We start from the raw sequence: 56,082 nt of genomic DNA, 5'->3' as shown, positions 1-56,082 counted from the left end.
AGCGCCTGAATGCGCGGTAGCATCGCGTGCACGATTCCGGTGGCATCGACGACCATCGCTATCTTGGCACAATACGAGAACTTGGCAAGCGCTGAACACGCTCGCGACGTGCGGGCACTGACCCGGCTCCGCGCCTGTCGCGCGCGCCCCGCGATCGGCTACGTCACCGCCGCATCCGCCGGCCGCGTCTGGCGCAGCAGTTTGGCACAGACAAAGCCTAGCGCGATCATCACGGCCGCCGCGGTGAGCAAGGTCGGGACCTTGCCGGCATGCTGGATGCCGAAGCCATAGGCGATCGGGCCAACGGTCTGCCCCATGAAGAAAAAGAACGCGTGCAACGACAGCGCAGTCGCGCGCGCTTCCGCCGACAATTCGCTGGCAAATACCTGCAGACTGCCGTGGATCATGTAGAAGCCCCAGCCCATGAAGATCAGGCTGAGCAAATGCAGCTTCCATTCCGGACCCATCGCGACCGCGATGAGTTGGACACCGACCAGCGCGCCGCCTCCGATCATCATCCCGTTGACACCGATCTTCGGCAGAAGCCGCGACACTGTCATGGTGTAGAAGAGGCCGCCGACCGCAAAGCCCGCGATGACGACACCCGCGATCGACAGCGAGGTTTGCCCGAGCTCGAACAGAAAGGCGGCAATGAACGGAAACAGACCGAGCACGCAGCAGCCTTCGATAAAGACGGCCGCGTAGCAGATGCGCGCGTTCGGGTTGGTGAAAATCGTGCGATAGCCCTGTTTGAGGGCGGACAGGCTGGTCCGGGGCGGATGTGTCAGTGCCGCGCCGCGGAATCGGATCGCAACCACGATCGAGGCCAGCACGACGATGCCACCGAGCACGGCCAGCACGCCGCGCCAGCCGAGGAAATCGCCGATCAGGCCGGACACCGTAGCGCCCAGAAGATTGCCGGTCATGGCGCCAGCCAGCGTACGCCCGATCGCGACCTGACGCTTCTCGGCACCAACGAGATCGCTGGTCAGCCCCAGCGCGATCGGAAACACGCCGCCCGAACCGATGCCGGCCAGAATTCGGCTCGCAAACAATAGCGGGAACGAGGTCGCCATCGCGCCGAGAATGTTGGCGATGCCGAGCAATGCCAGGCAGACGATCATCAGCCTCGCCTTGCCGAAAATGTCGGCAAAGGCGCCAAGCGCCGGCTGGATGATGGCAAACGTGAAGGCGAAGGCGGCGGCAAAACTCGCGGCTGTGGCGATGCTGACCGAAAAATCCTCGGCCACATGCGGCAACACCGGATCGAGCGCGCGAGCAGACAGGGCTGCCGAAAAGGTTGCGAGCGCAATGATGTTGAGCGCCGGCGGCATGCCGCTGGCGGCGGTCACGACAGGGCGTTCTTGGCCAGCGCGTCAAAACCCATCAGCGTCTTCACCAAGGCTTCGAACTCGCGTAGCGGAACCATATTGGGTCCATCCGACGGCGCGCGGTCCGGATCAGGATGGGTCTCGATGAACACACCGGCGACGCCGACGGCGACCGCGGCGCGCGCCAGCACCGGAACGAATTCGCGCTGGCCGCCGGACGAGGTGCCCTTCCCGCCCGGTTGCTGCACCGAATGGGTGGCGTCGAAAATGACGGGCGCACCCGTCGTCTGCGCCATGATCGGCAGCGCACGCATGTCGGAGACCAGCGTGTTGTAGCCGAACGACGCGCCGCGCTCGGTGACCAGCACGTTCGGATTGCCGCCGCCGGTGATCTTGGTAACGACGTTGGTCATCTCCCACGGCGCGAGGAACTGGCCTTTTTTGACGTTGACGACCTTGCCGGTCGCCGCCGCTGCAAGCAGCAGATCGGTCTGCCGACACAGGAAGGCCGGGATCTGCAGCACATCGACTGCCTGTGCTGCCTCGGCGCATTGGGCGGTCTCGTGCACGTCGGTCAGCACGGGCAAGCCGAGCGAGGAGCGTATCTCGGCGAAGATCGGCAAGGCCTGCGCCAAGCCAATTCCGCGCGCGGCCGAGCCCGACGTTCGATTGGCCTTGTCGAAGGACGTTTTGTAGACGAGGCCTATGCCGAGCCGGCCTGCGATCTCTTTCAGCGCAGTCGCCACTTCGAGGGCGTGCGCACGGCTTTCGAGCTGGCATGGTCCGGCAATGATCGAAATCGGCAGATCATTGCCGAATCTGACCGGACCGACCGAGACGACCGGAGCTGCTTCGGGTTTCGCGTTCAAAGGGATTTTCCTTTACGACCGGCGCGGACCATGCCGGTCCGCGACACGCGCGCATTCCGCAAAAAGGGTACCGGTTTTGCGACAAGAATACGCGCAATTCAAAAATGCTGAGCATTTTCTTGACAGAAAATGCTCAGGGATCGACCCCGTTTAACCCCTGAGCATCAGGGTTGCGCCGCCAGCTATTTTACCGCGGAGAACGCCGTCGGCACCAGCAACTGGCTGACGATGTTGTCGATGATCTGTCCGTCCTCCTCGCTTCTAGCGCGGCCGGCGATCCAGTCAGGATCGCTCTGGAATGCGGTCCATTTCTTCTCGCGTTCGGCGAGCGACTCCCAGGCGATGAAATAGGTCAGTTCCTGATTGGAGGTGCCGATCAGCGTGGTGTAGAAGCCGGCCTGCTTGATGCCGTGCTTGTCCCACAGCTTCAGCGTCAACGTATCAAAACGCTTCATCAGCGCCGGCAGACGGCCCGGCAGACAGCGATAGACGCGCATTTCCATGATCATCGGTGGTCCTCCCCGGATTATGACGGAGGCGCGTTATAGCGGCTGGCCCGGACGCTGTCTTGGGCCCGATTTGGCGCATCATACGGCGCCATGTGCATGGCTGGGAGCCAATCAGGATTCCCCCGGCCCCTGCCGATCCCGCAATGCTGCCGCAATGTTGCTGGCGCTAGTAGGGCTGGTCCGGGAAACGCGGGTGCAGGATGAGGGTTTTGCTGGTCGAAGACGAAGCGGAAATGGCGGCGGCGCTGTCGTCGGCATTGAAACGTTATGACATGGTGGTCGACCATGCGCCGACGCTAGCCGACGCCGAAGCGGCCATTTCGGCCGATGTACATGGCGCGGTGCTGCTCGACCGCCAATTGCCCGACGGAGACGGGCTGGCGCTAATTCCGAAACTCCGCGCCCGGGCTGATGGCGTGCCCATCATTGTGCTGACTGCACGCGGCGAGCTCGCGGACCGCATCGCCGGCCTGGACAGCGGCGCCGACGACTATCTAGCCAAGCCATTTGCGGTCGAGGAACTTCTCGCGCGGCTGCGCGCCGTGCTGCGTCGACCGGCCGGCATGCAGCTGGACGTCATGCGCGCCGGACGCCTCGCCTTCGATTTCAGCCATCGAGAAGCCAGCGTGGAGGAACATCCGCTTGACCTGCCGCGGCGCGAACTGCTGGTGCTGGAAGCGCTGCTCCGACGCATGGGACGCACCGTGCTGCGCTCGGCGCTCGAGGAGGCCGTCTACAATTTCGATGACGCCGTCCAGTCGAACGCGCTGGATACCCATGTGTCACGGCTCCGCCGCAAGCTTGCCGATAGCAACGCCGGGGTTGAAATTCACGGAATCCGCGGCGTCGGCTATTTGCTGAAGCCGCTGCCGTGACCGAGACAGCTCGCTCGCACTGCCTGCAGACGCGGCTTGTCTGGCGATTGATATCGCTGCAGGCGGGGCTGCTCGCGATCCTCGCAATCCTGGTCATCGGGACGCTGTGGGGCGCAGGCTTACTGTTGGACGCACGGGACGAAGACCGTGTCATCGAGATCGTCCAACAGGCGGTCGCGCAAGATACGTCGGGGGGCCTGCTGCTGCATCCGCGCCCGGAGCTTGCGCAACTGCGCGAGGAGATTCCCGATCTCTGGTTCGTAGTTCGGGACAGCCAGGGGCACTCGCTGTCGGAAGGCGCAGTGCCGCCGGATTTTGTCGGTATGGTCGATGCGCTCAGCCATATCAGCCAGGCGCGGCTCGGCTGGCAGCTCCTAGCTGACGATCTGAGCAAGCCGGCGGCGCGGTTGAAGCGCGTCGATACCGCGGCGGGCACGGTACAAATCCTAACGGCAACGCAGGGCAAACCGTCCGGACGCAAGGCGATGCTGATGAGCTCGCTCAGCTTTCTCGGCATCGTCCTTCCCGGATTGCTCTTAATGGCGGCCGCGACATTCGTCGCGACGCCAATGGTGGTGCGGCGGGCGCTTGCCGGCCTTGGCACGGTTGCCGATCAGGCACGCCGGATCGACATCCATCAGCGTGGTGCGCGGCTTTCGGTGAAACACGTCGCCGACGAGATTGCTCCGCTGGTGAGGGCCGTCAACGAAGCGCTGGCGCGGCTGGATGACGGCTATTCGCGGCAGCAGCGCTTCGTGGCCGATGCCGCGCATGAGCTGCGCACGCCGATCGCGATCCTGAACACGCGCCTCGAATCCTTACCGGCAGGTGCGGAGAAGAACCGCTTGCTCGAGGACACGGCGCGGCTTTCGACACTACTGAGCAATTGCTCGACATCCAGCGGCTCGACCAATGTAGAAGCCCGTTTACTCCGGTCGATGTGGTGGCAGTCGCGCAGGGCGTCGCAGCGAACCTGGCACCGCTCGCTATCGCCGCCGGCTATGAATTGTCGCTTCAAGTCGCGGCCGATCGCATCGAGACGCTTGGCGACCACGGCGCCATCGAGCGGGCGGTGACTAATCTGGTGCAGAACGCGATTCAGCACGGCGGTTGCCGCGGCAGCATCAGCATTCACGTGAGCCGACCAGCGACCATCGAAGTCACCGACGAGGGCCCCGGCATCCCGGCGGAACAGCGCGCGTTGATCTTCTAGCCATTCTATCGCGTGACGCCGCTCGAGCGCGGCGCCAACCTCGAACTGAACATGGTGCGCGAGATCGCGCGTATGCATGGCGGCCACATCTCGGTGTTCGATGGCCCGAATGGCGGCGCATGTTTCCGACTGACGCTTCCGCCTGCTCCGTCAGCGAAATAGCGGCGTCCACGCGTCGCCCTCCGCAATGCTCTCGCAATGCAGGCACGCCAGATTGACCGCGCCTCGTCATCGAATCGAGGCGCGGTCAATTCGTTGGAGTGCCTATGTCACACGACTTCTTTTCGTACTTTCTGGCCTGGATGTCGGCCCCTGGCCGCGTCGGCGCGATCGCACCATCGAGCCCCGCCCTTGCCGAGCTGATCACGAGCGAAACAACGGCAGGAAGTGGCCCAATCATCGAGCTCGGTCCCGGGACCGGCGCCTTCACCTATCAGCTATTAAAGCGTGGCGTTCGCGCCGGTCGGCGCGGTCATCAGCGGCCTTCCACTGCTGAACATGTCGATGCGCAAGGTGGTCTCGATCCTCAACGGCGCCTTCAGCTACATCCGCCCGGGTGGCGCATTCTACCAGTTCACCTATGGCATGACCTGCCCGGTGTCGCCGCGGGTGCTTGACCGGCTGGGATTGAAGGCGAAGCTCATCGATCGCGCGATCCTGAACGTGCCGCCGGCAGCGGTTTACCGGCTGACGCGGCGGCCGCAGAGCAAGTTTTTCGCCGGGAACGTCGCGCTGCCACAGGCAGAGCCGCGCCGGCTGCAGATGGATCAGCCGACGTAAACGTCAGACCAGCCGCGACTGCACCACCGCCGCCTGAATGAAAGACGCGAACAGCGGGTGCGGCTCAAACGGCCGTGACTTCAGCTCGGGGTGGAATTGCACGCCGATGAACCAGGGATGGTCCTCGTATTCGACGATCTCCGGCAACACGCCGTCGGGCGAAAGGCCTGAGAAGCGCAGGCCGTGCTGTTCGAGGCGGTCCTTGTAGGCCGTGTTGACCTCGTAGCGGTGGCGGTGGCGCTCGGAAATCTCGGTGGCGCCGCCATAGACGGCCGAGACGCGGCTGCCGCGCTTCAGCGTCGCTGGGTAAGCGCCAAGCCGCATGGTGCCGCCGAGATCGCCCGACTGCGAGCGCTTCTCCAGCTCGTTGCCACGCAGCCATTCCGTCATCAAGCCGACCAGCGGCTCCTTGGTCGGGCCGAACTCGGTGGAGTTGGCTTCCTCGATGCCGACGAGATTGCGGGCGGCTTCGATCACCGCCATCTGCATGCCGAAGCAGATGCCGAAATACGGAACGTCGCGAACACGGGCGAACTGCGCCGCGCGGATCTTGCCCTCTGCACCGCGCTGGCCGAAGCCGCCAGGCACCAGAATGCCGTTGACGTGTTCGAGGAAAGGCGCGGGATCTTCGTTCTCGAACACCTCGCTCTCGATCCAGTCGAGATTGACCTTCACCTTGTTGGCGATGCCGCCATGGGAGAGCGCCTCGATCAGCGATTTGTAGGCGTCCTTCATGCCGGTGTACTTGCCGACAACGGCAATCGTCACGGCGCCTTCCGGGTTACGCACGCGCTCGTTGATGACGTTCCAGCTTTGCAGCGCCGGCGGAATTTTTGGCGTGATGCCGAAGGCGGCCAGCACCTCGTCGTCGAGACCTGCGGCGTGATAGGCCTCAGGGACGGCATAGATGTTGTCCACATCCCTCGCCTCGATGACGGCGCTTTCGCGCACGTTACAGAACAGGCCGAGCTTGCGCCGCTCTTCCTTCGGGATTTCGCGGTCGGTACGGCACAACAGGATATCGGGCTGAATGCCGATCGAGCGCAGCTCCTTCACGGAGTGCTGCGTCGGTTTTGTCTTCAGCTCACCGGCGCTCGGAATGTAGGGCAGCAACGTCAAATGAATGTAGACGGCGTGATCGCGCGGCAGCTCGTTCTTGAGCTGACGGATCGCCTCGAAGAACGGCAAGCCCTCGATGTCGCCGACGGTGCCGCCGATCTCGACCAGCACGAAGTCGTACTCATCATTGCCGGAGAGAACGAATTCCTTGATTGCGTTGGTGACGTGCGGGACGACTTGAATCGTCGCGCCGAGATAATCGCCACGGCGTTCCTTGGTGATGATGTCCTGGTAGATGCGCCCGGTGGTGATGTTGTCGGCCTTGGTGGCCGGACGCCCGGTGAAGCGCTCGTAATGGCCGAGATCGAGATCGGTCTCGGCGCCGTCATCGGTCACGAACACTTCGCCGTGCTGATACGGCGACATCGTTCCTGGATCGAGGTTGAGATAGGGGTCGAGTTTGCGGAGACGGACCTTGTACCCGCGAGCCTGCAGCAGGGCACCGAGTGCCGCCGAAGCCAGACCCTTTCCGAGCGAAGAAACCACGCCGCCGGTGATGAATATGTACCGCGCCATGGGATTCTACCTTTAAGGCCACCGCCCCGATTCTCCAAAACGAATCGCATGCGCGGGCAAACATTTTGCCGAGCTGTGGGTGACGTGAATTTCAAAGCGATTTCAGAGCATTAATGGGAAGTTCTGATGCAGGACGGTAGAGGGCCGCCCTGCATAGCCAACCTGCTTTATTGCGAACGCGGCGCCTGTGGACCCGACTGGCCCTGCTGCTCATCCACCTTCTTAAGCGTATCGAGCACGCCGCCGGAGGTCGGCGGAGCGACCGGCGTCGCGCCACCCGGCTGGGACTGCGTCGCCGGTGTGCCGAGGATCGACGCGGGCTTGCGATCAACGCCCGCGAGCCAGGCCAGCGTCATGCTGGTCACGAAGAAAAGGCCCGCCAGGACTGCCGTGGTGCGCGTCAGCAGGTTGGCGGTGCCGCGGCTCGACATGAAGCCAGCGCCGCCGCCCATGCCGAGCCCGCCGCCTTCGGATTTCTGCAGCAGCACGGCGCCGATCAGCACGGCGACGATCATGAGGTGAACAACGATAATGACGGTATGCATCTCAAAACCTTCCGTCACAAGCGAAGAGCACCGGGCTTCGGCTGCACCAAGAGCTTGCGGGTTTTCCTGAAGTTGCGCGGTGTTACACGATCGGACAGGGCATTGTCACCCCCAACCGCCGCCGTGGAGATAATTGCCGCAGGCGCCACGGCAAGGCTGCTCACGCCTCCCGCCCGAGGTCGCATCCGGGACTTGAGATCAGGAAGATTTCTCCTATAATGGACAAATGGATACTTTAGTAGACGACCTCAGCGCCCGGCTCGCCCACCGCCTGCGGCTCGAACGCGACAGCCGCGGCTGGTCGCTGGCAGATCTCGCCGAACGCTCCGGCGTATCAAAAGCCACCATCAGCAAGATCGAGCGCGCAGAGGTCAGCCCGACCGCGGTGGTGCTGGTTCGGCTCGCCAGCGCCTTCGACCTCACCCTTGCCGGCCTGATGCTGCGCGCCGAAGGCCAAGGCGGGCGTCTTTCGCGCGCCGCCGAGCAGCCGGTGTGGCGCGATCCCGAGACCGGCTATTTGCGCCGGCAGGTGTTCAACCGGCCCGATCACCCCATCGAAGTCATCAAGGTCGAGATGCCGGCGAAGCAGCGCGTGACCCTGCCCGCTTCATCCTACGCCCACATTCGCCAGGTCCTCTGGGTGTTGTCGGGCGCGCTCGTGCTGATCGATGGCAGCGAACGCCATGAACTCGGCGCCGGCGACTGCCTTGGATTCGGCCCGCCGGCGGAAGTGACGTTCGCTAACGAGACTACCGCGCCCTGCACCTATGTCGTGGCGCTTGCCCGGAGCTGACGCCGATGCTGGAGATCGCCTGCAAAAACGCCGCGAGCCAGCCTGAAAGTACCGACGACCCGATTTCGGTCGGCCACAATGGCGGGCCGCCGCTCGAGGAGGAGCACCGGCCGGAATGGGGTGATGCTGGCATCGGCAATTACTTCTACTGGAAGGCGGCGCATCGCGCGGCCTGGCACAATCCCTCGCCCGGCATTGTCGCGTTCCGCATCCGGAAAGCCGAGCGGCTGGGCATCACTTACGAAGAATACACGCTGGAGATTCTCGAACGTGGCCGCCACCTGCAGATCGAGGATGTCGAACGGATTGCAGAGATCAAGCGGGCGCGCTCGCGGCGCGCCGTCAATCCTCGAAGCTGAACCTTGCGGAAATTCATCCCGATGTCGGAAATCCTGATCAAAGCCTTGAACCCCTCGCCCGAAATTTGCGCGATGCTCGGTGATTTGCTGATCGAAACCGTGGCGAACGGCGGCTCTGTCAGTTTCATGCATCCGCTGTCACAGAAGGCGGCCGAGGCGTTCTGGTCCAACTCGCTTAGCGCTGCAGGCCGCGGCGAGCGGATCATCCTTGGCGCCTTTGACGGGGACAGGCTGATCGGGACGGTCACGCTGTTGCTCGACCTTCCGCCGAACCAGCCGCATCGCGCCGAGATCGCAAAGATGATGACGCGTGTCAGTTGCCGCCACCGCGGCGTCGCCACGGCGCTGCTGCGCGAGGCCGAGCGGTTGGCCATCGCGCGCGGGCGCTGGTTGTTGGTGCTCGACACCGCCGAGGACGAAGGCGCGGCCGGACTATATGAACGGATGGGATTCGAGCTAACCGGGGTTATTCCGGACTACGCGTTCAAGCCCCATGGCGGGCTGACGGGCACGCTGATCTACTGGAAGCGGTTGCAGGAAGGCGTGCCCGCCTGAGACTTTTGAATGGACGCGTTTTCTTGACGCGAACCGGTCCCCACTTCGCTTAAAAAAGCTCTAACACGCCTCCGCAATCGCCAGGAAATCCGTTGCCTTCAGGCTGGCGCCGCCGACTAGTGCGCCATTGACATCGGCAACCGCCATCAGTTCGGCCGCGTTCGAGGGCTTGACCGATCCGCCATAGAGAATCCGGATCTTGCTGCCTTCCACCTTAAATCGGCTGACGAGAACATCGCGGATAAAGCGATGAACTTGTTCGACATCTTTTGGTGTCGGCGTCAGACCGGTGCCGATCGCCCAGACCGGCTCATAGGCCACCACCAGATTGGCTGATGTCGCGCCGTCCGGCAACGAAACGGCGAGTTGCCCGCCGCAGACATCCAGCGTCTGGCCGGCATCGCGTTGCTTCTGGGTCTCGCCGATGCAGACGATGGCCACCAGCCCGGCCCGCCAAGCCGCTTCCGCCTTCTGCCGAACCAACGCGTCGGTCTCGCCATGATCGGCACGCCGCTCCGAATGCCCGACGATGATGGCGCTGGCGCCGGCATCCGCCAGCATCTCCGCCGAGAGATCGCCGGTATGGGCGCCCGATGCCTTGGCATGGCAATCCTGGGCCCCGACGGCGAGTTTTGAACCGAGCGCCCTATCGGCAAAGCCGCCGATCAGGGTGGCTGGAGGGCAGACCAGCAGGTCGGCCTTGCCGGCCAACGCACCCGCCCCCGCGATCATTGCCTCGAATTCACCTAAGGCGGATTTCAGGCCGTTCATTTTCCAGTTGCCGGCGATCAGCGGCCGGATGGCATCGGTCATGTCGATTGTCCCGCAAATGTCAGCGTTCTAGATGCGCTAGCAGAGCCACGCCGCCAGTTCCAGATACCCGTCGGGCGATCCAGGGGCCATTAGCCGCTTCAAATAGCCCGCACGGGCGAGGTTGCGAGGGGGGCGCGGCCACTTTATGATGCGTTTTCAACTCGGTGACGCCTTGTTGTGGAATTCGGTCCCGGATCGAATTCCCTTGGGCACGACCCGGTTCCCCCTCTCCTTTAAAAACAAGTTGGACCCATGCTTCGAGGAATTCGGAAAGCCTCATCAAACTGGCTCGGCAAGATTGTCATGGCCGTCGTGATGGGCGTTTTGATTGTCAGTTTCGCAGTTTGGGGTATTGCCGACATCTTCAAGGGATTTGGCCAGTCGTCGCTCGCCACGATTGGCAAGACCGAGATTTCGACGGAGCAGTTCCGCCAGATCTACACGGAAAAGCTGCAGCAGCTTAGCCGCAGTTTCGGCCGTCCGCTGACCCCTGAACAGGCCCGCGCCTTCGGGCTCGATCGCCAGGTGTTGCAACAGACCATCGCCGAAGCCGCGCTGGATGAGCAAGCCCGGCGCATGGGGCTTGCCCAGTCGCAGGACGAAGCGATGCGGCAGATCTACAGCGATCCGAATTTTGCGGGATTGGGCGGCAAATTCGATCCGGCTCGCTTCCAGGCCACGATCCGGCAGTTCGGCTATACCGAGCAGCGCTATCTCGCCGAACGGCGGCGGGTCGGGCTGCGGCGTCAGATCGTCGGCGCCGTCTCGGCCGGGGCTGAGCCGCCGAAGGTCCTGATCGAGGCGCTCGCCCGCTTCCAGAACGAGCAGCGCTCGATGGAATTCGTCAAGCTCGACGCGGCGCAGGCCGGCACGATCGATCCGCCGTCGCCCGAGGCGCTGGCCGCCTACTTCGAGGATCACAAAACCCAGTTCCGCGCGCCCGAGTATCGCAAACTGTCCTTTGTCGTGATCAGCCCCGAAGAGATCGGCAAGTGGACCGAGGTCTCCGACGAGGATGCGAAGAAGGTCTTCGAGCAGCGCCGCGACCAACTCGGGACGCCAGAAAAGCGCGAAGTATCGCAGATGTTTTTCCCGAACGAAGGCGAAGCCCAGGCCGCGCGCAGCCGCATCACGTCGGGAACATCGTTCGACGACGTCGCCAAGGAGCGCAACCTCAATCTGGCCGACGTCGATCTCGGCATGATCGCGAAGAACGCGATCATCGATCCGGCGATTGCGGATGCCGCGTTCTCGCTGCAGTCAGGCGAAGTCAGCCAGCCGGTGCAGGGCCGGTTCGGCGTGGCGCTGGTCAAGGTCGGCAAGATCGAGCCGGGTGTGACGCCGACCTATGAAAGCGTCGCAGCGCAGGTGAAAAAGGAAATCGCGACCGAACGCGCGCGCGCCAAGGTCAACGAAATCCAGAACAAGATGGAAGATGAGCGCAGCGGCGGCGCCAATGTGGTCGAGGCTTCGCAGAAGCTCGGCCTTACCCCCGTCACGATCGAGGCTGTCGATCGCTCCGGCCGCACGCCCGACGGACAGCCGGTGGCGAATATTCCGCGCGGCCTCGACGTGGTTTCGCAGGCCTTCAACAGCGATATCGGCGTCGACAACGAACCGATCCAGTTTGCCGGCGGCTATGTCTGGTACGACGTGCTCGGCATTACGCCCTCGCGCGAGCGCTCGCTCGACGAGGTGCGCAGCCAGGTCGAGGCAAAATGGCGCGAAGACCAGATTTCGAGCAAGTTGCGCACGAAGGCAACCGAGATGGTGCAGAAGGTCGAGCAAGGCGGCACGCTCGCCGCCGAAGCGGCCGCAGTCGGAGCGAAGGTCGAGACCGCGACCGGTTTCCGCCGCGACGCCTCGCTTTCAGGCGTGCCCTCCGCCGCCATCACGGCCGCATTCCGGACGCCCAAGGACGGCGTCACGCAGACGCCGGGCACCGGTGGCAGCGAGTGGATCGTGTTGCGCGTCACCGACGTGACGGTGCCGCCGATCGACATGGCCTCCGATGAGCTGAAGAAGTTGAAGGAGACGTTGCAGCGCGCCCTGACCGACGAACAGGTCGCGCAATACGTGACCAAGATCGAATCCGAGATCGGCACCTCCATCAACGCGGCCGCCTTCGCGCAGGTGACGGGCGCGAACAATTGAGCATAATAACTCACCTCATCCTGAGGAACGGCCACTTGGCCGCGTCTCGAAGGATGAGAGCCGGGCCTCATGGTTCTCCGAGCGATGCGAAGTATCGTCCGGAGACGGCGCAAGAACGCCGCCTCACCATGAGGTCTCGATTTTGAAAGCCAAACGATGGACGACCTCAAATCTATCATCGGAAAAGTAGCCACCGGCGCGACGCTGTCGCGTGACGAGGCAGCCTCCGCCTTCGATGCCATGATGTCCGGCGAGGCCACGCCCTCGCAAATGGGCGGGCTGTTGATGGCGCTCAGGGTTCGCGGCGAGACCGTCGACGAGATCACCGGCGCGGTGGCGGCGATGCGCGGCAAGATGCTGCGGGTCAAGGCGCCTGCGGACGCGGTCGACGTCGTCGGCACCGGCGGCGACGGCTCCGGTTCGGTCAATGTCTCGACCTGCGCGGCCTTCATCGTCGCAGGTGCCGGTGTGCCCGTCGCCAAGCATGGCAACCGCGCGCTGTCGTCGCGTTCGGGGGCTGCCGACGTGCTGGCCTCCCTCGGCGTCAAGATCGACCTCACGCCCGACCAGGTCGGCCGCTGTGTGCAGGAGGCCGGCATCGGCTTCATGTTCGCGCCCGCGCATCACCCCGCGATGAAGAATGTCGGCCCGACCCGCGTCGAGCTCGCCACCCGCACGATCTTCAATCTGCTAGGGCCGCTCTCCAATCCGGCCGGCGTCAAGCGCCAGATGGTCGGCGTGTTCTCCAGGCACTGGGTGCAGCCACTGGCGCAGGTCCTGAAAAATCTCGGCTCTGAATCCGTCTGGGTTGTCCACGGTTCCGACGGGCTCGATGAAATCACCCTCACGGGTGCGAGCTTTGTCGCCAGCCTCGACAACGGCAAGATCACCACCTTCGAGGTAACTCCGGAGGACGCGGGCCTCACCTGCTGCAACGTCGACGCGCTCAAGGGCGGCGATGCGGACGCCAATGCGCTGGCGCTGCAAGGCGTGCTCAACGGCAAGCCCAGCCCCTATCGCGACGTCGCGCTGTTGAACGCCGCGGCGGCGCTGATCGTGGCCGGCCGTGCCAGGGACCTGAGGGAAGGCGTCGCGATCGGCGCGAAATCGCTCGACAGCGGTGCAGCGGCGGCACGGCTGAAGCACCTGGTCGCGGTCTCACGCGGCTGATCTTAGGAGGCGCCAGAAATGTCCGATATCCTGAGCAAGATCGAGACTTACAAGCGCGAAGAGATCGCTGCGGCCAAGCGGGCGCACCCGCTTGCCGAGGTCGAGGCCCGCGCCAAGGCGGCCCAGCCACCACGCGGCTTCGTCCGCACCATTCGGGAAAAACTCGCCCGTGGCGACTACGCGCTGATCGCCGAGGTGAAGAAGGCCTCGCCGTCGAAGGGGCTGATCCGCGCTGATTTCGATCCGCCGGCGCTGGCCAAAGCTTACGAGGCCGGCGGCGCGGCGTGCCTATCGGTACTGACGGACGCGCCCTCGTTCCAGGGCCATCTCGATTTCATGGTGGCGGCGCGCGCGGCAACCAATCTGCCGGTGCTGCGCAAGGACTTCCTGTTCGACACCTATCAGGTGGTGGAAGCCCGCGCCCATGGCGCGGATTGCATCCTGATCATCATGGCTGCGCTCGACGATGCCGCCGCGAGGGATATCGAGGACGCGGCGATTGCGCTCGGCATCGACGTGCTGATCGAAATCCACGACCGCACCGAGCTCGACCGCGCGCTAAAACTTCGTTCGCCGATGATCGGCGTGAACAACCGTAACTTACGGACCTTCGAGACCACGCTTGCGACCAGCGAGACGCTGGCGCCGCTGATCCCGCGTGACCGCCTGATGGTCGGCGAAAGCGGTATCTTTACGCCTGACGATCTCGCCCGCCTCGAGCGCGTCGGCATGTCGACCTTCCTGGTCGGCGAAAGCCTGATGCGGCAGGCCGATGTGACCGCGGCAACCCGCGCATTGCTGACGCGTTCCGATACGGCCCGCGCGACCGGGACCGGCTAGCAGATGGCGCGGAAGACTTCCAAAGGCGGCGCCGCCCTCACCCATATCGATGCCGCCGGCGAAGCGCGGATGGTCGACGTCTCCGCGAAGGCAGCGACCGAGCGCACCGCCATCGCCGAGGGGCGTGTCGTCATGGCCAAGGCGACGCTCGATCTGATCGTCTCCGGCAATGCCAAGAAGGGCGACGTGCTGGGCACGGCCCGCATCGCCGGCATCATGGCGGCAAAGCGCACATCGGAATTGATCCCGCTGTGCCATCCGCTGGCGCTGTCCAAGGTGACGCTCGACATCACGCCTGACAAAAAACTTCCGGGCTGCATCGTCCGCGCTACCGTCAAGGTCACCGGCCCGACGGGCGTCGAGATGGAAGCGCTGACGGCGGTGTCGGTCGCGTGCCTGACGATCTACGACATGATCAAAGCGGTCGAGCGCGGCGTTCGCATCGAAGGCATCCATCTCGTCGAGAAGAGCGGCGGCAAGTCCGGCCATTATCGCGCGGAGCGGTGAGCCCGGCGACGTCCCTCAATTGTCACTACGTGTTACCATTGCGGTACGTGTTGCGCTGGCGCTCGCGATAATTTCTCGTCTTCATGCGGTTCCCGCACAATGACGACATGCACCATCGCCGCGTGGCGGGCTTCGACCGGTCGAAGAACACGCGGCGGCATTCGTCGGAAGCGCACATTTTCAGCCGATCAAGCGTTCCATCTCTGGAGCCTTCGTAGAGCTCCGCAACGACCGATGAGAGCCCCGCCAGCGCATCGTCACGCGCTGCCTTAAGCACCATGCCGCCATCATCCTTTGCCGTCGCGAGCAGCGGAAACAGTTTGAGCACTTTGTTAAGCGAGCGGACCGAGTCCCTGTTCTTGCTTCGCTCAGAAGGATCACGCTGCAGATAGTCGCGTATCAAGCTCCTGAGCTCAAGCGCAGTTGCGAGCATCGCTGGCGAAACCCTCGCGTCGACGAGCAACAGCCCACGTTGCCGCATCCACACTGCGAATTCCTTCGCACTTGCCAGTTCATCACTTTGCGGATGCTGCACGCCATGATGCGTGAAATGCCGTAGGTCGAGCGTATTGGCGAAATCGTAGAGATTGGCCAACTCGTCGGGAACCTTGAACTGTCTGGACAATTTCGACATTGCAACACCAGTAAAGCATATTTACCGGTTGACATCAAGAGACACCGGTATAACGTCTATATTAGTGTTAGCGACAATTGATCCTTTGCCGAAAAATTCCAGCCGCATCGCTGACGGAGACAGAATGGACATTGGCACCGACGATCTGCACTACCTTGAACTCACAGAGCTTGCGGCATGCATAAGGGCCCGCAAGATTTCTCCGCTGGAAGCAACACGCGCGCAACTCGATCGCATCGCCGCTCTGGATGGCGAACTCCGCAGTTACGTCCGTGTGACGGCCGATGCTGCGATGGCGCAAGCCGAAGCGGCGCACGCCGAAATCGCAGCAGGCCGGTATCGTGGGCCGCTGCATGGTGTTCCGATTGCGGTGAAGGATCTGTTTTGGACAAGGAATGTTCCGACCGCTGCCGGCACCGTTGTCCACGGCGATTTCCTGCCCGATGAAGACGCAACCGTGGTGCACCGCCTGAATGAAGCCGGCGCAGTCGTGCTGGGGAAGCTGCAGCTCACGGAAGGCGCCTATTCCGATCACCATCCATCTGTAACGCCGCCGAAGAATCCGTGGAATCCGGAGTATTGGCCGGGCATTTCATCAAGTGGCTCGGCGGCCGCAACTGCAGCGGGGCTCTGCTATAGCTCGCTCGCGTCCGATACCGGCGGTTCGATCCGCTGGCCATGTGCCGCCAATGGTCTTACCGGCTTGAAGCCAAGTTGGGGACGCGTCAGCCGCCACGGCGTGTTTGAACTGGCAGCGACATTGGACCATGTCGGGGTCATTGCGCGGAGCGCGATGGATGCCGGCGCCATGCTTGGCGTCATCGCCGGGCGCGATCATGCCGATCCGACAGCCGTCCTCGACCCCGTGCCCAACTATCTGGCTGCGGCGGAACAGGACGTAAGAGGCCTGCGGATTGGCTTCGACGCGAAATGGAGCAGCGACGGCGTAGACGTTGCGACCCAACAGGTGCTGGGCGAAGCAATCAAGGCGTTACGTGCGCATGGCGCTGACATCGTCGATGTGCGGTTTCCCGACGCGAAGCAGGCCGTCGCCGACTGGGTGCCGAATTGCGCGGTGGAGGCCGCGGTCGCGCACGATGCAACTTATCCCGCGCGCAAGGATGAATATGGTCCGATCCTCGCCACCGTTATCGAGGCAGGCCGCGCCTTGTCCGCTTCCGACTACCAGAGGATCCTGCTGCGGCGGCTGGAATTGCGCGGCCGGATCGCATCGCTGTTCGAGACAATCGATCTGCTGCTCATTCCGGTTCACCCATTCCCACCCTTGACGCTCGCCATGATACGGACGCTAGGCGAGCAGCCGGAGCTGATTGCCAGATTGCAGGAATACACCTGCCCGTTCAACATGACCGGTCATCCCACGATCACGCTGCCCGGCGGTTTTTCCGCAACCGGAATGCCGATCGCGTTTCAGCTTGTGGCCGCCAATCTCGACGAAGTCACGCTGGTACGTGCTGGCGCAGCTTTCCAGAGGATCACATCCTGGCATCGCCGCCATCCGTCGCCGAGCGCATGGAGGCAGCATTGAGTGTCCAATCAGCGATACCCAATTCCCGTATCTTCTACGGCTGGTTCGTGGTGGCTGCCGCGTTTGCCGTGACCTTCGTCGGCTTCGGCTGCGCCTATACGTTCAGCGCGTTTCTGGACTCGTTGCAGCGCGATTTCGACGCATCGCGCGGTTCGGTGTCGCTGGTGTTTTCGCTGGCCGGCTTTCTCTATTTCGGCCTCGGCATCGTCAGCGGCCCTCTCGCCGACCGCTATGGCTCGCGCCGCCTCGCGCTGGCGGGCATGCTGCTGATCGGCCTCGGGCTTGCCGCGGCAAGTGCCGCGCGCAACCTGGTCGAGGTGTACGCAGCCTACGGCCTTGGCGTCGGACTCGGCGTCGGCTGCGCCTATGTCCCGGCGGTCGGCGCGGTGCAGCGCTGGTTCGTGCGGCGGCGGGGCTTTGCCTCTGGTCTCGCCGTGAGCGGGATTGGGGTTGGTACGCTGGTGATGCCGCCACTGGCAACGTTCCTGATCGAGATGCTGGGATGGCGCGGCGCCTATCTTGCGCTCGGCGCGTTCGCTACGGTTATCGGCGGAGGAATGGCGCTCCTTCTCGAGAACGATCCGCGCGGCCGGGGCCTCAATCCCGATGGCGATCCGCTCCAGCAGGGAGCCATGTTGACACGGGCCGAAGGTGCTTCGGTGCGCGAGGCGATCCGGTCGCGACGCTTCATCTCGCTATACGCCGCCTGCCTGATCTGCTCGTTCGGCCTGTTCGTGCCGTTCGTGCATCTCGTTCCCTATGCCGGGGACCACGGCGTCCCGGCCACATCCGCAGTGCTGCTGCTCGGCATCATCGGCATCGGCAGCACGGCTGGCCGGTTTTTCCTCGGCGGTCTCGCCGACCGGATCGGCCGCCAGTCCGCCCTGCTCCTGCTCTTCGCGGGCATGGCGATCGCGTTGGCGATCTGGACGATCTCAACGACATTCTGGCCGCTTGCCATTTTTGCATTCGTCTACGGTATGATTTACGGCGCCTGGGTCGCCGTGCTTCCGGCCGTGGTGATGGATTATTTCGGCGGCCGCAACGTCAGCGGCATTATCGGCATTCTCTACACGAGCGTCGCCTTCGGTACCCTGATCGGTCCCAGCGCTGCCGGCTTCGCGTTCGATCTCACCCACGACTATACGCTGCCGATCCTAGCCGGCGTTGCCGCCAACATCATTGCAGCGATCATCGTCGTCACGACCCGAATGCCTGGGGATGGCCGGAACCGGACCCTCCCCTGTGGTTGTCACAGCCCACACTCGCCACCGAGCTAACCATTCATTAACCAGACTTCCTAACGTCAACTCCATCTCGGCGCGGTATCGAATCTACGATCGGGTTTGGGAGAACGCCGCTTCCGGCAGTTCATGTCCCGGCCGCGATCGCGTTCCATGGTTTCAACCGGCACCAGATCATTGAGGATCGCGTTCGCCTTTCGCGGCGGCCCGATCCGCTGGTTGGTCCTGGGCGGCACGCTTTTGATCGCCACCATCGCGATCGGCGCGACCATCATGGCCGGCAATTTCCGCGAGCGCGCGCTGCGCAACAGCGAACGCGAGCTGGAAAACACCGTGCTGCTGCTCGCCCGCCATTCCGACCAGCAGTTCGACGATTTTCAGGTCGTTCAGAAGGACCTGATCGCGTTCATGCGTTGCAACGGAATCGCCACGCTCGAAAACTACAAGCGCCGGATGTCCAGCCATGACATCCACCTGATGCTCAAATCCAAGATCGACGCGTTGTCTTATGTCGGCGGCGTCAACGTCTTCGACGCCGACGGCAACCTGATCAACGCATCGGTCACCTGGCCGCCGCCAACCGTTAACTCCGCGGACCGCGCTTTCTTCAGAACATTCAGGTCCGGTCCGCAATCGCCGGAGATGCTGGTCGAGCCGGTCTGCAGCCGCATCACCGGCGCCTGGACCACCGTATGACCCGAGGCCGACATTGGGCGGTACCAAGGGAGCGCGAAACCCTGCTCATCGGCCGCCACCGTTCTACGACCCGAACTGGATCGCTGTGTGGTACAATAAATCTGCACAGGCGATAGATTTTAGAGCGCTGCGAATGGTCGACGACACATTGAAATCCGAACTTCGCAAAACGTGGGAAGCGGCAGCACCTGGCTGGGCGAAGTGGGAGCATGCGTTTTCTGCGGGTCTATTTGATGCAACTGAGGTGTTGATCGACATGGCCGGCATCAAGCCTGGGATGCGTGTGCTGGATCTAGCCTGCGGCGCTGGCAGCCAGACCATCCAGGTAGCGAAGCGCATAGGCCAGACGGCAAAGTAGTAGCCAGTGACATATCAACCACCATGCATGAACATGTGCGCCGAAGCGCCGCCGCTGCGGGGCTGCACAACATTGAGACGCTTGAGTGCGCGGCAAACGATCTGGGTGCGACGCAGCCTCCGTACGATGCGGCGATCTGCCGACTAGGTCTGATGCTCTTCCCATCGCCACGCAGTGCATTAGAGGCAGTCCAGTGCGTGTTGATGCCCGGTGCGCGTTTCGCGGCACTGGTCTTTACGACGCCCGCTGACAACGCCTTCATGGCACAACCGATGGCGATCCTTCTGCGCCACTCTGGCAAATCGCCGCCTCAGCCGGGACAACCCGGAATATTCGCACTGGGCGGCGATGACGGAATTCTGGAACAGCTGATGAAGGAGAGTGGCCTTGCAGATGTCAAGACAACGAAGGTGAGAGCGCTGCTTAGCCTGCAGGGGGCGGCTGATGCCCTTGAGATGATGCAGCAGGCCTTCGGGCATACCGCGCGGTCGTGGCCGATCTCAGTGATGCGGAAAGATCCGGAGCCTGGTGCGACGTTCATGAATGTCTGAAGCAGTTTGAAACCGGCGAAGGCTTCACAACGAGCTTCAAGTTTCTAATTGGGTCGGGTGCCAAGCCAATATAGATCTGACCGACCAAGATGGTTACGTCCGGCTGCGCTGCTGTCAACGTCCGTTTTCTACGCTCCAGTAAGTCCGCTTCTGGCACCTTTGAGCCATGCCCGCCTATCCTGAGAATGTCCGTTCACCGGGGTAGACCGGAAGTCACCGTGGTCCGGCCAAACCGACACCAAAGCGGGCATTACCCTCCGGCACCCCGGCCATTCGCACCTCATAGGTGCGCTCGCGCCAGGGAAGCTGGTTCGGATTGTCACTCATCAATGCGCCAGCGAAATTGTTGTGCTGACGGCCCCTGCAACACTGCTCAAAACAGAAAAAAGCTCCCGATCAGCAGGCCCGCAGAAAAGGACCAAAGCCCCAAGGTGCAAGCTGACACGAGGCGCACGAGGTTGCGAACCTGCACCTCGAACTCCGCTTCTGTTGTCTCATGGAACTGAGCTGTCATTGGCGTGGCCCTGCCCAGTTAGGCGCGGCCGGATGTACGCACAAATCATGGTGAAGGTGGGGCAAATGGTGCTCACGCTTGAGGGCTCCCAAGCGGACATGCGGCTCAGTCCTCCGATGTCTGCTGTCGAGGGCCATATCGATCTGTCCGAAATCGACCATGGACCCTCGTAGCGGTGCCGAAAGGGCAGCAGCAGAGAGTCTAAAAATCAACTTTCGCGAGATTTTAGGATCGTTGGATTTTCGACTTTTGCAACAATAGCTAACAGACGTTCTCAGCCATTTCCGGCCATTCGCATAAATTGGCAGAAACCTTCTGTCACATGTGTTTTCGGGATATTCTGAGCACAGACGTACCCACGCGTTAAGCGCTTGTGGAGCATGTCACCAATGAAACGCTGTCTCGCTGCTTTCGCAATCGCCGCCAGCCTGTTCCCACCAGTTGCGCAGGCCAACGATGCCTTGGAAGCCAAGGTGCGGGCCTACGTTCCGGTCGTCTCCCTCGCCAAAGTATGTGACATAAGGATCAATGACGCCACCTTGGATGACCACCGCGCCATGCTCGCGGCGGTGAAATCCGACCCGAACGCCAACAAACTTGCCTACCGCCTTCATTATGAAACGCAGACGGCCTACATCAAGGCCCGCGACGGAGGTCAACGGGCCACCTTCTGCAAGGACTTCATCGCAGCCAACAGCCAATACGCCAAGGCGCGCTTCACCGCCGTGGTCGAGGACCACATGAGCGACGTCAGCACTAGTGTGCAGAAAGCGATTGCCCACAACGTCTGCGGTGCGCCCCCCGTCAAGCTGTCCAAGGCCGACTGGAAACCGTACGCGCAAATCAAAAGGATGCTTCAGATCGAGCAGAAGTTGGCCAAAGAAAAGGCCGAGACGAACGGCTGGAACGTCACCGAGGAAACGACGGCGGTCACGGAACAGTTCTGCGCGGCGATAAAAACCTGATGAGCATCACCGCTGCCAAAGTCCGATACAACAGGCGATGGCAACACGACGGCGACGATCGCGCGGCCCCGTATGCGAGCGCCGACGCAGCTTCGCGACCATCGATGCCGACGTCGGCAGCGACCGTCTGGGCGGCATCTGGTGATCCGCGACGATCCGGCTAGCGTGTTCGAGCCGGGCAATGCCCGATGGGGATTGCAACCCGGTATCGATGCGACGAGGTTAAGCTAGTACCGGAATGACTTGGGTTCTCGGACCTCCCGCCAATAACCTCGCCGCTGCTGCGCAAAGGCGACGAGCGGGTTGATCCCACAGTATGAGAAGGTGCCGGATGCGGTTGCCATGCATTGAATTGTAGGTCCAGAACGCGATGAAACGAGGAATGCGGTCGACGTGCGGTGCAGGATAGCACATGATGCGTCGGCGTTAACAGAGCGGCGGATTACGCGTTCGGCTCCAATCCGCCCAACGAGCTGAGCTGAATTCGTTAGCGGCGGGAATCTCTTGCGGCCTGTGCTCTCTTGTTCGCCTGTGACACCCGTCCAATCGTTGACCGCGGGAGCTTGATATTTCGTCGGCGACTCGGAATCGCCTTCATGCCTTCATGGGAAGTTGGCTCATTTGTCGGGCGGGAGAATTGCTGTGCTCTCCGAAGAGAAAGCGCTCGCCGAGCCGCTTCTCCCAGTTCCCTCCTCGCCTCAAACTTTTGGAGGCGTGCGAGTTCCTTGTTAACCCGCTTCAGGGCAGCCACGAAAACCTGCTTACGATGGAGAGAATGCTCGGCAGTCCCCGAAACGCTTTGGCCCCGCGGCTGGGCGGTGCCTTTGCTGATCCGACGCCGCTGGAAGGCGAGCGTACGCTCCCTGTCTCGGAGTTTTCTGAGCGATGATTTCAGGTTCTCAAGTGTCGCGCGATCCGCGTCACCAATTTCGGGATGATGAGAGGTCTGTACGAGCGCTTTCTCATCGTGATTCAGGATACTCAGCTCGAACTTGCAGGGTGCAGACATATGACACCTCATACATGCAATTTGTTGCCTTGGCGTCGCTGCGCCAATCAACTTTACCAATCATATCCACGGCGCGCTTCCGGGGCTCTCACGATAGCTTGAAGAACTGCGGTGATAGTCCTGGACTGGGACACGCTAGTTTTGTGACAAGCTCATTTGGAGAATGACTTGTGGCAGCATGTAGTCCAGAATGATCGCGGTTATATGCGGGGACTAGCCAAACCCGCATGTCGCTTCCGCCTACGCGTGCCTTGAGCTACGGCGGACAAGTCGCGCGTCTGGGCTACCAGACTCCCCAACTGCGACGGCTAGAGCCGCGCCTTCAGCGGCACTCGAAAAATCCTGAAGCCTTCAATATCGGGAAACCACTCGGCGGCTTGGCGCGAAGCCAATGTCAGGACCGCGGCCGGGACTTCGCCGCTGATCAGCCGGTCGATCGCCCCTCGCTGTCCTTCGCTGAACTGGACTTCCGCGGCTCCCGCCGCCATGAAGGCAGCGCTGACACGTCCGCTGGAAGCGGACTGCTTCTCCTCGATCGCGATGCTCTTGTTGTTCAGGTCGGATAACGAATTGATCTCCGGACGTGCGAGGACAAGCGCGACCAGATTGTCCGGCTCGTCAGCCGATGCCGACTTCGCGGCGTCGCGGTCCGGCTCTATTTCCGGATTGTCCAAATTGCTGGCCGCTTCCCCGATCGTTCCGATGGCCGTGACGAGATCGGCCATTCCGGTCGCTTCCACAACCTGCTGCTGTATGTTTCGTGTCGAGGAAGCAGGAGCACTCGCAGCCGCGGGAGGTGTTGCGGGAGTTTCGGATGCGGCAGGAGTTGCAGCGAGTTCGAGCGTGGCTGGCGGCGGCAGGGAGACCTCGGCCTTCACCTCCGACTTGGCTTCCGACGTCACCTCAGACGTGGCGGTCGCTGCGGACTGCGGCGCGGCGATGGCGCCTGACTGACCGGGCGCCAGCCTCTCGGGGATTTCCACCTTGCGCTCCGGCGACTGGACGCCAGCGACTGTTTTTTCGCGGGCCACGGGCGGCGTAGCCGATGGAAGGTTCTTGCTGGCTGCTGCGAGGCGGGAGCGGCCTTTTTGGCGCTTGACGGCTTGGCCTTCGATGCCGTCACGCCAGTGCGCGGCGTCGCGCGGGAAGCCGGTGCACCCTGCCTCTGCCTCGTCACGCGGGCGGGACTGGCGTGTTCTGGTCTTGTTTCCGGCTCGGCCGGTACCACGACAACAGTCTTGCGTTGCCCGCTATGCCGGGCAGATAATGCCTGATCAGACCAGGCCATGTAGGACTGGCACGCGCGGTTGCACGGCAGCCCATCGATATAAACGACGCCGGGTGAATCCAGCGGATTGGCCTGCAGGGCTCCACCCGAACAAAGGGACAAGATCAGGGCCGGCAAAATCCATCTTCTCGACATGACTGCTCCGTTCGAACGCGCATGGTGTTTGGCGCGAGCTACGAATGGATGGAGATGAGGTTTCAAAAAAACGATCTTGCTTTCCGGATCGCTACGCGCCTTGACGCATACTACGCGCTGATTGTTTCCGTCATTGCGAGCCACCCGGTCGGCGCAAAGCGCCGCCGGATGACAGTCTCCGCGAAGCAATCCATCTCTCCGCTCTTGGAGATATGGATTGTCTCGTCGCTTTCGCGCCTCGCAATGACGCGGTGGTTCTGAATTTAGTTCGGCACCGCCCGCTTTGCGGCCGTCGCCGCATTTGCATTGACGGCGCCGCCGCGCAGCAGGTTGAACGCGGCGTTGAGCGCCTTGTCGTCCTTTTCGTTCGGCGGGACGTAGGCTTGCGAGCCGGTCTGCTCGGCGCCGTCGGCGGCGAGGTGGCCGCGCATCGAGGCTTCGCCCTTCAGTTCGGCGCGGCCCTTGAGTTCGTCCGGCACGTCCTGCAGCACCTCGACATCGGGCGCGATGCCCTGGGCCTGGATCGAGCGGCCCGAGGGCGTGAAGTAGCGCGCCGTGGTCAGCGCCAGCGCGCCGTTGCCCTGCCCGAGCGGGATGATGGTCTGCACCGAGCCCTTGCCGAAGGTGCGCGTGCCGATCAGCGTGGCGCGCTTGTGGTCGCGCAGCGCACCGGCCACGATCTCGGACGCCGAAGCCGAGCCGCCGTTGATCAGCACGACCAGCGGCTTGCCCTTGGTGATGTCGCCGCCGCGCGCGGTGAAGCGCTGGGTTTCCTCCGAAGTGCGGCCGCGCGTCGAGACCACCTCGCCCCGGTTCATGAAGGTGCTCGACACCGACACCGCCTGGTCGAGCAACCCGCCGGGATTGTTGCGGAGATCGATCACATAGCCCGTTAGTTTTTCCGGCGGAATTTCCTTCGAGATGCTGGCGATCGCTTTCTTCAAGCCGTCGGTGGTCTGCTCGTTGAAACGGGTGATCCTGATGTAACCGATGTCGCCGCCGTCGGTCTTGAAACGGACCGGCCGCACCCGGATGATCTCCCGCACGATGGCGACGTCGATCGGCGCGGCGGCCCCCTTGCGCACGACCTTGAGGCGGATCTTGCTGTTGGTGGGGCCCTTCATCCGGCCTACCGCCTGTTCGAGGCTCATGCCCTGGATCACCTCGTCGTCGATCTGGGTGATCACGTCACCCGACAGCATGCCGGCCTTGGCCGCGGGCGTATCGTCGATCGGCGTGACCACCTTGACGAGGCCGTCTTCCATCGTCACTTCGATGCCGAGCCCGCCGAACTCGCCATGGGTGGTCTCCTGCATGTCGCTCCAGCCCTTCTCATTCATGTAGCGCGAATGAGGATCGAGCGCGGAGATCATGCCGTTGATGGCGCCTTCCATCAGCTTGGAATCATCCGGCTTCTCGACGTAGCTGGTCTTGATGCGCTCGAACACGTTGCCGAACAGATTGAGCTGGGTGTAGGTGTCGGACCGGGCCGCGGCCTTTGCCGCCGCCACCAGATGCGCGCCCTGAGGTCCGATCACGAGGGCGGTCAGACACGCGCCCGTCACCGTGCCGAGAAGAAAGGCAAAATTCCTGCGCATCGTGGAGCGTCCCTCTATCTCTACGGACGCCCACCATCCCTGTGAATCGGCGTCCCTGTCCCGGCCCCGCCAACTCACAATGGCTTTTTGGTCGGATCAAGGCACGTCGACCCGGAGCAATACGGTCGCTTTCAGAGTGTGAATAAAATCATCACGTTAGATAGGGAGTTCGTCATGCCCCGGGCTTGCCGGCATCTTCTACTTTGCCGCGCCTTCGGCGGATTTGGCCTTTGACTTCGCTGCCGGCGCCTTGGCCGCCGCTTTCGGCGGTGCGCTGTCGCCGCGCATGGTCCCCCAGGGGTCCGAATTCTTCTGCTGCTCGGGGATGTTGCCGAGCGACCTCCGGTAGGCCCGCTCGGCCTCCTTCTCGGCCGCGATTTGCGAGGGCGTCTTGGGCTTGTCCTCCTCGCCGTATTTGGGGGGACCTTGTTGGGCGGCAGCGGATCCGGCCAATAAGGCGATCACGGCGACAGCGCCCAGGATTCTGCCAACAACTTGCATGCGACTACTCCCTGAAATTGGCCCGAGAAATTGGTCCAAGAAACTGGCCCGAAGCCTTAGCACAGCCTGCGTACGGGCTTAAGCGCCGGATTGGGCTGCGACGCAAATCACCGTGGCCGTTGCCGAGGCCGGTCCGGTTTTGTAAACGACTGCCATGAATTCGCCGCCAGCGCCCCATTCCGTCGACGCCTTGCTGTTCGACCTCGGCCGTGTCGTGCTCGATATCAGTTTCGATGAGGTAATGACGTGCTGGGCTGGGCATGCCGGCTGCGCGCCGGCCGACCTCGCCGGACGCTTTGTGGTGAACGACAGTTTCAAGCACCACGAGACCGGCCGGATCGACGATGCGGCGTTCTTTGCGAGCCTGCGCCAGTCGCTCGGCATCGGCATCACCGACGCGCAGTTCCTGGAAGGCTGGAACGCGATCTTCACCGGCGAGATGCCGGGAATTTCGTCGCTGCTGGCGCGTGCAGCAAAACGTCTGCCGCTCTATGCTTTTTCCAACACCAATCCGGCCCACGTCACGCATTTTTCGCAGGCCTACGTGGACGTGCTCAGCCATTTCCGCCAGATATTCCTGTCCTCCAGCATCGGTTTGCGTAAACCCGACGCCGAAGCCTATGATCATGTGGTAAAAGCGATCGGCGTGCCGGCGTCGCGGATCCTGTTCTTCGACGACTCGGCTGCCAATATCGAAGGTGCGCGGGCGCGCGGCCTTTCTGCCATCCACGTGACATCGACGGATGACGTGGCGAGGGCACTGACCGCACTTGGAATTTGAGGGAGGTCTGCCCGTGGCGTTGATGCCGGTTGCCGATGCATTGTCTGCCATCCTTGCGGGCGCCGATCCCCTGCCCGAAGAAATGGTGGCGCTCGATGACGCGTATCACCGCATTCTCGCACGCGACGTCGCCGCGCGGCGGACGCAGCCGCCGCAGCCGATGTCGGCGATGGATGGCTATGCGGTGCGCGCGGCTGACGCCGCCGATGTCAGCGCACGGTTGAAGGTGATCGGCGAGGTCGCCGCAGGCCGACCATTCGAGCGGAAGGTCGGCAAAGGCGAAGCGGTGCGGATCTTTACCGGCGGCGTGATCCCCGATGGCGCCGACGCCGTCATCATCCAGGAAGACACTGGCGTCGACGGCGATCATATCACCATCACGGAAGCAGCCGTTCCGGGGCGGCATATCCGCGCCGCGGGCGTTGATTTCCGCGAAGGCGACGTCCTCCTCAAACGCGGGCGCCGCCTCACCGACCGCGACCTCTCGCTCGCCGCCGGCATGAACTGCCCGGAGCTTGCGGTGCACCGCCGCCCGAAGGTTGCGATGCTGGCGACCGGCGACGAACTGGTGATGCCGGGTGCAATCCCCAGCCCCGGCCAGATCGTCTATTCCAACGGCTACAGCTTGCGGGCGCTGGCGCGGGCCGAGGGCGCAGAAATCATCGACCTCGGAATCGCCGCCGACACCGTCGCCGCGACCACAGAAGGCATCCGCCGTGCCCGCAAGGCCGACGCGGACATCCTGATCACCCTGGGCGGCGCGTCGGTCGGCGACCACGACCTCGTCAAGCGGTCGCTGGAGGCCGAGGGAGTCGGCATGGCGTTCTGGCGGATCGCGATGCGGCCGGGCAAGCCGATGATGCATGGCAGGCTGGAGGCGATGCGGGTGATCGGCCTGCCCGGCAATCCCGTCTCCTCCTATGTCTGCGGCTTCCTGTTCCTGGTGCCGCTGATTCGCGCTCTATCGGGCCGCGATACCATCCATCACCGGCGCGAAAGCGCGCTGCTTGGCCGCGATCTCGCCGCCAACGACCAGCGCGAAGACTATCTTCGCGCCAGTCTCGAAGCGCGCAACGACGGCACGCTGGTTGCCGTGCCGGTGAACCATCAAGACTCGTCGCTATCAGGGAATCTCGCTGCGGCACGTGCGCTTGTGATACGTCCGCCGTTCGCGCCGGCTGCCGCAAAGGGATCGCGTTGCGAACTGCTCCGACTGCCGGAATGACGCCGGAACGGCGCTCTAACAGCACCTTGGTGCCGGAACCGCAATGCGTTCACCTGAAATTAAGTGGTTGCGGAACACATATCGAACATATAGTGTCCGTTCATGATTTGTTTCGACGGCTAGTGTCCTTGATTGAGAGTTTGGGGACTCCACGATCTGGGCTCTGAAGATTCGGAACGAGACGACGCCAACCGGGGGATTGCTCGCGATGCTTACGCGCAAACAGTATGAACTTCTGCGTTTCATCAATGAACGGCTGAAAGAGGCCGGCGTGCCGCCCTCCTTCGACGAGATGAAGGACGCGCTCGATCTGCGCTCGAAATCCGGAATCCACCGCCTCATCACGGCGCTGGAGGAGCGGGGCTTCATCCGCCGCCTGCCCAACCGCGCCCGCGCCATCGAAGTCATCAAGCTGCCCGAGCTCGCAGCCGCCGCCAACAGCCGCCGCGGCTTCACGCCGAGCGTCATCGAGGGTACACTCGGCAAACGCACGGTGAGCGCGCCGGCCGCCGAGGACGACGGCAATCGCCCGGTCGCCGTGCCTGTCATGGGCCGGATTGCCGCCGGTACGCCGATCGAGGCGCTGCAGACCCGCAGCCACACCATCAGCGTACCGCCGGACATGCTCGGCTCCGGCGAACATTACGCGCTCGAAGTGCGCGGCGATTCCATGGTGGACGCCGGCATTCTCGACGGTGACATGGCGCTGATCCAACGCAACGAGACCGCCGACACCGGCGACATCGTCGTGGCGCTGATCGACGAGGAGGAAGCCACGCTGAAGCGCTTCCGCCGCCGCGGCGCCTCGATCGCGCTCGAGCCCGCCAACACCGCCTATGAAGTCCGCATCCTGCCGCCGAACCGGGTCCGGATTCAGGGCAAGCTGATCGGGCTCTACCGCAAATACTGACCCGTTATGCCGTCCGGGCCGTGACGGAAAAGAGCCCCGGCCCGCGGCCGGGGTTTTTTGTTGCGCGTTTGGAACCAACGCCCGTTAGCGCGTTTGTGAATGTGGCGCAGCGCGCCAGTCGCAGAATTGCCAAGAAACGAGAAAAGGCTCTGCGCCATGTCCACTCTGATAGAGGCCTGTGCCTCCTTCTAGACACGGGTCAGCTATCTCAAACGAGGGAGCCATCCGATGTGTGACTATAGCCTGCATGCTGTGGCTACGCGGCCTGCCGAGGTCGGCGAGACGCTGATCACCACGACATTCCGCGGTACATCGACCCGCGGCTTTGCGTCGGAACGCGAGCCTGCAGTGGCGGTCTGCATGCTTCCCGGCACCGAATTGGCGTTCGCTGAGGACGTCAGATACGACAACCGGTGGATCTGGACTCGAACCACCGACTGGCGGGTCGGCAAGTTCAATCAAATCGACCCCCATATCTCCGACCGTCACCACGACGCGATCGAATTTCCCGACGGAAGCCATGTGCTGGTGACGCAGCTTTGCGAAGGCCAGCGCGCGACCGTGCTGCAATTGCCGGTGGTCCAGACCGGTGGCGAACGCGCGCCGAAGGTGACGGAAGCGCCTCCGGCCGAATCGATCGTAACCGGATAAACGCCCACGCGCATACGATCCGCCGGCCCAGCCCGGCGGATCGTGGTGGTACATTTTTCAGAACTCGGCACCGCAGGGGGCAGTCGGTGGTCAACAAGGTTACGTGGCAAAAAGCCGGGCGCGTCACTGAGCCCGGGCGGTACATGTTCAGGTACGGCTGGCTCACCATCACGGCGGAAGATCTCGCAATCTGGCAGCAATTCCCCGACGCATCGTTCACGCTGGTCGCTCTGCCGTCGGCGCCCGACGCGCCCGAGGAATTCCATCTCGGCGCGTTCGAAATACCAGCCAAGCCCACGGTCGACGAGCACTGACGCCCGTCTACTCCTCCGCCTGAAGGTCTGCCTCGGCCGGCGTGGCATCGACGCTGCGCGGTGGCACGACGCGCGGCGCAAGCACGGTGGTGTCGGCCGCGCTCTCGTCAGCCGTAGCCGGCGACCATGGGCGATCGATCCCCCTCGGCTTGACCGCCTCGACGACAAATCCCTCGCGGCTACGCCGCAACGCCATGGCACCCTGGCGCCGCAGCCGTTCGGCATCGATAATCGAAGCCGCGCATGATGCGGGCGCCTGCCGCAGCGTCACAATGATTGCCGCGCGCTCGCAATCGTCCGAAAATGCCTCGGACCTGAGCGCCTGCGCGACCAGGCCGCCGCCGGCGGATTGCACCACGCAGCCAAGATCGTCGCATGAGACGCCTGACGTGAGTGAGGCGTCAGCCGCGGTTCGCGCGTCCGCGTCCGCCGCCAGCCACTCCTTCAGGAGGAAGACGTCCCGAGACCCCTTGGCCGCGTGCATCAAATGCAGCCGGCCGTCCTGGCCGCGCACCCCGACATTGCGTCCGTCGGCGGAAATCAGGATATCGGGCTGCGGCACCCTCGCCGCCCACAGCGCCGCTGACAGTACCAGCGCCGCACCCGACCACCGCAGCGGCGTGCGCAACAGGCCGAGCAGGATGATGCCGAGGCTCGCCGCAAGCAGCGGGCCGATGCCGAACGCCGGCACCCGGCCGACCGCGCCGGGTAACGCCGCGACCCATTGCGTCACCGCAATCATCCAGTCGATGCCGAGCCCCATGATCGTCCAGAACAGCCGATCGAAGCCGAACGGCATCGCGACGAGGCCGAGCAAGCCCGCCGGCATCACCAGCGCGGAGACCACCGGCATCGCCGCGAGGTTGGCCAGCACGCCGTAAGGCGTGACCCGGTGAAAGTGAAAGGCGGCGTAAGGCATGGTCGCAAGCCCCGCTACCAACGAGGCCAGCAACAGCATAGTGACTTCGCGGCCGCCCCACAGCGCTACGCGCGCTGTTGCGGTATGATCCGCCGTCGCCAACAGGCGCGGCATGCCGATCTGCACCAGTGCAACGAGCCCCAACGTCGCCGCAAACGACATCTGGAAACTCGGATGTACCAGCGCTTCCGGCGCGACCGTGAGCACGATCAGGGCCGCGACCGCGAGCGTGCGAAACGTAATCGCGCGGCGATCGACCATGACGGCGATCAGCACCACGGCCGTCATGAAAAACGATCTTTGCGTCGCGACCTCGGCGCCCGACAGCAGCAAATAAAACGCGGCGGCAACGAGGGCCGCCGCCGCCGACCACTTCTTGATGGGCTGGCCGACCGTGAGCACAGGATACAGCGCCAACAGCGCCCGGACCGCGAAAAACACGACGCCGGCAACAACGGCCATGTGGTAGCCGGAGATCGACAGCACATGACCGAGACCGGAGATAAACATCGCATCGTTCACCGGCGGCGAGATCGCATCGCGCCGCCCGGTCAACAGAGCGGTCGCAATCGCGCGCTTGTCGCCCTCCAGCGTGGTCCTGATCCGCGCGTCGATCGTATCGCGCAGTCCCTGCATGAATGCCGAATAGCGCAGACGGAGCCCGCCCGTCGCTGGCGGCTCGGTGGTCTTGATCGCGCCCATCACGAAGCCGGAGGCGCCGATGCCGGCGAAAAACATGTCGCGGCTGAAATCGTAGCTCCCCGGCCGCACCGGCGCGAGCGGCGGCAATAGCCGCGCCTTCAATTCAACGAAGCTGCCGACCGGCGGGGCGGTGCCCTTCCTTACCGAGAGCCGTACGCGCTCCAGCTTCGTCGTTCCGCGCGCGCTTTCCATGGTAACGACGCGCAGGACAAAACGGTCGGTGCGCTCGCGAATGTCGCGCGTCTCGACAAAACCCGTCAGCGACACCGAAAACATCGGTCGCGCCAGCACGCCGTGCGCGATCCGCGCGGTCTTCCAGGTCACTATCGCAAAGCCCGCGGCGACGGCCGCGATCATCACCGCAGCGGGAAAGAATTTCTGCCGCCGCAACAGAACCGCCACCGCGCACAGCGCGATCGCCACAATGGCAGCCACCGACAGCACCGGCTCATGATCGGCGGCGAAGTAAAACGCAATGCCGGTACCGAATGCGACAGGTACCCACGGCAGCAAGCGGCCGGCACCCGCTTCGGCGCGTGCCCATGTACGCAAGGTCTCGATCAGCGGCGGCCAGAACGCGCGACGCGACGGCAAAATGCCGCCGACCGGCGCCGCAACGCGCGGCGGCCAAGTGCCGGCATAGCCCCGTTTTCGGCCCGACGTGTCGCCCTGCTCCGCCACCGAGCCCTACACCTTACGATCTCGTGGAGACCGCAAGACTACCGGACGCTGTATTCAGCCCGCTAGCGGAACGGAAGCAGAAACCTGAAGAAATGCACGCCGGCTGGGGTTACAGTCGAACGCTATGGATTGAACCGGAATCGGGACAAAGAAGCGACATGAAGCTTGCGGCCAGCCTTTTATTTACGGTGATCTTGATCACCTCTCACGCCAATGCCGCCACTCCAGAGCAATGCCGCTTCATCGAAGCGCGGGCCGAGCGCGAGGCGTGCTATCAGCGCCAGGAGATCGCACGTGCTGCCCGGCAAAAGGCGAACGAAGCCCGGCAGGCCGAGCAGCAAAAGCCCTACGAGCCCATGACGGCGGACGACGCCCAGCTCGCAAAGTCCCTGCGCAGCATTTGCCGGGGGTGCTAGGCGGCCGGCGTCACGTTCCAATCCCGCCAGCCCACCACCCGGAAACCGCTCTTGCAAGTGCGCCGCAGCAGGATGCACACTGTGCGCGCATGACCAGGTGTCAACGTCTACGGCTCTCAGCTCGACTGGAATTTACGGTTGCGCTCAGAACGAGAGGAGCATGACCCCATGCGAGAAACCGAAATCCACGACTATGCACGGCAGTTGCTGGAAGCGCATGGCCCCAAGGCCATTGCGGAAGCGGCCCAGAACGCCATCGAACTCGAGGCAAAAGGCTAGGCCGAACTGGCCAGAACCTGGCGGCATATCGAAGACGCGATGAAGCTCATGCGCGGGCCGCACCAAAGCTGAGGCTGCCGGCGCGGCAACGCAGAACGTGGTCCAAGACCCGTCGCAAGCCGCTTCGCCACGGCTGAATGGCGGCACGACCTCCACGATGCGCCTCTCCATGACAGGAGTGAAGCCATGTTTCCGAAGTGTGCGACAGCCGAAGACCTCGTGAAAGCGATCAGCGACGAGAAGGTGCAGATGATCGATCTGCGCTTCACCGACTTGCCTGGGGTATGGCAGCATTTTTCCATCCCGCCGGGTGCGGCGAGTATCGACGCTCTCAGCGAAGGCATTGGATTCGATGGCTCATCCATCCGCGGCTTCCAGGAAATCCAGGAAAGCGACATGCTGGTCGTGCCGGACCCGACCACGGCCTTCCTCGACCCGTATTCCCCTTCATCGACCCTGGTCCTGATCTGCAACATCCGCGACCCCGTGACCGGTCAACCCTATAGCCGTGACGCCCGTTACATCTCCCAGAAAGCCGAAATCAACCTGAAGGGCACCGGCCACGCCGATACGAGTTACTTCGGCCCAGAGGCGGAGTTCTTCGTGTTCGACGACGTGCGCTACGGACAGGGGATCAACTACGCCTTCCACGAAATCGATTCCAGCGAAGGCAGTTGGAATACGGGCAAGGAGGAAGCGCCAAATCTGGGCCACAAGCCGCGCCCCAAGGAGGGATATTTTCCCGTTCCCCCGACCGACAGCATGCAGGCTCTCCGCACCGACATGGTGCTGACGATGGAACAGCTTGGCATCCAGATCGAAGCCCATCACCATGAAGTCGCGACCGGCGGCCAGAACGAGATCGACATGCGCTTCACTACACTCACCCGCATGGCCGACAATCTGATGATGTATAAATACGTGGTGAAGAACACCGCCCGCGAGCACGGCATGACCGCAACGTTCATGCCGAAGCCGCTGTTCGAGGACAACGCCTCGGGGATGCACGTTCACCAGTCCCTGTGGAAGGGCGAGACCAATCTGTTCTACGACAAGGGCGACTATGCCGAGTTGAGCCAGCTCGGCCGCTACTACATCGGCGGTCTGTTGACCCACGCCTGGGCACTGTGCGCGCTTTGCGCCCCCACCACGAACTCCTATCGGCGCCTGGTGCCCGGCTATGAGGCTCCGATCAATCTGGTCTATTCCCAGCGCAACCGGTCAGCCTGCTGCCGGATTCCGATGTATTCGCCGAACCCGCGGTCAAAGCGGGTCGAGTTTCGCTCGCCGGATCCCTCCTGCAATCCCTATCTGGCCTTTGCCGCGATGCTGATGGCCGGTCTTGACGGCATCACCAGCCGGATCGATCCGGGCAGCCCGATCGACAAGAACCTGTATGACCTGCCGCCTGCCGAGGCAAAGGACGTGAGGTCGACACCGGGATCGCTGGATCAGGCGCTTGACGCGCTCGAGCGCGATCACGCCTTCCTGCTCCGCGGCGATGTGTTCACGGCCGACGTGGTCGAGACCTGGCTCGACTACAAGCGGAAGAAAGAGGTCGATCCGATCCGGCTGCGCCCTCATCCATACGAGTTCCATTTGTATTACGATATTTAGAACGGGATGACGCAGGGACCGCGTCCTGACGCGCAACCAGCCTACGGCTCAATCAGCGGTGTCTTCGACGAGACATGATGGCTGACTATCTTCCATTCGCCGTCTTCGCGAACGATCACCCAGGTAATTTTCACCACCAGCGGCTCGGCATCTTTCTCGATAGCGAAGGACGCTGTGCCCGCGACGTTGATCAGGTCGGGAGCCGCCTGCGCGGTTTTGACATCGGTGAATTGGACCGATGGCGACTGCCATCGCGGCAGCCCTTCGAAATAGGCCTTAACGCCGTCATTGCCGCAATAGAAGTTCGGCTTCGAGCCGAAGAAGAACGCGTTTTTCGAATAAAGCGAGGCGAGAGCCTTGGCATCCAGCCCGCTGAAAGCCTTCGTCCATTTTCCCATGATGCCGGCGACGATATCTTCGGTCGCAATCCGTTCGGATGACGCCATCGATTGACCTCACCCCTTCCCGCCGACTTCCTTGGCAAACGTGTCGCGCAGCCCAATCGTGCGGTTGAACACCGGCTTGCCCGGCGCGGAATCCTTGTCGCGGACGAAATAGCCCTGCCGCTCGAACTGCATCACCTCGCCCGAATTGTCTGATGCGACCGACGGCTCGACCCGCGCCTCGGGCAGCACCTCCAGCGATTCCGGGTTGAGATCGGCGGCAAAATTCGCCGCACTCGGGCTCGGATTCGAGAAGAGCTGATTGTAGACGCGGATTTCCGCCGGTACCGAATCCTTGGCCGACAGCCAGTGCATGGTGGCCTTGACCTTGCGGCCGTCAGGGGCGTTGCCGCCCTTGGTCGCGGGATCGTAGGTGCAGCGCAGTTCGACCACTTCGCCGGCGTCGTTCTTGATGACGCCGGTGCATTTCACGAAATAGGCGTAGCGCAGCCGCACCTCGTTGCCCGGCGACAGGCGGAAGAATTTTTTGGGCGGGTTCTCCATGAAATCGTCGCGCTCGATATAGAGCTCGCGGCCGAACGAGATTTTGCGCGTGCCCGCGGCCGGATCGTCAGGATGGTTGACGGCCTCGAGCTCCTCCGTCTGCCCTTCCGGATAATTCTCGATCACGACTTTCAGCGGCCGCAGCACCGCCATCCGCCGCTGCGCCGTCTTGTTGAGGTGCTCGCGAATGCAAAATTCCAGCATGCCGACATCGACCACGCTGTTGGCTTTCGCTACGCCGATACGCTTGACGAATTCGCGCACCGCCGCCGGCGGCACGCCGCGGCGCTTCAACCCGGCAATCGTCGGCATGCGCGGATCGTCCCAGCCGGAGACGTGACCATCGCGGACGAGCTGTGTCAGCACGCGCTTCGACAAGAGCGTGTAAGTCAGATTGAGGCGGGCGAATTCGTACTGGCGCGGCTTTGACGGCACCGGCAGCTTGTCCAGCAGCCACTCATAGAGCGGGCGGTGGTCCTCGAATTCCAGCGTGCAGATCGAATGCGTGATGCCTTCGATGGCGTCCGACTGGCCGTGGGCATAATCGTAGCTCGGATAGATCGACCATTTGGTGCCGGTGCGCGGATGCTCGGCATGGAGGATGCGGTAGAGCACGGGGTCGCGCAGGTTGATGTTGCCGGCCGCCATGTCAATCTTGGCGCGCAGCACGCGGCTGCCGTTCGGAAACTCGCCGGCCTTCATGCGTCGGAAGAGGTCGAGGTTTTCCTCCACCGTGCGGTCACGAAACGGCGAGTTCTTGCCGGGTTCCGTCAGCGTGCCGCGGTTGATACGGATTTCCTCCTGCGACTGGTCGTCGACATAAGCATAGCCCGCCTTGATCAGGCCCTCCGCCCAGTCATACAGACGATCGAAATAGTCGGAGGCGTAATAGAGATCTGTTCCCCAGTCGTAGCCGAGCCAGTGCACGTCGGCCTGGATGGAATCGATATATTCCTGCTCTTCCTTGGTCGGGTTGGTGTCGTCGAAGCGCAGATGACACTTGCCTCCGAACTCCTGCGCGATGCCGAAATTGAGGGCAATCGACTTGGCATGGCCGATATGCAGATAGCCGTTCGGCTCCGGCGGAAATCGGGTCACGATCCGGCTGTGCTTGTCGGAAGAGAGATCGGCCTGGACGATGTCGCGGATGAAATCGCGCCCCGCCTCTGCCGTTACCGGTTCTGTGGTCATCCTGAGTTCCTGTTAGGGATTGGCGAACCTTCTGCCAAATTCGCCCCTGTGAGCCAAGCCCACTTTGCCACCGGCCCGGGCTTTAGTTATGCATCGTTCCTGCTATACACCACCGCCGTTCACCGCTCACGCGCTTGGTAATGACTGAACCCGTCGTCACACGCTTCGCCCCCTCGCCCACCGGCTTCCTCCATATCGGAGGGGCCCGGACCGCGCTGTTCAACTGGCTCTATGCCAAGAAGCGCCGCGGCAAGATGCTGCTGCGGATCGAGGACACCGACCGCGAGCGCTCCACGGAAGCCGCCATTGCCGCCATCCTGGATGGGCTGAAATGGCTCGAGCTCGACTGGGACGGCGACGTCATCCATCAGTTCAGCCGCGCCGCCCGTCATCGCGAAGTGGCCGAGCAGCTGCTCGCCAGCGGCCAGGCGTACCGCTGCTACGCCACCGCGGAGGAGCTGACCGCGATGCGCGAGAAAGCGCGCGCAGAGGGCCGCACGCGCCTTTATGACGGGATGTGGCGAGATCGTGATCCGGGAGAAGTGCCCGCCGGCATGAAGCCGACCATTCGCCTGAAGGCCCCGCAGACCGGCGAGACCGTGATCGAGGATCAGGTGCAGGGCCGCGTGGTCTGGCAGAACGAAAACCTCGATGACCTCGTGCTGCTGCGTGGCGACGGCAATCCGACCTACATGCTGGCTGTCGTGGTCGACGACCACGACATGGGCGTGACCCATGTCATCCGCGGCGACGACCATCTGATCAACGCCGCACGCCAGAAGCAGATCTATGATGCGCTCGGATGGGACATCCCGAACATGTCCCATATTCCGCTGATCCACGGGCCCGATGGTTCAAAACTGTCGAAGCGCCATGGCGCGCTCGGTGTCGATGCCTACCGCGCCATGGGATATCTGCCGGCGGCGCTGCGCAATTACCTAGTCCGGCTCGGCTGGAGCCATGGCGACCAGGAGATTTTCTCGACGCAGGAAATGATCGATGCGTTCGACCTGCCCGCGATCGGGCGGTCTGCTGCACGCTTCGATTTCGCCAAGCTGGAAAACCTCAACGGCCACTACATCCGCCACGCCGATGACGGCGCGCTGGTGTCCCAGTTCGAGAGCGTTCTGGACTATGTGCCCGATGGCGCCGAGTTGAAGGCAAAACTCAACGACACCACCCGCGCGCAATTGCTGCGGGCGATGCCGAGCTTGAAAGAACGCGCCAAGACGCTGATCGAGCTGATCTCGGGCGCCTACTTCATCTTTGCCGACCGTCCGCTCCAGATCGAGCCGAAGGCCTTGGCTCTGCTGACGCCGGAAACCCGGGCGCTGATCGGTCAGCTCCGCACCGCGCTGGAAACCGTGACCGACTGGCATGCCGAGACCACCGAATCCGCCATGCGGAATTTCGCGGAGCAGAACAACCTCAAGCTCGGCGCCGTCGCCCAGCCGCTCCGGGTGGCGCTGACCGGGCGGACGACTTCGCCCGGCATTTTCGACGTTTTGGCAGTCCTGGGGCGGGAGGAATGTCTGGGTCGGCTAGCTGATCAGGCGGCCGGCTGAAGCCCCTACCTTATGCGGGTTTCCGGCCATCTTGCAGTGCACAGGGCAATAAGCTAACCCATTTGCCGCCGCCTCCAGACAAGCCGGCCTCCTTGCTTGTGCCCCGGAAAATGGCACCAGGGTCAGGCGCGGTTTTCGCAACGATTTCATCGGGGACTTCACGATGGACGCAAAATCCAGCAAGACTGCAACGCTCACGGTAGGCAACAAGACCTACGATTTCCCGATCCTCAGCGGCACGGTGGGGCCAGATGTCATCGACATCGCCAAGCTCTACGCCCAGGCCGGGATGTTTACCTACGACCCCGGCTTTACCTCCACCGGAAGCTGCCAGTCGAAGATCACCTATATCGACGGCGACGCCGGCGTGCTGGAATACCGCGGCTACCCGATCGAGCAACTCGCCGAACAGGGCGATTTCCTCGAGACCTGCTACCTCCTGCTCTACGGGGAACTTCCGACCAAGGCCCAGAAGCAGGATTTCGACCACCGCGTGATCCATCACACCATGGTTCACGAGCAGATGGCCCGCTTCTTCCAGGGTTTTCGCCGCGACGCCCATCCGATGGCGATCATGGTCGCTGCCGTCGGTGCGTTGGCCGCGTTCTATCACGATAGCACCGATATCAACGATCCGAAGCAGCGCATGATCGCGTCGATGCGGATGATCGCGAAGGTGCCGACGCTGGCCGCGATGGCATATAAATACACCGTCGGCCAGCCCTTCATGTATCCGAAGAACACCCTCTCCTTTGCCGAGAACTTCCTGCACATGTGCTTCGCAGTGCCTTGCGAGGACTACAAGATCAATCCGGTGCTGGCTGACGCGCTCGACAAGATCTTCATCCTGCACGCCGATCACGAGCAGAACGCCTCGACCTCGACGGTGCGCATCGCCGGCTCGTCCGGCGCCAACCCCTTCGCCTGCATCGCCGCCGGCATCGCCTGCCTGTGGGGCCCGGCGCATGGCGGCGCCAATGAAGCGGCGCTGGCGATGCTCGCGGAGATTGGTTCGGTCGACAAGATTCCGGAATTCATCGCGAAGGTGAAGGACAAGAACAGCGAAGTCCGCCTGATGGGCTTTGGCCACCGCGTCTACAAGAACTACGACCCGCGCGCCAAGATCATGCAGAAGATGTGTCACGCCGTGCTGGCCGAGACCGGCCATGGCGACGACCCGATGCTGAAGGTGGCGCTGGAGTTGGAAAAGATCGCGCTCAACGATCAGTACTTCATCGACCGCAAGCTCTACCCGAACGTCGACTTCTATTCAGGCATCACGCTGAAGGCGATGGGCTTCCCGACCTCGATGTTCACCGTGCTGTTCGCGGTCGCCCGCACCGTCGGCTGGATCAGCCAGTGGAGCGAGATGATCGAGGACCCGCACCAGAAGATCGGCCGTCCGCGCCAGCTCTATACCGGCGTCGCCCGCCGCGATTACGTGGCGATGGACAAGCGGAAGTAAGCGACGTCGCTTACGCCAATTCGGAAAGCCGGATGCGATCATCGCGTCCGGCTTTTCTGCTTTTTCGTAGGATGGGTGGAGCGCAGCGATACCCATCGCCAGTGTATGCCGCGATTGATGGGTATCGCTTCGCTCCACCCATCCTACAATCCTACCCCTGCCGCGCCTTGTGCATCGTCGCCAGCACGATATCGGCGGCGCGCACGCTGGGCGGCTGGTTGCCGGTCGACATGATGCCGTCGATTTTGCCGAATGCTTCGAGTTGCTTTCGACGCAGCTCGCTGTCGCCCAACGCCTCGCGCAGCGCGGCTGCGAGCTTTTCCGGCGTGCAGTTCTCCTGCAGGAACTCCGGCACGACATTCTCGCCGATCACGAGATTGGCCAAGATCACCGAGTTCACCTTGATCGCCCGCCGCAAGATCCAGGCTTCCACAGCGCCGGTCCGGTAGGCCGTCACCATCGGCACGCCAGCCAACGCCAGTTCGAGCGTCACGGTGCCGGATTTGGCGAGCGCTGCATGCGCGATCCGGAATGCGGCCCGCTTCTCCTGCTCGCCGATGACGACCTGGGGCTGCACCGGCCAGCCCTTCACCGCATCTACGACCGCCTCCTGCAGGTGCGGCATGGTCGGCAGCACCAGTTCGAACGGCGTGCCCTGCTCCTGCAGCAGTCCCACCGCCTGGCCGAATACCGCCATGTGGTGACGAATTTCGCTGCGGCGGCTTCCCGGCAGCACCAACAGCACCGGCGGCGATTCCGCCCGTCGCCTGGTCTCATCGGCATTCGGCCGCAGCGAGGTCAGTTGCTCGGTCAGGGGGTGACCGACATAGGTGCAGGGAGGGCCGTGCAGCCTGCGATAGGCCTCGGGCTCGAACGGCAGCAGCGCCAGCACGTGATCGACGTATTTCAGCATCGCGCGCGCCCGGCCGGGCCGCCAGGCCCATACCGAGGGCGACACATAATCGACGATCGGAATCTTGGGATTCTTGGCGCGCACACGCCTCGCGACACGATGGGTAAAGTCGGGGCTGTCGATGATGACGAGAATATCGGGCGATGCCTCCGTCACCACGATAGCCGTTTCCTTGATCAGCCCGAGGATCTTCGGCAGTTCCTTGACGACTGCGGCTAGCCCGATGATCGAGAGTTCTTCAATCGGAAACAGCGACTCCAGGCCTTCACGTGCCATTGCGCGGCCGCCGACGCCCTCGAACTGTACCGCATCGCCAAGGCGCTGGCGCAGCACTTTCATCAAGCTGGCGCCGAGGCGATCGCCGGATTCCTCCGTCGCGATCAGAAATATCCTCCGCTCCATCCCGGCGGTCGCGCGAGGCGGCGTCACGCGGGCAAGCCCTGAACGAACAGACCGGCGCTATCGGCGGCCTCGATCATGGCTTGCGAGTCCGCTGCAATCGTATGGCCGGCGATCACGGCAATGCCGGCGAGCCCGGCGCTAGCTGCGCCTTCGATGGTTTTTGCGCCCACGGCCGGCAGGTCGAAGCGCAAATCCTGCCCGCTCTTCGGCGCCTTCACCAGCACGCCGCGGCCGGATTTGGCGCGAATGCGCCCCGCCTCGCGCAGCCTCGCCACCCGCGCCAGCAGCCCATCGGTGCCCTCGATATCCTCGACCGCGACCACATGGCCGTCGATCACGACCACGGCCTGCCCGATGTCGAACGGACCGAGCGCGCCGAGCACCTCCCGCCCCTTGGCAATATCGGCGGCGGCGGCGGCATCCGGCATGGCGCGGGCAATTTGCCCCTCTGGCATCAGAACGTCCGGGGCGACATCCCTGATGCCGACCATCCGGAAACCGTCCTGTTCGAGGATGCGGCCGATCCCCGACAACAGGTGATCGTCGCCGCCGCGAAACGCCGCCCAGACGCGGCCGATCACGCGGATCGTTCCCCAGTCCAGCCTGATTTCCGAGAGCGCAGGCCGCAGCAGCGTACCGATGAAAATCAAGTCGCGGCAGCCCTCACTACGGAACAGCCTTGTCGCGCGGCCGAGTTGTCCGACCGAGATCCAGTGATGGCGGAAGCGGCCGACGCGATCCGGATCGCAGGCGCCGCGCAGCGCGAACAGCACTGGCGCCAATCCCCGCGCGGCAAGCGACTCCGCCACCGCGAACGGCATCGCGCCGCCGCCTGCGATGACGCCGACGGGCGATGAAATGTCGGAAGCCGCTGAGATCATGGCTGCGGCGATCCCGTCATCAAGGTTTGTTGCCGTCGCCGGCGGGAAGGCAGAGCGGACGAAGTTTACCGTCGCCGATGAAGGCGAGGATTTCGGCGATCGCCGGATCCTCTCCAGCCATCGGCTGCACCGCATTCAGCCGCTCGGCAAAAATACCAGGCCCGTGAAACAGCTTTTGGTAGAACGAGCGCACCTTGGCGAGCCGCTCCCTGGTGAACTTGCGGCGCTTCATGCCGATGATGTTCAGCCCTTCGAGACTGGCATATTGTCCATTGGCGAGCCCGAACGGAATGATGTCGCCGCGGACGCCGCAGACGCCACCGACCATGACCTGCGGCCCGATCCGCGTGAACTGATGCACGGCCGAGAGCCCGCCGATGTAGACGAAATCGCCGATCTCGCAATGACCGCCCAGCGTTGCAGACGTCGCGAAGATAACGTCGCTCCCCACGACGCAATCATGGCCGACGTGGCTGTTGTTCATGAAGTAACCGCGCGCGCCCACCCGCGTGAGGCCGCCGCCCTTCTTCGTTCCGATATTCATCGTTACACCTTCGCGGATGGTGCATCCCTCGCCGACCTCGAGCCGGGTCGGTTCACCGCGATAGCTGAGGTCCTGCGGGGGGCCTCCCAATGCAGCAAACGGGTAAATGACACAGCTATCGGCGATGGTCGTATGCCCCGCCACGTTCACATGCCCGGTCAACTTGCAGTTCGCGCCGATGGTGACGTTCGGCCCGATGATGCAATAGGGACCGATTGTCGTCCCCTCGCCGATCACAGCGCCATCCTCAACCCGCGCGGTTGGATCGATCGTACCCATCAAGCAGCCCAGCCATCGATTGCGCGCGAATATCTCGCGTTTTCCGGTGGTTAGCGCGGCATTTCAATGCTGTCTAGTGACGTATGATTACGTCATGTGTCGGGCGCGCAACGCCTGCAAGATTCCCATCCGCTGCCGCCCGTCTCCCCAGCCGAAGGCCGAGACAAGCCGTCGCTATGTCATGCTGCCGGGCAGGAAGCAACGGATCGAAATCCCGAGTGAGTCCTTCATCGGCCACACCATGGTTCGGCCGGCGCGATTGGGCTCGGTAATCACCGCATCGTCGGGGACATCGATCCACTGGCCCTCGAGCCGCACGCGGTAATGACCGTCCTTGGATTCCCAATCGACATCGGCGACAACGGAGCCATCAGCGTCGGAGCAACATGGCCCCTTTCCGCTCCTGAGGCTGTCGAACCACGACTTGAGCGGGGATTTGGCGTAGCGACCGTCATCGCGGGCTACGGCATGTCCGCCGAGAACAATAGCTGCGCCTAGCAGTGCAACACCGACCCAGAGAGACTTCATGCGGCCATCCGCCAACAGATTTCCCACGGTATCTATAAAAGCTGCTGGGCCGGCTGAAGTTCCATCAACACGTCACAATTAAAGCTGGACCGATCCACGGTCGAACGGTGTCCTGCTAAAGCGTTTGGGGTGGACACCGGTTCGCGTCAAGAAAACGCGTCAAAACAAGAATCTAAAGCCCGGTTCTGATTCAATCAGAACCGAAAAAGACTCTAGCTGCCGGTCTGAGCAATCCATTCGCCAGGTTGTACGCGCGCGACCAGGACGGCCGGGCCCGAGCCACCGGTCTTGTAGACGAGCGCCTCGCCCTCGCGGATATCGCCAAATTCCTTTCCGAAGGCATCGGCGACGTTGGTCTTGTGCGTCACCATCACATTATTGACGCCGGCTTTCAGAGGCGCATTGACGAGATCGCGGACGGCGCGCCCAATTTTAGCGTTCTTGCCGTCGGGGTTCGCCATCGCCGACACACTGCCGGCGCCGCTGTCGGTCAGGGCGTCGACGGGAGACACGTCCTTGCCGCTGAGCAGCTTGCCGGTCTTTGTGTGACGGGTAAATTCAATCCGGCTCAATCCGTCAGCATCGCGCCGACGTCGGCTTCCGCAACCACGGCACCATTTACCTTGGCGTCGCCGTGAAACCACCACATCGCCTTACGGCGGCCGATCGAGCGCATGTGGTATTCGATAGTGTCGCCGGGCATCACCGGCTTGCGGAATTTGCACTTGTCGATGGTGAGGAAATAAACCGCGCGCGGCTTTTCAGTGCCTTCGACCGACTTGATGCCGATCACGCCGGCGGTCTGCGCCATGGCCTCGATCATCATCACGCCGGGATAGACCGGACGTTCGGGGAAATGGCCGAGAAACGGCGGCTCGTTGAAGGTAACGTTCTTGATGCCGATGCCGCTGTAATCGGTCCGGATATTGATCACCCGATCGATCAGCAGCATCGGATAACGGTGCGGGAGCGTCTTGAGGATCTCGTTGATGTCCACAAGCTCGAATCTGACCGGTGCCTCCTCCATCACTCGCGCCCTTCGCCTTTCGGATCGACGGCGCCACCCTGCACCAGCCGCTCCACTGCAATAATCTCCTTGAACCACTGCTTGGTCGGCTTTGCAAAGAAACCGCCCCAGCGGCCGTTGGGCGGAATGTCGTCCTTGACCCCGCTCATCGCTGTCACCTGCGCGCCATCGCCGATCTTGAGGTGGTTGTTGATGCCCACCTTGGCGCCCAGCGCGACGTTGTCACCGATCGTCAGGCTGCCCGCGAGCCCGATCTGGGCCGCGAGCAGGCAGTGCCTGCCGATGGTCACATTGTGGCCGATCTGGACCTGATTGTCGATTTTGGTGCCCTCGCCAATCACCGTATCCCGCAGGCTGCCGCGGTCGATGCAAGTGCCGGCGCCGATTTCGACATCGTTCTGGATCAGGACGCGACCGGTCTGGGGCACCTTCAGATGGCCCTCGGGGCCGAAAAAAATGAAGCCATAACCGTCCTGGCCGATGCTGCAGGCGGGATGGATCAGGACGTTGTTGCCGATCAGGGCGAACTGGATAGCGCTGCGCGCACCTACATTGCAGTCGCGGCCGATTTTGACGTCGGCGCCGATCACCGCGCCGGCACCGATTACGGTGCCAGTACCGATCTCGACCCGCGGGCCGATCACCGCGAGCGGATCGACGATGACGCCGTCCTCGAGATGGGCGGACGGGTCGATGATCGCCGATGGCGCGATGCCGTCATTGTCGAACCATGATTGCGGGCGGAGCGCATCGGCGTGCCACTCGCGCGCCAGCTTCATGAAGGCACGGAACGGCTGGGCCGCCCGCAGCACCGCCACATGGGCGGGCACCTGGGCCTCGAAACGCGGGCTGACCAGGCAAGCGCCGGCATTGGTCGTCTTGAGCTGATCGGCGTATTTGAGATTGTCGAAGAACGTCAGATGCATCGGACCGGCTTCGTCGAGCGAAGCGAGGCCCCTAATCACATCACCGTCCCGCGCAGGATTGACCAATACCGCTCCCGTCAACGCGGCCAGCTCGGCCAGCGTTGAGGAAGGAGGCTGTTTGAAGAATATCGGCTGCGCCATTTCACCCGTTGCAGTCCGGCCGCCATTCACACCGGAGAGCCGGCTCCGACGAAACGGAGCCGAACCCTCCTCTTATTCCTTGGTGTTCTCGTCACGCGGACCTTAGTCCATTTCGCTTCAAGACACCTCAGAACGATGTGCCACCGCCAAACTTGAATTCCTGCACGCGGTCAAACTGGCCCTTCGTAAGCGGAACCGCATAGTCGAAGCGGAGCGGACCGAAGGGCGAGGCCCAGATCAAGCCGACACCCACCGAGGTGCGAACGACGTTGCCGTTGTCGTACTGCAATCCCAAACAAGTTCCAGGATTAGCCGCAGTCGTCGCCGTCGCCTGCGTCGGCGGGATGCAGCCAGGCACATTGACCTCGCCCGTTGCCGCCCATGACGTCGGACCCTTGTAGTCGAACAGTCCGCCAGCGTCGGCATAGACCGAGCCCTTGAGCCCAACTTCCTTCGGCAGGAACCAGAACGGCATCTGCAATTCGAACGACGCGCCCCAGTACTTGGTGCCGCCGAGCGCGTCACGCGTGCCGAACGGGTTCAAATCGCGCGGACCAATACCATTCGGCGCAAAACCGCGCACCAGGTTCGGGCCCATCTGGAAGTGATCCAGCATGCGCAGTTCACTGCCACCGAACTGGTTGAGAATACCGCCCTGGAGATGGATCAGGCCAACGATATCGGCAACCAGCGGGGTGTAGTACTTCGCGTCGATTGCCGACTTGATGTAGCTCACGTCGCCGCCGACACCGGCAAAGTCCTGCTTCCAGTCGATCAGCAAGCCGTCGGTCGGGTTCTTGTTGTTGTCCAGCGTGTTGTAGTTCAGCGAATAGCCAACAGACGAGGTCAGCGCCTTGCCGCTCTGCAGTTCCCTGCGGACCGGCAGCGAGGCTTCACCGTCGAAGTAGCACCACAGGCCCTGGCCGGAGACGTCAGTGGCGGTTTGGCCCCCTGACGTTATCGATCCGCCCGCGGGCGCACCGACCAGATTCGCAAATGCCGGCGACGGGTTGAACGCGAGCAACGAGTTCGCCGAGTTGTTGTTACAATTCGCGAGCGCGTTCGGCAGCGAGATTTCCTGCTGGTAGATCGAGTAGCGCAACTGGAGCGCGAGATCTTCGCGCAGAGTGAAGCCGAGCCGCGGGCTGAAGCCCAGCGTCTTGGTGCCGTACGCGATGTAGCTGTTGGCGAGCTGTTCACGATAGAACAGGTCGAGGCCAAGCGCGACGCGGTAGTCAAACAGATAGGGATCGACGAACGACAGCGAGCCGCCACGCGCGTACTGGCCGTAGGTCACGGCAGCCTTCGCATAGAGGCCGCGGCCCAGGAAGTTGCGCTCGGAGATACTGACTTCGGCCAGCGCACCGTCCGTGGTCGAATAGCCGCCCGACACCGAGAAGTCGCCGGTCGATTTCTCTTCGAGATCGACGATCAGGATCACGCGATCGGTCGACGAGCCGGGCTCGGTCAGAATCTTCACGCTCTTGAAGAAGTCGAGGTTCTTCAGCCGGCGCTCGGCGCGATCGACCAGGGCACGGTTGTAGGCATCGCCTTCGGACAGATCGAACTCGCGGCGGATCACGTAGTCGCGGGTACGGGTGTTGCCGCGGACGTTGATGCGTTCGATATAGGTTCGCGGGCCTTCGTCGACGGCGAACACGATCGAAACCGTGTGCTGCTCGAAATTGCGATCGCCGCGCGGACGCACTACCGCAAAGGCGTAGCCGCGCCGCGAAGCCTCGATCTGCATTTCCTCGACGGATTTCTCCAGCGCCTCGGCGTTGTAAACCGAGCCGACACTGACGCGCGAGAAGCTGCGCATCGAGTTGGCATCGAGGGTCGGGATGGAGGTCTGGAAATCGACAGAGGCGACGCGATATTGCTGCCCCTCGTCGATCTTGAAGGTGACGAGGAAGCCCTTCTTGTCGGGGTCATACTCGGTCAGCGCGGCGACCACCTGCACGTCGGCGTAACCGTTCTTGAGGTAGAAGCGACGAATCAGATCGCGGTCGGCCTCGACGCGGTCGGGATCGTAGACGTCGGCGCCGCCGAGGAAGCTCAGAAGGTTCGATTCGCGCGTCTTGATGACGTCCTTCAGCCGATAGGACGAATAGGCGACGTTGCCGATGAACTCGATCGACTTGACGCCGGTCTTGCTGCCTTCGGTGATCGTGAAGATCAGGTCGACGCGGTTGTTCGGCTGCTCGATGATTTCCGGGGTGACGCGCACGTCATAGCGGCCGGAGCGCCGGTAGATTTCGGCGATGCGCTGGGCGTCCGACTGAACCATCGGGCGCGAGAAAGTACCGCGCGGCTTGGACTGGATTTCAGCTGAAAGCTGCTCGTCCTTGACCTTCTTGTTGCCTTCGAAGGCGATGCGCCCGATCACGGCGTTTTCGACGACGGTCACGACCAGCCGGCCGCCGACCTGGTTGATTCGCACGTCCTGGAACAGGCCAGTCTCGATCAGCGCTTTCAGGCCATCGTCAATCTGGGCTTGGCCGAGGCGGCCGCCGGGGCCCGGCTTGAAGTAGGAGCGGATGGTCTCGACCTCGACACGCCGGTTCCCTTCAACGACGATCGACGCCGCGGTCTGGGCCGCAGCCGGCACAGACACCAACGCGCCCCCCATCGGCGCGGCCATCATGATCAGAGCGGCCAGCAGACCCCCCCGCACTCGCATTCCCAACATCATGCGCAACGCGCCCTCGTCATTGCACTGCCGGCTCGTACCCCTACGAACCGGCAGAATCCCAAAGTTGCATTGCTTGTAGCCAATTTCGACAGGGGGGCAAACCAGACATCGCGATGCGATTCCAATTTCATTCCAAGACGTTGCCAAAGGGCAACGTCATAAAAAAGCCGCTTCTACGACCTCCCGAACAGCCCCTTCAGCCAGGGCACCTGATGGAAGTCGTTATAGAAGGCGAACACCATCAGCATCAGGACCAGAACCAGCCCGACTCGGAACCCGTATTCCTGGGATTTCTCCGACAATGGACGCCCGCGGAGCACCTCGGCCGCATAGAACATAAGGTGACCACCATCGAGCAAGGGCACCGGGAACAAATTCAATAGCCCGATCGAAATCGACAGCACCGCCGCCAGATGCAGCAGCGGAATGATTCCCAAGGTTGCCACCTGCCCCGAAATCTGCGCGATCCGAATCGGCCCGCCGATCTGGTCCGCACTCGCCCGGCCGGTAAAAATGTTACCGATATAGGCGAGCGTCTGCTCGATGACGAACCAGGTTTCCTTGATTCCGAGCCAGAATGCCGTCGCCGGATCGACCTTCTCGGTGGTCACCTCGCCCGGCGAGGTCGCACGGGTAATGCCGAGAATCCCGAGCCGCTGGGTGTTTCCGAACGGATCCTTCACCTCGCGCAGTTCCGGCGTGCCCTTCAATTCAAGCGTGGAATCACCCCGCTTGACGGTGAAGGTCATGGTCTCGCCGGCGCGAACGCTCACGAAGCGTTGCATGTCCGAGAAGCTGCCAATCTTCTTGCCGTCGATGGCGGTGACGACATCGCCGACCTGAAAGCCCGCCCGCTCGGCGGCGCTGCTGGCTTCGATCTTGTCGACGCGTGCAGTCGTGCTCGGCTTGCCGAAGAAAGTGAAGAGACAGGTGAAAATGACGATCGCCAGAATGAAATTCGCGATCGGACCGGCGGCCACGATGGCTGCGCGCGCGCCGACTTTCTTGTGATGGAAGCTGCCTGCGCGCTCTTCGTCGCTCATGCGGGCGAGCGATTCGGCCGATGCGGGCGTCGAGGCCTCCGATTCGTCGCCGAAGAACTTCACGTAGCCGCCTAGCGGGATCGCGGAGATCTTCCAGCGCGTGCCATGGCGGTCGTTGAAGCCGGCAAGTTCCGGCCCGAACCCGAGCGAGAACGTCAACACCTTCACGCCCGCCCAGCGGGCGACCAGGAAGTGGCCGAGTTCATGAAAGAACACGACGATGGTCAGAACGAACAAAAAGGGAATGATGTAGCCGATGAGCCCGTGGCCCAACGTACTGAAACTGCTTAAAAAAAACTCTGACATCAGGTTCCCCTCGACAAGAGCCGATGGCTCCGTCCCCAACCCTCTAGGATGCCTTTAAGGCAATTTGAGGCAATAGGGAGGCGGCTCGATTTCGCGCGTTATGGTCAACGGAGATCGCGTCGTCCGCCGAGCTCAAAGGCGCAAGGTTCCCGGCACGAATCCAATCGTTGATGGTGGCTTCGACGAGGCGCGCGATCGATCCGAATTTGATCTTTCCGGCAATGAACGCCGCCACCGCCACCTCATTGGCGGCGTTGAATACCGTGGTCGCGCCACGTCCTGTACGTAACGCCTCATAGGCCAGCCGCAAGCCCGGGAACCGCTCGAAGTCCGGCGCCTCGAACGTGAGCTGGCCGATTTTTGCGAGGTCCAGCCTGGCCGACGGGCCAACGATTCGATCGGGCCATCCAAGGCAGTGCGCGATCGGGATGCGCATGTCGGGCGCACCGAGCTGCGCAACCACAGAGCGATCGGAGAATTCGACCATGCCGTGGATGATCGACTGCGGATGCACGAGGACGTCGATTTCGTCGGCCGAAAGCGCGAACAGATAGGAGGCTTCGATGACTTCGAGACCCTTGTTCATCATCGAGGCCGAATCAATGGTGATCTTCTGGCCCATGCTCCAGTTCGGATGCTTCAAGGCCTGCTCAAGCGTCGCCTGCTCGATGTCGGCCGGCGCCCAGGTGCGGAACGGGCCACCGGATGCGGTAATGATCACGCGCACCAATTCCTCGCGATTGCCGGAAGAGAGCGCCTGAAACAGCGCGTTGTGTTCGGAATCCGCCGGGAGGATGCAGGCGCCGGCCTTCGCCGCGCGCTGCATGAAGAAATCGCCGGCACACACCAGGCATTCCTTGTTCGCCAATGCGACGGCGGCGCCGCGGTCGACCGCAGCGAGCGCGGGCTTCAGCCCGGCCGCGCCGCTCACCGCCGCCATCACCCAGTCGGCGGGACGCGCGGCGGCCTCGATGATCGCGCTTTCGCCGGCGCCGCATTCGATGTTCGTGCCTGCCAGCGCATCCTTCAGTTCGCCAAGGCGCGCGGGGTCGGCGATCGCAGCGAACCGTACACCGAATTCCTTCGCGAGCCTGGCCAGCGCTTCGACATTGGAATTCGCGGTCAGCGCCTCGACCTGATAGCGGTCGCGCGCACCGCGCAGCAGGTCCATGGTGCTGTCGCCGATGGAACCGGTGGCGCCCAGCACCGTGACGGTGCGCGCATCCGACCAAACGGCCTTGTTGTTACGCAATGGAACTGCGCTCATCGTTTCACCAAACCATAAGACCGCGACCGACGCCATCGGCGCCGCCCCGCAGAAAGCCGAAAAGTGCCGCCACGACAACGGCTGCGACAAACCCGTCCAGACGATCCATTAGTCCGCCATGGCCGGGGATGATGTGACTTGAGTCCTTTACGCCAAAACGGCGCTTCACGGCGGATTCGAAGAGGTCGCCGAGCTGCGAAACGACCGAAAGGGCCGCCGAAAGCACCAGCAGCGGCCCCACTTTGCCGAGACCAAAGGCGGCAAATCCGCCTGCCACGGCCAGACTGGCGGCAAAGCCGCCGACGGCGCCGGCCCAGGTCTTTTTCGGGCTGACGCGCGGCCACAGTTTCGGCCCGCCAATACCGCGGCCCGCGAAATAGCCGCCACTGTCAGTCACCCACACAATCAGCAGCACGAACATCAGGGCGGCAAAACCCTTCGTGGAATCCAGACGCACCAGCACCGAGGCAATCTCGGCCGCCGCCGCGTACAGAAATCCGGCCGCCGCCCAGTTTCGCCGCTCCGGCGCGATCGACACAACCGCGACAAAGCCGATGCCGAGCACGGTCAGGGCGGCATCGAGCCGGCCGATCGCAAAGCAAACCCCGCCCAGCGCAAGCGCGGCCACGCCCGGGACGATCACACGCGTTGCCCCGGCGAGGCCCACGATCGCGAGCCATTCGACGAACAGACCGATGGCCGCCAGCGTCACCAGCGCGGCCCACAGCCACCCGCCCGCATAGGCGATGGCGACTGCAAGCGGGATTAGCACCGCGGCAGCGGCGATACGCATCACGAGATTGCGTGAATCGGGCGCGCTTGCTGCCGCCGGCGAGGGCTCGGGGTCGGTCACGATCCGGTTTTCGCAACCAGACCGCCGAAACGGCGTTCCCGTCTGGCATATTCGGCAATGGCGCTTTCGAGCGCAGCCTTGTCGAAATCCGGCCAGTGGATCGGCACGAACACAAGTTCGCTATAGGCCGCCTGCCACATCAAGAAGTTCGACAGCCGCTGTTCGCCGCTGGTGCGGATGATCAGGTCGGGATCGGGAATGTCAGGTGCATCAAGATAGCGGCCGAGCGCATCGGCATCGATCGAGGCGGGATCGCGCTTGCCCTCCGCGACTTCACGCGCCAGCCGCTGGGCAGCGCCGGCGATTTCCTGGCGCGATCCGTAATTGAACGCGACCACGAGATTGAGCTTGGTATTGGCTCTCGTCAGTTCCTCGGCCTCGTTCAAGAGCGTGCAGATATCGGGCTCCAGCCCTTCTCGTTCGCCGATCACGCGCACGCGCACGCCGTCGCGGTGCAGCGTCGCCAGATCGTTGCGGATGAAGCGGCGGAGCAATCCGAAGAGATCGCCGATTTCGGTCGCCGGCCGCGACCAGTTTTCGGAGCTGAACGAAAAGATCGTCAGATAGAGCACGCCGAGTTCATGGGCAGCGCGAACGACGCGGCGCAGCGCCTCGACGCCGCGACGGTGGCCTTCGGCGCGCGGCAAGCCGCGCGCTGCCGCCCAGCGCCCGTTTCCGTCCATGATGATCGCCACATGCAACGGGACGGAGCGATCCGGTCCTTCCGTAGCGGGGGCAGCGGCGTTCGGCATTATCTGAATTCCAGGGCCAGTCTCAACTCGTAAACGTTGCGATCAAACGGTGAGGATTTCCTTTTCCTTCGCCGCCAGCAACTGATCGATTTCCGCAATCGTTCCGTCGGTCGCCTTCTGCACCTCGTTGGCGAGCCGCTCCTGATCGTCTTCGGAAATCTCGTGATTCTTCTCGAGCTTCTTGACGATATCCAGGCCGTCGCGACGGACGTGGCGAACGGCAACTTTGGCGGCCTCGGCGTATTTATGCGCGACCTTCACCAGTTCCTTGCGCCGTTCCTCGTTAAGCTCGGGAATCCGCAGGCGCAGCACCTGTCCTTCGGTCGCGGGCGAGAGGCCGAGATTGGAATCGACGATCGCCTTCTCCACGGCTTTCACCATCGACTTGTCCCACACCTGGACGGAAAGTAGCCGCGGCTCGGGCACGCTGACGGTGGCGAGCTGGTTGAGCGGCATGTGCGAGCCGTAGGCCTCGACCTGCACCGGCTCCAGCATGGACGCTGCCGCGCGGCCGGTCCGCAAGCCACCGAGCTCGTGCTTGAGCGCATGGGTGGCGCCTTGCATGCGGCGCTTCAATTCGTTGATGTCAAAACCGGGCGTGGGCATAACGCTCTCCCCTCCTTGGAAAATTAGCCGCTGGCGTCTTGAAGCCGCGGTTCGAAACTGCAACCGGCATATCAGCCGGCAACCACCGTGCCGTGGCCGGTCCCGCGCAGGATCGCGCCGATCGAGCCCGGCTCGGCGATCGAGAATACGATGATAGGCAGTGACGTCTCGCGGGCAAGCGCGAATGCAGTCGCGTCCATCACCTTGTAGTCGCCGGCGATCGCCTGCGAATGCGTCAGCCGATCAAAACGCTTGGCGGACGGGTCCTTTTTGGGGTCGGCGCTGTAAACGCCGTCGACATTGGTGGCTTTGAGCACCGCCTGCGCCCCGATCTCGGCCGCCCGCAACACCGCCGTGGTATCGGTGGTGAAGAATGGATTGCCGGTTCCACCGCCAAGCAGGACGATTCGTCCATCCGCGAGATATTTGTGCGCTGCACTGCGGGTGAACAGCTCGGAAATCTCGGGCATCACAAAAGCCGATAAGGTCCGCGCCGGGGCTCCCTTGCGCTCGATGGCGGCTTCCAGCGCCAGGCAGTTCATCACGGTGGCGAGCATGCCCATGGTGTCACCGGTCGGGCGCGAAACGCCGCGCGAGGACACTTCCACACCGCGAACGATGTTGCCGCCGCCAATCACGACCGCCACCTCGACGCCGAGCTTGTGGGCCGCGATCAGGTCGTCGGCGATGCGGTCAACGGTAGGCTGGTCGATGCCGAAGAAATGGCTACCTGCGAGATACTCGCCTGAGAGCTTGATCACGACGCGACGATAGACCGGCTCAGCCATTGCTTACGCTTCCCTCTCCCGCGCAGGCGACTTCCGGCGCATTTGCGCCGGAAGACTTGACCGCAGCGGTTACTTCTTGCCGCTGGCCGCCGCGACTTCGGCTGCGAAATCGGATTCCTGCTTTTCGACTCCCTCGCCGAGCATATAGCGCACAAATCCGGCAATCTTGACAGGCCCACCGAACTTGCCTTCGGCTTCCTTCACCGCCTGCGCGACCGACTTGCCCTTTTCGTCGTGGATGAACGCCTGCTCCAACAGGCAGACTTCCTTGTAATAGGTCTTCAGGCCGGACTCGACGATCTTCTCGATCACGTTTTCCGGCTTGCCCTGCTGGCGATACTTGTCGGCCAGCACGTCCTTTTCGCGCTTCACGATCTCGGGGTCGAGGCCGGATGGATCCAGCGCCTGCGGATTGGTCGCAGCCACATGCATCGCAAGCTGACGTCCGAGATGCGCGAGTTCATCGGTCTTGCCGGTGGATTCAAGCGCGACCAGCACACCCATCTTGCCGGCGCCATCGATCACGGCGCCATGGACGTAGCTCGACACCACGCCCTTGCCGACCTCGAGCGAGGTAGCACGGCGCAGCGTCATGTTCTCGCCGATGGTGGCGATGGCGTCCGAAATCGCGGTTTCGACGGTGACGCTGCCGACCTTTGCCGCCTTGATCTTCTCGACGTCGGCGCCGACGTCGAGCGCGACCTGCGCGATCATCTTGACGAGGCCCTGGAACTGCTCATTGCGGGCGACGAAATCCGTCTCGGAATTGACTTCGACCACGACGCCCTTGACGCCCGAGGTAACCGCGCCGATCAGGCCTTCGGCCGCGACGCGGCCGGCCTTCTTCGCGGCCTTCGAGAGGCCCTTCTTGCGCAGCCAATCCTGGGCGCCCTGCATGTCGCCCGCGGTTTCGGTGAGCGCTGCCTTGCAGTCCATCATGCCCGCGCCGGTCGACTCGCGCAGTTCCTTGACCATTGCCGCAGTGATCGTTGCCATCGTCGAATATCCTTCTTGCCTGTGGCTGCGGGCGCGCCGCGCGCTTTGCGCCGTGCCGTCGTCAGCTACAGGGAATGCCGTATCTGGGGAGCAGGACCGGTGGCCGGAAGACCCGGCCACGCGGCCAACCAATTATTCCGCTTCCGCGGTCAGCGTCTTGGCCTGGGCGACCCAGGCATCGGCCCGGCTCGGAAGACCAACCTCTTCACCGATCTTGTGCGCGGTGTCGTGGTCGAGTTCGGCAAGCTGCCAGTAATGGAAGATGCCGAGGTCGTTGAGCTTCTTCTCGATCGTACCCGACACGCCAGTGAGCTTCTTGAGGTTGTCGGCAGTGCCGCGCGGACCGGCCAGTCCCTGGAAGCCGGTCGGCTGGGGCGCTGCCGGAACTTCCTCGCGAACCGGCTGAACGGCGGCGCCGATATCGATGCCGGAATCGCCCTGCGCGCGCGAAATGCCGTCGATGGCGGCGCGGGCAATCAGGTCGCAATACAGCGAAATGGCGCGGCCGGCATCGTCATTGCCCGGCACCACGAAGGTGATGCCCTTCGGGTCGGAGTTGGTGTCGACGATCGCGGCAACGGGAATGTTGAGCCGCTGCGCTTCCTGGATCGCGATGTCTTCCTTGTTGGTGTCGATCACGAAGATCATGTCAGGAAGACCGCCCATGTCCTTGATACCGCCGAGCGAGCGGTCGAGCTTGTCGCGCTCGCGCTGCAGCGTCAGCCGCTCCTTCTTGGTGTAGGAGTTGGCCTCGCCCGACGACAGCACCTCATCGAGGTGACGCAGGCGCTTGATCGATCCCGAAATCGTCTTCCAGTTGGTCAGCGTGCCGCCGAGCCAGCGCGAATTGACGAAGTACTGCGCCGAGCGCTTGGCCGCCTCGGCAACGCCGTCCTGCGCCTGCCGCTTGGTGCCGACGAACAGGATGCGGCCGCCCTTGGCAACCGTGTCGGAAACCGCCTGCAGCGCGCGATGCAGCATCGGCACGGTCTGGGCGAGGTCGATGATGTGGATGTTATTGCGGGCACCGAAAATGTAATCCGCCATCTTGGGATTCCAGCGGTGCGATTGATGGCCAAAGTGGACGCCAGCTTCCAAGAGCTGACGCATGGAAAAATCGGGTAGCGCCATAGTAATAGTTCTCCGGTTGGTTCCTCCGGAAACGTGTGAGCAAACGAGCCTGACTGGCCCGGTTGCCACCGGACGGCCTTTGAGAGCCATGTTTCCGTGTGAGATGGCGCGCTATATAGCCGGATTCCAGCCAGAAGCAAGGAAATACGGCCGGCTTGTCGGTCTTCCCGTCCCGCGATTTAGGGCCGCTACGGCCAGACCCGGGATCTGGCCGGCTAATGATCAGCATCGGCCCGGCAGGCACCCCCTGGCCGCGGCCGCCGGAGCCGGCGCCGCACGCGGCGCAGCCATCGGCGGCGGTGCGGCCATACGCGCGGGTGGCGGGGGTGGTGCGGCCATCCGCGGCGGCGG

Annotated in this window: 53 protein-coding genes and 4 pseudogenes; 27 read left to right on the top strand and 30 right to left on the bottom strand. The window is 63.0% G+C overall.

Features of this window, described 5'->3' with window-relative positions; all coding sequences use genetic code 11:
• Window positions 1-158: 158 nt before the first annotated feature.
• The 3 genes from CQ13_RS11880 to CQ13_RS11870 form a co-directional block, all read right to left on the bottom strand.
• Window positions 159-1,334 (bottom strand): MFS transporter, encoded by a 1,176-nt coding sequence (locus CQ13_RS11880; protein WP_057843136.1) that lies wholly within the window; start codon window positions 1,332-1,334, stop codon window positions 159-161.
• A gap of 14 nt (window positions 1,335-1,348) precedes the next feature.
• The gene (gene kdsA, locus CQ13_RS11875; RefSeq protein ID WP_057843077.1) at window positions 1,349-2,200 is read right to left on the bottom strand and encodes a 3-deoxy-8-phosphooctulonate synthase; all 852 of its coding nucleotides are present in this window, start codon (window positions 2,198-2,200) and stop codon (window positions 1,349-1,351) included.
• Between the two features lie 182 nt (window positions 2,201-2,382).
• A complete protein-coding gene (locus CQ13_RS11870; RefSeq protein WP_057843076.1) occupies window positions 2,383-2,709 on the bottom strand; it encodes an NIPSNAP family protein in 327 nt (108 codons plus the stop codon).
• A gap of 200 nt (window positions 2,710-2,909) precedes the next feature.
• Here CQ13_RS11870 and CQ13_RS11865 point away from each other — a divergent pair, with 200 nt between their 5' ends.
• From CQ13_RS11865 to CQ13_RS11855, 3 genes and pseudogenes are all read left to right on the top strand, one after another.
• A complete protein-coding gene (locus tag CQ13_RS11865; RefSeq protein ID WP_057843075.1) occupies window positions 2,910-3,584 on the top strand; it encodes a response regulator transcription factor in 675 nt (224 codons plus the stop codon).
• A pseudogene (locus CQ13_RS11860) lies at window positions 3,581-4,959 on the top strand (sensor histidine kinase). The gene CQ13_RS11865 and the pseudogene CQ13_RS11860 overlap by 4 nt, the downstream one beginning before the upstream one ends.
• A gap of 104 nt (window positions 4,960-5,063) precedes the next feature.
• Window positions 5,064-5,577 (top strand): annotated as a pseudogene (locus CQ13_RS11855) (class I SAM-dependent methyltransferase).
• 3 nt (window positions 5,578-5,580) lie between these two features.
• Here CQ13_RS11855 and pyrG read toward each other — a convergent pair.
• Window positions 5,581-7,212 carry a CTP synthase gene (pyrG, locus tag CQ13_RS11850; protein WP_057843074.1) on the bottom strand — a complete coding sequence of 544 codons (1,632 nt, stop codon included), beginning with the start codon at window positions 7,210-7,212 and terminating at the stop codon, window positions 5,581-5,583.
• Between the two features lie 167 nt (window positions 7,213-7,379).
• Window positions 7,380-7,757, bottom strand: coding sequence for a preprotein translocase subunit SecG (gene secG, locus CQ13_RS11845; RefSeq protein WP_057843073.1), 378 nt, complete (start codon window positions 7,755-7,757; stop codon window positions 7,380-7,382).
• A 226-nt stretch (window positions 7,758-7,983) separates the two neighbouring features.
• On the opposite strand from secG, the gene CQ13_RS11840 reads away from it, so the two are divergent.
• Genes CQ13_RS11840 through CQ13_RS11830 form a run of 3 tightly spaced genes read left to right on the top strand, consistent with a single transcriptional unit; the run spans window position 7,984 to window position 9,464 of the window.
• On the top strand, window positions 7,984-8,550 hold the full coding sequence (locus CQ13_RS11840) for a helix-turn-helix domain-containing protein (protein WP_057843072.1): 567 nt from the start codon (window positions 7,984-7,986) through the stop codon (window positions 8,548-8,550).
• A 5-nt stretch (window positions 8,551-8,555) separates the two neighbouring features.
• Entirely contained in the window at window positions 8,556-8,909 is a 354-nt protein-coding gene (locus CQ13_RS11835) for a hypothetical protein (protein ID WP_057843071.1), read from the top strand.
• A 21-nt stretch (window positions 8,910-8,930) separates the two neighbouring features.
• Window positions 8,931-9,464: a GNAT family N-acetyltransferase gene (locus tag CQ13_RS11830; protein ID WP_057843070.1), complete on the top strand. Its 534-nt coding sequence runs from the start codon at window positions 8,931-8,933 to the stop codon at window positions 9,462-9,464.
• 60 nt (window positions 9,465-9,524) lie between these two features.
• On the opposite strand, the gene tpiA is transcribed toward CQ13_RS11830, so the two are convergent.
• Window positions 9,525-10,277: a triose-phosphate isomerase gene (gene tpiA / locus CQ13_RS11825; RefSeq protein WP_057843069.1), complete on the bottom strand. Its 753-nt coding sequence runs from the start codon at window positions 10,275-10,277 to the stop codon at window positions 9,525-9,527.
• 252 nt (window positions 10,278-10,529) lie between these two features.
• Here tpiA and CQ13_RS11820 point away from each other — a divergent pair, with 252 nt between their 5' ends.
• The 4 genes from CQ13_RS11820 (at window position 10,530) to moaC (ending at window position 14,948) form a co-directional block, all read left to right on the top strand.
• Window positions 10,530-12,431 carry a peptidylprolyl isomerase gene (locus CQ13_RS11820; RefSeq protein ID WP_057843068.1) on the top strand — a complete coding sequence of 634 codons (1,902 nt, stop codon included), beginning with the start codon at window positions 10,530-10,532 and terminating at the stop codon, window positions 12,429-12,431.
• Window positions 12,432-12,587: 156 nt separating this feature from the next.
• Complete coding sequence (gene trpD / locus CQ13_RS11815; RefSeq protein WP_057843067.1) at window positions 12,588-13,601, top strand: anthranilate phosphoribosyltransferase; 1,014 nt, start codon at window positions 12,588-12,590, stop codon at window positions 13,599-13,601.
• An 18-nt stretch (window positions 13,602-13,619) separates the two neighbouring features.
• Window positions 13,620-14,441 carry an indole-3-glycerol phosphate synthase TrpC gene (gene trpC / locus CQ13_RS11810; RefSeq protein WP_057843066.1) on the top strand — a complete coding sequence of 274 codons (822 nt, stop codon included), beginning with the start codon at window positions 13,620-13,622 and terminating at the stop codon, window positions 14,439-14,441.
• Window positions 14,442-14,444: 3 nt separating this feature from the next.
• Window positions 14,445-14,948 (top strand): cyclic pyranopterin monophosphate synthase MoaC, encoded by a 504-nt coding sequence (gene moaC / locus CQ13_RS11805; protein WP_057843065.1) that lies wholly within the window; start codon window positions 14,445-14,447, stop codon window positions 14,946-14,948.
• A 25-nt stretch (window positions 14,949-14,973) separates the two neighbouring features.
• Here moaC and CQ13_RS11800 read toward each other — a convergent pair whose 3' ends face one another.
• A complete protein-coding gene (locus CQ13_RS11800; protein ID WP_057843064.1) occupies window positions 14,974-15,582 on the bottom strand; it encodes a CGNR zinc finger domain-containing protein in 609 nt (202 codons plus the stop codon).
• Between the two features lie 124 nt (window positions 15,583-15,706).
• Here CQ13_RS11800 and CQ13_RS11795 point away from each other — a divergent pair, with 124 nt between their 5' ends.
• From CQ13_RS11795 to CQ13_RS11775, 6 genes and pseudogenes are all read left to right on the top strand, one after another.
• Complete coding sequence (locus CQ13_RS11795; RefSeq protein WP_057843063.1) at window positions 15,707-17,131, top strand: amidase; 1,425 nt, start codon at window positions 15,707-15,709, stop codon at window positions 17,129-17,131.
• Window positions 17,128-18,411 (top strand): MFS transporter, encoded by a 1,284-nt coding sequence (locus CQ13_RS11790; protein ID WP_245309147.1) that lies wholly within the window; start codon window positions 17,128-17,130, stop codon window positions 18,409-18,411. The genes CQ13_RS11795 and CQ13_RS11790 overlap by 4 nt, the downstream gene beginning before the upstream one ends.
• 117 nt (window positions 18,412-18,528) lie before the next feature.
• Window positions 18,529-19,062, top strand: a pseudogene (locus CQ13_RS11785) (PDC sensor domain-containing protein); the annotation flags it as partial.
• 142 nt (window positions 19,063-19,204) lie between these two features.
• Window positions 19,205-19,429, top strand: a complete 225-nt coding sequence (locus CQ13_RS44355; RefSeq protein WP_197427313.1) for a class I SAM-dependent methyltransferase — start codon at window positions 19,205-19,207, stop codon at window positions 19,427-19,429.
• 23 nt (window positions 19,430-19,452) lie between these two features.
• The gene (locus CQ13_RS11780; RefSeq protein WP_245309146.1) at window positions 19,453-19,980 is read left to right on the top strand and encodes a class I SAM-dependent methyltransferase; all 528 of its coding nucleotides are present in this window, start codon (window positions 19,453-19,455) and stop codon (window positions 19,978-19,980) included.
• Window positions 19,981-20,883: 903 nt separating this feature from the next.
• Window positions 20,884-21,459 (top strand): hypothetical protein, encoded by a 576-nt coding sequence (locus CQ13_RS11775; RefSeq protein ID WP_057843061.1) that lies wholly within the window; start codon window positions 20,884-20,886, stop codon window positions 21,457-21,459.
• A 227-nt stretch (window positions 21,460-21,686) separates the two neighbouring features.
• On the opposite strand, the gene CQ13_RS40905 is transcribed toward CQ13_RS11775, so the two are convergent.
• Both CQ13_RS40905 and CQ13_RS45565 read right to left on the bottom strand, forming a co-directional pair.
• Entirely contained in the window at window positions 21,687-21,803 is a 117-nt protein-coding gene (locus tag CQ13_RS40905; RefSeq protein WP_082637429.1) for a DUF3551 domain-containing protein, read from the bottom strand.
• A 973-nt stretch (window positions 21,804-22,776) separates the two neighbouring features.
• The gene (locus CQ13_RS45565) at window positions 22,777-23,499 is read right to left on the bottom strand and encodes a hypothetical protein (RefSeq protein ID WP_057843059.1); all 723 of its coding nucleotides are present in this window, start codon (window positions 23,497-23,499) and stop codon (window positions 22,777-22,779) included.
• A 413-nt stretch (window positions 23,500-23,912) separates the two neighbouring features.
• Between CQ13_RS45565 and CQ13_RS44985 the strand changes: the two genes are divergently transcribed.
• Window positions 23,913-24,152, top strand: a complete 240-nt coding sequence (locus CQ13_RS44985) for a hypothetical protein (RefSeq protein WP_057843058.1) — start codon at window positions 23,913-23,915, stop codon at window positions 24,150-24,152.
• Between the two features lie 2 nt (window positions 24,153-24,154).
• Here CQ13_RS44985 and CQ13_RS11755 read toward each other — a convergent pair whose 3' ends face one another.
• Together CQ13_RS11755 and CQ13_RS11750 are read right to left on the bottom strand one after the other, a co-directional pair.
• Window positions 24,155-25,489: a S41 family peptidase gene (locus CQ13_RS11755; protein WP_057843057.1), complete on the bottom strand. Its 1,335-nt coding sequence runs from the start codon at window positions 25,487-25,489 to the stop codon at window positions 24,155-24,157.
• A gap of 198 nt (window positions 25,490-25,687) precedes the next feature.
• Window positions 25,688-25,990, bottom strand: coding sequence for a hypothetical protein (locus tag CQ13_RS11750; protein WP_057843056.1), 303 nt, complete (start codon window positions 25,988-25,990; stop codon window positions 25,688-25,690).
• Window positions 25,991-26,144: 154 nt separating this feature from the next.
• On the opposite strand from CQ13_RS11750, the gene CQ13_RS11745 reads away from it, so the two are divergent.
• The 5 genes from CQ13_RS11745 (at window position 26,145) to CQ13_RS11725 (ending at window position 29,871) form a co-directional block, all read left to right on the top strand.
• Entirely contained in the window at window positions 26,145-26,771 is a 627-nt protein-coding gene (locus tag CQ13_RS11745) for an HAD family hydrolase (protein WP_057843055.1), read from the top strand.
• Between the two features lie 13 nt (window positions 26,772-26,784).
• Window positions 26,785-27,996 (top strand): molybdopterin molybdotransferase MoeA, encoded by a 1,212-nt coding sequence (locus tag CQ13_RS11740; RefSeq protein ID WP_057843054.1) that lies wholly within the window; start codon window positions 26,785-26,787, stop codon window positions 27,994-27,996.
• Window positions 27,997-28,204: 208 nt separating this feature from the next.
• Window positions 28,205-28,906, top strand: coding sequence for a transcriptional repressor LexA (gene lexA / locus CQ13_RS11735; protein ID WP_057843135.1), 702 nt, complete (start codon window positions 28,205-28,207; stop codon window positions 28,904-28,906).
• A 228-nt stretch (window positions 28,907-29,134) separates the two neighbouring features.
• Complete coding sequence (locus CQ13_RS11730) at window positions 29,135-29,557, top strand: hypothetical protein (protein ID WP_057843053.1); 423 nt, start codon at window positions 29,135-29,137, stop codon at window positions 29,555-29,557.
• 86 nt (window positions 29,558-29,643) lie between these two features.
• Window positions 29,644-29,871: a hypothetical protein gene (locus CQ13_RS11725; RefSeq protein WP_028345854.1), complete on the top strand. Its 228-nt coding sequence runs from the start codon at window positions 29,644-29,646 to the stop codon at window positions 29,869-29,871.
• A 7-nt stretch (window positions 29,872-29,878) separates the two neighbouring features.
• Here CQ13_RS11725 and CQ13_RS11720 read toward each other — a convergent pair whose 3' ends face one another.
• Window positions 29,879-32,173 (bottom strand): ComEC/Rec2 family competence protein, encoded by a 2,295-nt coding sequence (locus CQ13_RS11720; RefSeq protein ID WP_057843052.1) that lies wholly within the window; start codon window positions 32,171-32,173, stop codon window positions 29,879-29,881.
• A gap of 158 nt (window positions 32,174-32,331) precedes the next feature.
• Between CQ13_RS11720 and CQ13_RS11715 the strand changes: the two genes are divergently transcribed.
• The 3 genes and pseudogenes from CQ13_RS11715 (at window position 32,332) to glnA (ending at window position 34,485) form a co-directional block, all read left to right on the top strand.
• A complete protein-coding gene (locus CQ13_RS11715) occupies window positions 32,332-32,589 on the top strand; it encodes a hypothetical protein (RefSeq protein WP_057843051.1) in 258 nt (85 codons plus the stop codon).
• Window positions 32,590-32,757: 168 nt separating this feature from the next.
• A pseudogene (locus CQ13_RS11710) lies at window positions 32,758-32,940 on the top strand (hypothetical protein).
• Between the two features lie 114 nt (window positions 32,941-33,054).
• Window positions 33,055-34,485, top strand: coding sequence for a type I glutamate--ammonia ligase (gene glnA / locus CQ13_RS11705; protein WP_057843050.1), 1,431 nt, complete (start codon window positions 33,055-33,057; stop codon window positions 34,483-34,485).
• 41 nt (window positions 34,486-34,526) lie between these two features.
• Here the strand turns inward: glnA and CQ13_RS11700 are convergent, their stop codons facing one another.
• Window positions 34,527-34,931 carry a nuclear transport factor 2 family protein gene (locus CQ13_RS11700; protein WP_057843049.1) on the bottom strand — a complete coding sequence of 135 codons (405 nt, stop codon included), beginning with the start codon at window positions 34,929-34,931 and terminating at the stop codon, window positions 34,527-34,529.
• A 9-nt stretch (window positions 34,932-34,940) separates the two neighbouring features.
• Entirely contained in the window at window positions 34,941-36,623 is a 1,683-nt protein-coding gene (locus CQ13_RS11695; RefSeq protein ID WP_057843048.1) for a glutamine--tRNA ligase/YqeY domain fusion protein, read from the bottom strand.
• 140 nt (window positions 36,624-36,763) lie between these two features.
• Between CQ13_RS11695 and gltX the strand changes: the two genes are divergently transcribed.
• Together gltX and gltA are read left to right on the top strand one after the other, a co-directional pair.
• On the top strand, window positions 36,764-38,188 hold the full coding sequence (gene gltX, locus CQ13_RS11690) for a glutamate--tRNA ligase (RefSeq protein ID WP_057843047.1): 1,425 nt from the start codon (window positions 36,764-36,766) through the stop codon (window positions 38,186-38,188).
• Window positions 38,189-38,351: 163 nt separating this feature from the next.
• Complete coding sequence (gltA, locus tag CQ13_RS11685) at window positions 38,352-39,653, top strand: citrate synthase (RefSeq protein ID WP_057843046.1); 1,302 nt, start codon at window positions 38,352-38,354, stop codon at window positions 39,651-39,653.
• A gap of 151 nt (window positions 39,654-39,804) precedes the next feature.
• Here gltA and lpxB read toward each other — a convergent pair whose 3' ends face one another.
• The 16 genes from lpxB to CQ13_RS11605 all read right to left on the bottom strand — a co-directional run bounded on the left by lpxB (window position 39,805) and on the right by CQ13_RS11605 (window position 55,731).
• On the bottom strand, window positions 39,805-40,968 hold the full coding sequence (gene lpxB / locus CQ13_RS11680) for a lipid-A-disaccharide synthase (protein ID WP_057843045.1): 1,164 nt from the start codon (window positions 40,966-40,968) through the stop codon (window positions 39,805-39,807).
• Window positions 40,969-40,991: 23 nt separating this feature from the next.
• Window positions 40,992-41,849, bottom strand: coding sequence for an LpxI family protein (locus CQ13_RS11675; RefSeq protein ID WP_057843044.1), 858 nt, complete (start codon window positions 41,847-41,849; stop codon window positions 40,992-40,994).
• A gap of 19 nt (window positions 41,850-41,868) precedes the next feature.
• Window positions 41,869-42,672 (bottom strand): acyl-ACP--UDP-N-acetylglucosamine O-acyltransferase, encoded by an 804-nt coding sequence (lpxA, locus tag CQ13_RS11670; RefSeq protein WP_057843043.1) that lies wholly within the window; start codon window positions 42,670-42,672, stop codon window positions 41,869-41,871.
• A gap of 174 nt (window positions 42,673-42,846) precedes the next feature.
• A complete protein-coding gene (locus CQ13_RS11665) occupies window positions 42,847-43,200 on the bottom strand; it encodes a hypothetical protein (protein WP_057843042.1) in 354 nt (117 codons plus the stop codon).
• Window positions 43,201-43,412: 212 nt separating this feature from the next.
• A complete protein-coding gene (locus CQ13_RS11660) occupies window positions 43,413-43,772 on the bottom strand; it encodes a histidine phosphatase family protein (protein ID WP_057843041.1) in 360 nt (119 codons plus the stop codon).
• A complete protein-coding gene (gene fabZ / locus CQ13_RS11655; RefSeq protein WP_057843040.1) occupies window positions 43,769-44,227 on the bottom strand; it encodes a 3-hydroxyacyl-ACP dehydratase FabZ in 459 nt (152 codons plus the stop codon). The genes CQ13_RS11660 and fabZ overlap by 4 nt, the downstream gene beginning before the upstream one ends.
• A complete protein-coding gene (gene lpxD, locus CQ13_RS11650) occupies window positions 44,227-45,294 on the bottom strand; it encodes a UDP-3-O-(3-hydroxymyristoyl)glucosamine N-acyltransferase (RefSeq protein WP_057843039.1) in 1,068 nt (355 codons plus the stop codon). The genes fabZ and lpxD overlap by 1 nt, the downstream gene beginning before the upstream one ends.
• 127 nt (window positions 45,295-45,421) lie before the next feature.
• A complete protein-coding gene (gene bamA / locus CQ13_RS11645) occupies window positions 45,422-47,989 on the bottom strand; it encodes an outer membrane protein assembly factor BamA (protein ID WP_057843038.1) in 2,568 nt (855 codons plus the stop codon).
• A 173-nt stretch (window positions 47,990-48,162) separates the two neighbouring features.
• Window positions 48,163-49,338 (bottom strand): RIP metalloprotease RseP, encoded by a 1,176-nt coding sequence (rseP, locus tag CQ13_RS11640; protein WP_057843037.1) that lies wholly within the window; start codon window positions 49,336-49,338, stop codon window positions 48,163-48,165.
• A 43-nt stretch (window positions 49,339-49,381) separates the two neighbouring features.
• Window positions 49,382-50,605: a 1-deoxy-D-xylulose-5-phosphate reductoisomerase gene (dxr, locus tag CQ13_RS11635; RefSeq protein ID WP_057843134.1), complete on the bottom strand. Its 1,224-nt coding sequence runs from the start codon at window positions 50,603-50,605 to the stop codon at window positions 49,382-49,384.
• Between the two features lie 4 nt (window positions 50,606-50,609).
• Complete coding sequence (locus tag CQ13_RS11630; RefSeq protein ID WP_430649681.1) at window positions 50,610-51,398, bottom strand: phosphatidate cytidylyltransferase; 789 nt, start codon at window positions 51,396-51,398, stop codon at window positions 50,610-50,612.
• A gap of 56 nt (window positions 51,399-51,454) precedes the next feature.
• Complete coding sequence (locus CQ13_RS11625) at window positions 51,455-52,210, bottom strand: isoprenyl transferase (RefSeq protein ID WP_057843035.1); 756 nt, start codon at window positions 52,208-52,210, stop codon at window positions 51,455-51,457.
• Window positions 52,211-52,252: 42 nt separating this feature from the next.
• Window positions 52,253-52,816: a ribosome recycling factor gene (gene frr / locus CQ13_RS11620; protein WP_057843034.1), complete on the bottom strand. Its 564-nt coding sequence runs from the start codon at window positions 52,814-52,816 to the stop codon at window positions 52,253-52,255.
• Between the two features lie 71 nt (window positions 52,817-52,887).
• A complete protein-coding gene (pyrH, locus tag CQ13_RS11615; protein ID WP_057843033.1) occupies window positions 52,888-53,604 on the bottom strand; it encodes a UMP kinase in 717 nt (238 codons plus the stop codon).
• Between the two features lie 69 nt (window positions 53,605-53,673).
• Window positions 53,674-54,600 (bottom strand): translation elongation factor Ts, encoded by a 927-nt coding sequence (tsf, locus tag CQ13_RS11610; protein WP_057843032.1) that lies wholly within the window; start codon window positions 54,598-54,600, stop codon window positions 53,674-53,676.
• 132 nt (window positions 54,601-54,732) lie between these two features.
• Window positions 54,733-55,731, bottom strand: coding sequence for a 30S ribosomal protein S2 (locus CQ13_RS11605; RefSeq protein ID WP_057843031.1), 999 nt, complete (start codon window positions 55,729-55,731; stop codon window positions 54,733-54,735).
• Between the last annotated feature and the right edge of the window lie 351 nt (window positions 55,732-56,082).

Origin of the sequence: Bradyrhizobium retamae, assembly GCF_001440415.1 — a bacterium.
Taxonomy (GTDB): domain Bacteria; phylum Pseudomonadota; class Alphaproteobacteria; order Rhizobiales; family Xanthobacteraceae; genus Bradyrhizobium; species Bradyrhizobium retamae.
Note: the sequence above shows the minus strand (reverse complement) of the source record. Positions and strands in the feature narration are given on the sequence as shown.

Excerpts from the sequence above, each read along its gene's own strand:
- CQ13_RS11780 (WP_245309146.1), top strand. The coding sequence starts at position 19,453 with ATGCATGAACATGTGCGCCGAAGCGCCGCCGCTGCGGGGCTGCACAAC.
- CQ13_RS11745 (WP_057843055.1), top strand. The coding sequence starts at position 26,145 with ATGAATTCGCCGCCAGCGCCCCATTCCGTCGACGCCTTGCTGTTCGAC.
- CQ13_RS11605 (WP_057843031.1), bottom strand. The coding sequence starts at position 55,731 with ATGGCGCTACCCGATTTTTCCATGCGTCAGCTCTTGGAAGCTGGCGTC.
- CQ13_RS11775 (WP_057843061.1), top strand. The coding sequence starts at position 20,884 with ATGAAACGCTGTCTCGCTGCTTTCGCAATCGCCGCCAGCCTGTTCCCA.
- tsf (WP_057843032.1), bottom strand. The coding sequence starts at position 54,600 with ATGGCAACGATCACTGCGGCAATGGTCAAGGAACTGCGCGAGTCGACC.
- rseP (WP_057843037.1), bottom strand. The coding sequence starts at position 49,338 with ATGTCAGAGTTTTTTTTAAGCAGTTTCAGTACGTTGGGCCACGGGCTC.
- trpC (WP_057843066.1), top strand. The coding sequence starts at position 13,620 with ATGTCCGATATCCTGAGCAAGATCGAGACTTACAAGCGCGAAGAGATC.
- glnA (WP_057843050.1), top strand. The coding sequence starts at position 33,055 with ATGTTTCCGAAGTGTGCGACAGCCGAAGACCTCGTGAAAGCGATCAGC.
- CQ13_RS11715 (WP_057843051.1), top strand. The coding sequence starts at position 32,332 with ATGAAGCTTGCGGCCAGCCTTTTATTTACGGTGATCTTGATCACCTCT.
- CQ13_RS11730 (WP_057843053.1), top strand. The coding sequence starts at position 29,135 with ATGTGTGACTATAGCCTGCATGCTGTGGCTACGCGGCCTGCCGAGGTC.
- CQ13_RS11880 (WP_057843136.1), bottom strand. The coding sequence starts at position 1,334 with ATGCCGCCGGCGCTCAACATCATTGCGCTCGCAACCTTTTCGGCAGCC.
- CQ13_RS11795 (WP_057843063.1), top strand. The coding sequence starts at position 15,707 with ATGGACATTGGCACCGACGATCTGCACTACCTTGAACTCACAGAGCTT.
- pyrG (WP_057843074.1), bottom strand. The coding sequence starts at position 7,212 with ATGGCGCGGTACATATTCATCACCGGCGGCGTGGTTTCTTCGCTCGGA.
- secG (WP_057843073.1), bottom strand. The coding sequence starts at position 7,757 with ATGCATACCGTCATTATCGTTGTTCACCTCATGATCGTCGCCGTGCTG.
- CQ13_RS11800 (WP_057843064.1), bottom strand. The coding sequence starts at position 15,582 with ATGTCGAAATTGTCCAGACAGTTCAAGGTTCCCGACGAGTTGGCCAAT.
- pyrH (WP_057843033.1), bottom strand. The coding sequence starts at position 53,604 with ATGGCTGAGCCGGTCTATCGTCGCGTCGTGATCAAGCTCTCAGGCGAG.
- lpxD (WP_057843039.1), bottom strand. The coding sequence starts at position 45,294 with ATGGCGCAGCCGATATTCTTCAAACAGCCTCCTTCCTCAACGCTGGCC.
- CQ13_RS11840 (WP_057843072.1), top strand. The coding sequence starts at position 7,984 with ATGGATACTTTAGTAGACGACCTCAGCGCCCGGCTCGCCCACCGCCTG.
- CQ13_RS44355 (WP_197427313.1), top strand. The coding sequence starts at position 19,205 with ATGGTCGACGACACATTGAAATCCGAACTTCGCAAAACGTGGGAAGCG.
- CQ13_RS11865 (WP_057843075.1), top strand. The coding sequence starts at position 2,910 with ATGAGGGTTTTGCTGGTCGAAGACGAAGCGGAAATGGCGGCGGCGCTG.
- CQ13_RS40905 (WP_082637429.1), bottom strand. The coding sequence starts at position 21,803 with ATGGCAACCGCATCCGGCACCTTCTCATACTGTGGGATCAACCCGCTC.
- CQ13_RS11835 (WP_057843071.1), top strand. The coding sequence starts at position 8,556 with ATGCTGGAGATCGCCTGCAAAAACGCCGCGAGCCAGCCTGAAAGTACC.
- CQ13_RS11675 (WP_057843044.1), bottom strand. The coding sequence starts at position 41,849 with ATGATCTCAGCGGCTTCCGACATTTCATCGCCCGTCGGCGTCATCGCA.
- CQ13_RS11695 (WP_057843048.1), bottom strand. The coding sequence starts at position 36,623 with ATGACCACAGAACCGGTAACGGCAGAGGCGGGGCGCGATTTCATCCGC.
- CQ13_RS11870 (WP_057843076.1), bottom strand. The coding sequence starts at position 2,709 with ATGATCATGGAAATGCGCGTCTATCGCTGTCTGCCGGGCCGTCTGCCG.
- bamA (WP_057843038.1), bottom strand. The coding sequence starts at position 47,989 with ATGATGTTGGGAATGCGAGTGCGGGGGGGTCTGCTGGCCGCTCTGATC.
- moaC (WP_057843065.1), top strand. The coding sequence starts at position 14,445 with ATGGCGCGGAAGACTTCCAAAGGCGGCGCCGCCCTCACCCATATCGAT.
- tpiA (WP_057843069.1), bottom strand. The coding sequence starts at position 10,277 with ATGACCGATGCCATCCGGCCGCTGATCGCCGGCAACTGGAAAATGAAC.
- dxr (WP_057843134.1), bottom strand. The coding sequence starts at position 50,605 with ATGAGCGCAGTTCCATTGCGTAACAACAAGGCCGTTTGGTCGGATGCG.
- CQ13_RS11700 (WP_057843049.1), bottom strand. The coding sequence starts at position 34,931 with ATGGCGTCATCCGAACGGATTGCGACCGAAGATATCGTCGCCGGCATC.
- gltX (WP_057843047.1), top strand. The coding sequence starts at position 36,764 with ATGACTGAACCCGTCGTCACACGCTTCGCCCCCTCGCCCACCGGCTTC.
- CQ13_RS11830 (WP_057843070.1), top strand. The coding sequence starts at position 8,931 with ATGTCGGAAATCCTGATCAAAGCCTTGAACCCCTCGCCCGAAATTTGC.
- CQ13_RS11755 (WP_057843057.1), bottom strand. The coding sequence starts at position 25,489 with ATGCGCAGGAATTTTGCCTTTCTTCTCGGCACGGTGACGGGCGCGTGT.
- CQ13_RS11625 (WP_057843035.1), bottom strand. The coding sequence starts at position 52,210 with ATGCCGAACGCCGCTGCCCCCGCTACGGAAGGACCGGATCGCTCCGTC.
- trpD (WP_057843067.1), top strand. The coding sequence starts at position 12,588 with ATGGACGACCTCAAATCTATCATCGGAAAAGTAGCCACCGGCGCGACG.
- gltA (WP_057843046.1), top strand. The coding sequence starts at position 38,352 with ATGGACGCAAAATCCAGCAAGACTGCAACGCTCACGGTAGGCAACAAG.
- CQ13_RS44985 (WP_057843058.1), top strand. The coding sequence starts at position 23,913 with ATGGTGTTTGGCGCGAGCTACGAATGGATGGAGATGAGGTTTCAAAAA.
- CQ13_RS11750 (WP_057843056.1), bottom strand. The coding sequence starts at position 25,990 with ATGCAAGTTGTTGGCAGAATCCTGGGCGCTGTCGCCGTGATCGCCTTA.
- lpxB (WP_057843045.1), bottom strand. The coding sequence starts at position 40,968 with ATGGAGCGGAGGATATTTCTGATCGCGACGGAGGAATCCGGCGATCGC.
- fabZ (WP_057843040.1), bottom strand. The coding sequence starts at position 44,227 with ATGGAGGAGGCACCGGTCAGATTCGAGCTTGTGGACATCAACGAGATC.
- CQ13_RS11630 (WP_430649681.1), bottom strand. The coding sequence starts at position 51,398 with ATGCGTATCGCCGCTGCCGCGGTGCTAATCCCGCTTGCAGTCGCCATC.
- lexA (WP_057843135.1), top strand. The coding sequence starts at position 28,205 with ATGCTTACGCGCAAACAGTATGAACTTCTGCGTTTCATCAATGAACGG.
- CQ13_RS11820 (WP_057843068.1), top strand. The coding sequence starts at position 10,530 with ATGCTTCGAGGAATTCGGAAAGCCTCATCAAACTGGCTCGGCAAGATT.
- CQ13_RS11665 (WP_057843042.1), bottom strand. The coding sequence starts at position 43,200 with ATGAAGTCTCTCTGGGTCGGTGTTGCACTGCTAGGCGCAGCTATTGTT.
- lpxA (WP_057843043.1), bottom strand. The coding sequence starts at position 42,672 with ATGGGTACGATCGATCCAACCGCGCGGGTTGAGGATGGCGCTGTGATC.
- frr (WP_057843034.1), bottom strand. The coding sequence starts at position 52,816 with ATGCCCACGCCCGGTTTTGACATCAACGAATTGAAGCGCCGCATGCAA.